This window comes from Mycoplasma sp. 332 (assembly GCF_052378275.1).
In the GTDB taxonomy this organism is placed as follows: Bacteria; Bacillota_I; Bacilli_A; order Mycoplasmatales; family Metamycoplasmataceae; genus Metamycoplasma.
Window position 1 is genome coordinate 1 of the sequence record NZ_CP198998.1, and the last position, 57,671, is coordinate 57,671.

Genomic DNA, 57,671 nt, shown 5'->3' on the forward strand with positions numbered 1-57,671 from the left:
TTTAATTAAAAAAAATAGTTTTGCATCAATTTAAAATATAATTTATATTTATATGAAATACCAAGAAGCTCAATTGAATCTAAATGTAGAGAATAAAATACTTCAAAATGAACTTAAAAATAACTCTAGCGATGAAATGGTTTATGAAACTTTTTTTTCTCGTCTTCAACTAATTAGTACCGATGAAAATAATGCTTATATTTTAGCACCAACATATATTATTGATTATGTTAAACAAACATATCTTCAAACTATTCAACGAGCAGTAATTAATACACTAGAAAAAAAATTAGTAGTTGTTTTGATTTCATCTATAAATGAAATAAAAAAGATCATTGATAATGAGGAAGCTCATAAGTTCATTAATTCTGAAAAGATAACTAATGTTAAAAATGATTTAACGTTTAGCAATTATTTTATTGGCAACTTTAACAAGATAACTTTTAAGGCGGTTAAACAAATTTGTAATGAATATAACGATAGTTTTAATCCCTTGTTCATTTATTCGAGTAGCGGGTTAGGTAAGACACATTTATTACATGCTATTGGCAATGAATTTAAGAAGAAAAATAAAACATGTTTATACATCAATCCGGACAATCTAACCCGAAAGTTAGTGGAACAACTTAAATCAAGAAATCAAGAGCAAATTAATAAAATTGTTGACGAACTGACTTCTTATGATTGTTTAATGTTTGATGATGTCCAACAATACGGTAATAAAGAAAGTACCTTAAATGTTTTATTTAATATTATTAACACAATGAAGACACAAAAAAATCAAATTATTTTCTGTGCTGATAAGCAACCGAACCAACTTGGCGGCTTTGAGCAAAGATTCCTGACAAGATTTGAGGGCGGTCTAATAACTGAAATTAATGATTTAAGTGTTGAGGATGTTATTAGCATTTTAAAATTTAAACTTAAAGAGAATGATGTAAACCCTGATTTATGAGAAGAGGAATCATTTAGATATATAGCAAGAAACTTTTCTTCATCAATTAGAGCGCTTGAAGGAGCAATAAGTCGCATCAAATTATTTGCTGATGGTGATGATTTCTTTACATATGATTTAAGGACAATTCAAAATATATTTAAAAATGTCACAAAAGCTGCTGAAACAATAACCCCTGAAAAAATTATTGAAACAGTAAGTAAATACTATGGTATTGATAAAAAGAAAATATCTAGCCCAACAAGAGTTAAAGAAGTTGTAATGCCTCGAAAAATAGTTATTTATTTATTGAAACATAATTTTGATTTTACTTTGAAGGAAATAGGAAAGATTGTCGGGGATCAAGCACACTCTACTGTTATTGCTTCTTTGAACTGAGTTGATGCTAATTTACAAAGTAATTCTGCTATAAAAACTGCTATTGAAAAAATTCAAAATACATTAAAAAAAGTAATATAACAATTTAAGGAGTAAGATTTCATGGAATTAAAGATTAATAAACTTTTATTAGATGCTGCTATCGAAAGGGTGGCAAAAGCAATAGATGCCAATCCTTTTATGCCAGAATTAAAAGGCATATTACTTAGTGCTGAAGGAAATAAAATTACATTAATTGGATCAAACGGATCAATCAGCATTAAACACGACATAAATGTATCGCTTGATGCTGAAATTATTCTTCCCGGCAAAATTCTTGTTGATCTTTCATTATTTAGAAACATAGTCAAAAAGTTAGATAACGATATTATTTTGAAATCAAAGGAAAATACTCTTGAATTAATCACTGAAAACGAACGTTTTTCAATCAATTTATATAATCTTTTTGAATATCCAGTTATTGATTTTTCTGTTTATGGTGATCAAGTTAAAATTAGTTGACAAAAACTGAAAAATATGGTAAAAAATGTTTCTGTTTCAGCTTCGACACTTGAAACAAATATTATTTTATGTTGTATCAATATATCTGCTCAAAATAACCAGTTTAAATTAGTTGCAACCGACAAATACCGTTATGCTGAAGAAATTGCCGAGATTGCTGATGATGTTAATTTTAATATATCAATACTTGCTAAGAATTTAAAAGATGTTTTGAATTTTGATTATAGTGGTGATGTTATTTTGAATATTTCAGATCAAAAAATATTATTTGAGTTAGACGGAACAGTGATCGAATCAAAAGTCGTTGACCAAGTTTATATTGACGTATCTAGAATTATTCCGAAATCATTCGCTTATGAATTGATCATTACTAAAAAGGAGCTAAATAGTTTATTAAACAAGGCATCGGTTATTATTTCAGAAAATTATAATAAGATTAGATTACATATTAATGACAATATTTTAACAATATCATCCACACGTGATGAGATAGCTAATGCCGAGATTAAGACACAAAAATTTAGCTATAATGATAGTGAGCTTAAATTAGCGTTGAATTCAAAATTTTTAAAAGATGCTATTCAAAGTTTTGATGATGAGATAAAGCTATCATTCACTGCTGATAAGATGCGAATTGTTATAACATCACAATCAAATCCTAAACTTTATCATTTAATTACACCGCAAAGAGGTTTTTAATGAAAATTGAAATTTACGGAAGTGAAATTAAATTAGGTCAATTTCTCAAAAAAATAAACCTTTGTCGCACTGGCGGAATGGCTAAAATATTTTTGTCATTTCACAAAGTAAAAATAAACGATAGAATCCCTAAAGGCCGGAATGCTACTATTAGAGTAGGCGACACAGTTTGAATTGATGATCAAATCTATTTAATAAGAGAAGCGATTAATGAATAACGGCCTAATAAGTAACAAAAATTAAAAACCAACGGAAGTTGGTTTTTAAAAATTTAATTAAATAATTTCTACTTATTTTCAGAAATATTTATGCATTTTGATTGTTGAAGATTTTTATTTTTGCGGCTTATGTATTTAATTCTATATACTGCCTTTCAAAAAGCACATAGGGCAATTGGAATAACAAATCCTAAAGCGAAAATTAATATATCTAAAACAATAATTATTCCTTTATTATTTCCTTTATAAAAGAAAGGATTTTTAAAATCTAGAAATGTATAAATAATAACACCATGATTTTCCTTAATTTTATTAAATGTTGCAAAGTACAAGATAAATGCAAACATGAAGTATCCAAACAAAATTAGCATTGCTGTTAAAATTGTTTTAAAAGTTATTTTTATTTGTTTTTTAATTAGAAATAAACCAATAAAACCAAGGGTAGGATTAATTGCATGAGTTGTTAGGGATTTGATTGCATTAACTCAGTTTTCTCATGTTTCCCTTCGATATGAGATTAAGGTTCAATAAATTAAAAAAGTAACTGTAATTAATACAACAGAGATAAAAAACATTTGTTTTGCTTTTTCATTTTCTGGTTTTAGTGCCACTGAAATTAGGGTTGCAGCTAATAAAAAGTTTGATAAATAGGTAAAATAAAATAATGATGAAAAACGTTTAAAAACTAAATATAAAGTTGGTATTTCATTGTCAAAATTGTCCTTTTCTTTGTACGAAAGAATATTAAGGATCAAAAAACCCAGTGATGTTAGTCCCACAAAAATGCCAAAAATTAAGTTAATAGTATTGTTTTTGCTAAGTTTATTTTTTTCTTCTAGCATATAATATACCTCCATAATTAACTGTGTAAAATTATAATAAAATAAAATTTTCATATTACTTAAAAAAATAATTATTAACTTTAAAGTGTTGTTAAAGTAATATTGTAAAATAAGCGTCTCTAAAAATGACAAAAACAGGTAATTTAGTTTATCTAATTTATTTTCTAAATGTGAATATGAACAAAAATTAAAAAAAAAATTAATTTAATATAAAATATTAAAGATACTGTTTTACAAAATTAAGGAGATAATAATGCCAGGAAGAGATCAATTAACAGGTCAAAAACCATTGAGTGGAAACAAGAGATCACATGCTTTGAATACCTCAAAAAGAACATTTGACCTTAACTTGCAAAAAGTAACTGTTTTAACTGAAAATGGCACAAAGAAAACTGTTAGAGTAACAGCAAAAAATGCTAGAACTTTAAAAAAATACGGTTTAGTAGCTTAATTCATATGTATAATAAGTTCTTGGAATTCCCAAGAATTTTTTATTATAAATTATTATATTATAAGGAAATAAAATGAAAAAAATTAGCCTATTTGTTGTTGCTGAAAAAGGTGAGATAGATATTTTAAATAATATTTTCTTTTTAGAAGATAATTTATTTGAAAATGAGAATACAAGCTTACATTTGTGCTTATCAAATTATTCAAAAAAAGAATTTGCATTATTGTATTGCGGTGTTGGTAAGGTTAATTCCTCATTTGGCTTAACACAAAGCATTGCTAAGTTAAAAGAAAAAGATTATCAGGTTGAAAAGATTGTTAATATTGGGCCGGCGGGTTGCATTTTAGATGTTAATGTTGGTGATGCTTTTATCATTGAAAATTCATATTATTTTGATGTTGATCTGACTAAATTACCGAATTACAAGCTAGGCCAATTACCTAATAATCAATACAAGTTTATGACAAATTCCATTTTATCTAAGGAAATTAATAGCATTTTAGGTCTAAAAAACACTGATTTATTGTCTGCTGATAAGTTTTTTTCTAAAAATGATATTGAAAAAATTAAGGATAATTTTGAAAATATTGGGATCTTAGATATGGAGGCTTGTGCTTTAATACATTGCGCTAATTTATTAGGAATAAGAATTGCTGTTATAAAGGTAGTGTCAGACTTCTTGCATAAAAATGAAAATTTTTATATTACTAAAAAAAGTGTATGAAAAGAGAAAATATTTTTAATTTTTAAACAATTATTGGAGGAGTTATAAAATAAAATGAAATACGTAGACGTCCATACTCATCCTTTTAAGGAATATTATGATGAACCATATAGTGTTATTTTAGATTGAAAGAAGCAAGATATGGAAAAGCTTTTTATTGTAGGCACTTCGAAAAACGATTCAGTTGAAGTTATTAATTTATGCAAAAAAGATAAAGAATTTTTACACCCAATTATTGGGATTCATCCTACTGAAGCAGTTGGAAGTAGCGATGGCAATTTTATTGAGTCTATCATCAATGATGATGTTATTGCTATTGGTGAAATTGGACTTGATTATCATTATGATAATTCTCCAAGTAAAGAAATTCAGAAGGAAAGTTTTATTTCACAATTAAATGTAGCTAGAAAACATGGCATTTCTGCAATGCTTCATGTTCGTGATGCCTTAGACGATGCTTTTGAAATAATTAAGAATTCTGAATTTAATGATATAAATATTATTTTTCATTCCTTTAGTGGGGATCTTGATTTTGTTAAGAAAACATTGCCTTATAAAAATATATATTATTCAATTTCTGGCGTAGTAACATTTAAAAACGCAAGAGCTTTACAAGAAGCTGTTATTAATATTCCTATTGATAGAATTTTGTGTGAAACAGATACACCATATTTAGCGCCAACACCGATGCGCGGTAAACCAAATATTAGTCCATATGTCAAATATACATACCAATTTATTGCCAATCTTAAGGGTATAGATGAGGAGTTACTTGTAAAGCAGGTAAGACTAAATGTTAGAAAGGTTTTTGGTATATAGAAAATGCAAATAAGGGCTAAAAAAAGTTTTGGGCAAAATTTTTTAATTAATAAAAAAATTCAACAAAAAATTGTTGAATCAGCTGACGTGGAAAATGAAAACGTTATTGAAATTGGGCCTGGTTTGGGGGCGATTACAAATTTGCTGATTGATAAGGTAAAAAGTCTTGAAGCATATGAATTAGATAAAGATTTATATGATATATGAATTAACAAGGAAGTATCAAAAAATATTAAGTTTTTAAATAAAGATTTTTTAGATGCTGATTTGGTCTCAAAATTTAAAAAAGTCGTTGTCGGTAATATTCCTTATAATATTACATCTCCCATTATATTTAAATTAATTGATAATTATAAATATGTCAAACATGCTGTTATAATGGTGCAAAAAGAAGTGGGGGATAGATTAATTGCAAAGCCTAATTCAAAAACCTATTCTAAATTAAGCGTTGCGCTTCAAAGTATTGCTAATGTTTCAAAGGTTATTGTTGCAAAACCTTCTGATTTTAATCCCAGCCCAAAGGTTGATTCGATGGTTGTAAGAATTGATTTTGCTGATAATATAGATTTTGAATTATCGCCCTTTTTAGATTTTTTAAAATTATGTTTTCAATTCAAGAGAAAAACATTAATTAATAATTTGATATTAAAATATAATAAAAGCACTGTTTTATTAATATTAAAGAGATTGAATATTCATCCAATGTCTAGACCTGAAAATATTGGTGTAAATGACTATAAAAAGCTCTTTTTTGAGTTTTTAAATTGTTTTTAATCAAAGTTATTAATAAAAAAAATATATGCTTTATAATTAAATTATATTTCATAAAAAAAATATATTAGCATGCAACCCACAAGCATGCTTTTATTTTTTATTTTAATACATTTTGATCACTTTATTTAATATAAAGAAGTACCTATTAAACATATAAATTATGTTTTGATATATATGTAGCAATAATTTTCATTGCTTTATTTTATATTTAAAACATTAAGAAACTGGGGTTGAACCCAGTTTAGTGTTTTAAAATCTTAACGATAAGCAGCTTAGTCCGCCATCTAATTTTTTATATTCAGATGTATCACAAGTAATAACCCTGTAAATTCCTAAATCTTGAATTGCTTTTAGAGTATGTGGATATCCTTCTGGTACAATCACTGTCTCATTAACTCAAATGCAATTAGCAGCATATGCTTCGCTTTTATCAACAATAATTTGATTAAATTCTTTAAATGTTGGGTAGTGTATGAATTCCCCAGAAATTAACAGATTATTATGTTCTAGATAATTAACGCCAGTCTTTAGATGTAGCATTTCTGTCATAGGAACTGGAATGCATTTTTTTCCTACACTAGCTAAAATATTATGAAATTGTCGAATACCTTCGCGGTTTGTTCTATCAGACATACCAACGTAATAAGTATCTTTAACCATCATAACATCACCACCATCAAGCGTTCCAGGGGCTTCGATTTTAAAAATGTGGTCTTTGTCAAAGAATTTTTCTAGATATGTCAGCATTTCATATTTTTCGCCATTACGTGATGCTGCACCAGGATTAGATAATATTGCAATTTCTCCTGTAACAATTACAGCTGTGTCTTCAACAAAACATGAGTCAGGAAAATCTTCATTTTTTGGACAAATGGTAACATTTACGCCGCAGCTTTTTAAAGCATCAATATATTTTTCGTGTTGAATTAGAGCTAGACTATAAATTGGCTTCCCTAATTCAGGAGCCGATGTTATTCCCATTGTCATTGAAGAAGCTGGTGTCTTAACTATAACATTTTTAAATTTATCTTTCATTTGATCTTTCATTTTTAAGTACTCCTAAAATTAAGTAGTTGTGAATTAATTGTATTTTATTCACAATTTAATTTTATCTAATGAAATAAATAAAAAAACGCATTCGCGTTTTTTTGGTCATTTTATTGAAATGGCGCGCCCGGCAGGAGTCGAACCCGCAACCTCTTGGGCCGTAACCAAACACTCTATCCAATTGAGCTACGGGCGCATTAAATGGAGCCACCAACCGGATTCGAACCGGTAATCAAGGTGTTGCAGACCTATGCCTTGGCCATTTGGCTATGGTGGCAACACTATATATTGCTTTATAATTATAAACTTTTTATTATTTTTTTTAACAATATTTGTAAATTCACATTAATTAGCGTGAAAAAATGAGCCACCGATATTTTGAATTTGTTTAATTATACATTTTGCATAATTTCTAATAAAAAAATATCTCTAGTTTAGGAATAGAATAATTTATTATAAAATTACAATTTTATTTATATCTCTTCTTATTTTTTTCTAAATCTTCATTAATTGATCGCATTAAATCTATTTCTCTTTGTGAAATAAGACCAGTTTTAACAAAAGATTCTAAAATTTCTGTTTTTTTTAGATAACATTTGATTGTAGTAATATCCGGGCTTCTTGATGTTTCACAATTTTTTTTAACCACCGATATTTCAAGAGGAAGCTTTTTACTATATGCTATTTTCTCATACATTTGAATGTCATTTTCATTTAATTCAAAAGCTTTATATCTTTTATTGTTTATGTGAAAATAGTATTGTTGATCTGCACCAATCATAAAAGTTGCATCATTTTTTGATGTGACTTTTATTTTTTGATATTACAATTCCATTAAAAATTTGTCTTTTAATTGGCAAACCAAAATAAGCTTCAAGAATTGCACTGTTTGGTTTTCTAAATTCATTTTTTTTCAGAATCGGTAATTGATTTTCTTGTTTTTATATTATTAAGCATTGCAATAATTTCGTGTCTATATTTATTAGCGTCTTGGTTTGTTTCGATATTTCTATCTTTTAAGAATATTGGAATTTTATTATGTGCAATTCTTCAAAAACTTTATATATGTGGTTTTTCATTAGATACTGATGTTGTTATAAATTCAGCAGCTAATTTTGTGACTGCATTATACAAAATAGCGCTAGATTCAAGGCTATTATGAAAATTCATTCTATTATCGCTAATTATTACTTTCGGTATCTCGTATTTACTGATTTTCTTTTTGAGATTATGGTTGGTTTTGCAATCTTTTCTTTAGGCAAAATATTTGGTTTATAAGGTATATATTTTTTGACAAAAGTTTTTTCTTTTTATTGTATTTTTATGAGCAAAAGCACTTAGAAATCCGCTTTGTGTAAGTCTTTTTGTTAATTGACTATATGATATTTTTACATTAGCTATTCTCTCATAAAACAAACGGTAAGACATATATGAATTACAAGAACTATTTTTTGTTCCAGCAATTAATTTTTCACTTTCGTATTTTTTCCCATAATTGATAATTAAATCATTACTGTAAATCTTTTTTCTATCGCCTCATTGATTACCATGCGCTAAGTTAACCTCTTTTTTGCATAATTTAGCATTTCTTAATTTTTGTTTTAATCTTTTTATGGTTGATATTGAACATTTTGCTTTTAAGGATAATTGCTTATTTGTTAAATTAGAATATGTAGTTATAACATCTAATTTTCGTTTTCTATTTAATTGAAAATAGTTTAATTCTATTTCATGCATAATAAGACCACCTATAACATTTTACTATATATGTTAGGTGGCTCATTTTTGTTGCAATTTAACGAAATTTAGCCATTATGAGTAATTATTAAATACTTTAAAAGCAACCTTTTTTAAAATTAACAAGGCTGCTTTTTTATTATTTAATTTACTTTTTTTGTGATTCAATGATTTTATTTTAATTGTTGCAATAATTCATCTGTTAGTGCCAATTCTGTATAAAGTTCTTTGATTTTTGCCTTTCAATATTCTTTTGTCTGTGAATGCGTTATTTTTTCTAGGAGCTCAGTTAGTTTTTTATATAATTCTTCCTGCTTTGCAAGAATATTAGCTAATATTTTTTTTGCTTCAGCTCTTGCTTTTTCTGAAAATTCTTCAATTAACTTATCACCTTTTTCTTTGGAAAATTCCGTTATAAGTTCTTTTATTTTTTTAAGAAGTTCTTCATCAACATCTTTATGCATATTTTTTTCTTCTTCAAGTTTCGAAAATCTGCTATTAATTTTTTCATCAATTTCATGACCCAAAATATCAAAGAAGAAAATTTCTAAGTTATCTTGAATTACTTTTTCTCTAGTTAGTAGATATATTCCTTGATGTCTAGTCATTAAATCATAATATAAAAATTTAATCTTTTCAAGTTTTTCTTGTCTCATTTCATAATAATAGGTACGTAACTCTTCAAATTTTTTTATAATGGCATTTTTATCATTTGATATATTATCATCTTCTTTCTTTCCTTCACCGAGCTTTTGGGGATTCACTATTGGAGGAGTAGTATTATCTGGTGTCTCATGTTTATCGGCTTGTTTTTCTTTTGGCTTATTTTCAGGGTTCCCTTGATCGCCAGGCTTGTCGGGGCCTGGTTCATCAATATGTTCTGGTTTTTTGGGACCAGGGTTAGATGGGTTTGCACATGATAGAGCTATAACTGGTGTTGCCAAAACAGGCAAAAATCCTAAAAAAAGTAAATTGCTTTTTTTCATTTTTTTCCTTTCAATTTAGTATTTTTTTAATTATATAACCAAAAAAAAAAAAAAAATAGCGCTTTTTTCATTAATTATGTGGATTCTCAATTATTTTGCTACATTGCAATTCTCAATTATTTTGCAACATCCTATAGTTTAAAATCATTATAGGAGGTAATGTGAAATATGAAAAAAATAGAAATCCAGAATTTAACAGATTTTGATAAAAAAAGAAAAGATATTTATACCGATATAACTAATGAAAAAATTAAAAATAAACCAAATGGCCATAAAGCACGAAGTTAGCCGTTTTACAGTTTTTAAAATTAAAAAATCTATAAATTTTGACAGGACATTTAATGTCTCGCACAAAAATAAGGGAAATAAATATAAACAAAAGTTTAGTGATGATCTTGTAGATTCTAAAATTGAAAAAATCAGAGATTTTAGTTCTTTTATTTTTGATCAACCTACTGATAGAACTAGAAATGTTACTATGGCAATTTATTATAGAACAAAGGGTTCAATAATGTCTTTAAAAACTCTTTACAGACGCACCCTTAAAAAAAGGAACTATGCAATAGAGCACTCACATAAAGCAACTAGAAAAGAAGCTAAAAGAAACGTTAAAAAATATTTTAAATAACACGCCCCCCAGAAACAATATTTTATTATGCAATAAATAGTAGTGTTGAAAAGCCTTTTAAAACTGCTCAATTAAATTATCCCATATGCTTCTTAAAATAAAGAATATAAAACATTGAACAGAAATTAGTAAAATTGAAGACCAATTAATATATTACTTTAATTCTATATCTCCGAAATTAAAAAAGAAATAGCGATAAAAATTATTTTAGAAAAATAACTGAAGGCGATCCTGGTTGGTATGTTGATTATCATTTTAAAAACAAAACTCATTCAGGCACAGACGAATATTATGCCCCAGTTGATACTAACGGCAATAGAGTTAATTTTTCAAAGAAAATAAAAGTTTTATTTTGTATGAACTCAAGTTGTGAATATTTTTTAAAAACTCCAGAAAATCGTTACAAAGCAAGCAATGATTTATCTAACTTTAACTCACAAAGGATTTTAATTAGGTAAAAATCTTGACATTTGAGACGATTTGGCTTATAAAATTGAGTTTGATAGTTGTAATGCATAAGTCAGTAGTTTCGACATTTATGGACAAGTTTAATTACTTGATTAGAAATTTAGAAAGATTTAAATTAAATACATCAGGTTTAAAAGAAGAAATGAACCACTTAAAAACAATGTTTAAAGACACAATTAAACAAGTGGATAATGACCTATCTGAATACTTTAAGTAGATTTTTAATTTTATTTTATTGTCCGCAAAAGTGGGTTTAAAAAATTTTGTTTACCAACCAATCAAAATATGAATAAAGCTTAAAAAATAAATTTGATATCATAAATTTAATAAACATTTTTAAACTATAAAAATGTTGCAATTTGATTAAGAATTAACAGCAATTTATAGAACTTAAAATTATGATACTTTATGGTTTTAAATTATTCGTAATTTATTAATTCTCTAATGAAAAAATTACACCAGTTAAACCAATGTAATTTTTTGACCATACTATCAAACATTATTGTTTTGTCTTCTTAATTCATCATCTACTATTTTTTCGATAACTTTTAATTCTTGCTTCATTTTTGTTTCATTAAATATATTAGACCCATAAGATTTTCCTGCATCGGCTTCTAGTTTTTTTCTTAAAGATTCATCTTTTATTAATCTAATTTTTTCTTGTAACAGTTTTAATTTTTCTTTCGCTAATTTGGTGCGATTTTTGGCTGATAAATATATCGCAAAAACAAAAATACCAAAGAAAGCTATAAGCAATAGAAATAATATTGATAAAAAAGGTGTGGTGAATACAAATATTTTTGAGAGAATATATTTGTTTTTTATCTTCATCGAATCAATTTTCTTTAATTCTAATGTTAATAAAATAGCTAAGATAAATGAACCAATATTAAATAAAATTGCAAATAGTAATATCGTTATTCCTGCTCCGTCTGGATATACTTTTGGTATGGATATTGATAAAAAAGAAAAATCTACATCTTTTACCACATAATAATATCCAGTCGAAACCAAGTACAATATATATGCTAATATGGCAAAGGGTAATGATAAACCAAAATAAAGTTTTATTTTATTATTCATATTTCTCCTATTAATTATGTTTATTTTTCAATGTATTTTTCTATATTTTGTAATGTTCTTTTATAAATATCATCATTCATATTAATCCTTTGTTATTTCTTTAAATTTTTTAACTAATCCGTCATTTCTTTTCTTGATATCATTTATTGTTCAATAATCATTTTCAAGTTGTGAGATTTGTATTGCAGATCTAAATTTTGTCGCCTTTTTATATATCTCTTTTTTAGACTTAAATCAATCATCAGAAGCTCTAATATTACGCCTTTTGTCTAAAGGAATTATGTTTCCAATTTGTTCATATAATTCTTTATTTTCTTTATCGAATTGTGCATGAGATTTAGGTAAAATATGTTCTATTTCTCATTTGGCTGGCAATATATCCATCTCTTCTTGATCGTTTTGTGAATATTCAAACATTTTTATAATCATGCTTATGATTTTTACATTTGGACTTTTGATTTTTTCCATCACATCATCTGAATCTTTTTTTTCTAATTTAGAAAAATCAAACTCATGGCCTTTTATTATGCTTTTATTTAGTAACAAAATGCCGTGTTTAATATCGTTTATTGAAGGAATTACTAAATATCTTGTGACAATTCTATTTCTTAATTTTATTAATAACTCAAGATATTCACTTGTATCATCATTATCAATTTTGTCTTTATTTTTTAAATAATATATTAAAGCTGGGTATTTACCAAAATCATTAGAGAAAGAAAAAATAATATCTAGTTGTTGTTTAATCTTCGAGTTTAAGTCTTTTTCTTCATTTAAGTTATTCACCATTTTTAGAAATGAAATAATATTTTTAATAGTTTCTATCATTTTGTTAAAAATATCATCAATGTTATTTTGTTCTAGATATTTTAATATGTATTTTCTTATTCCTGGTGTGGTACTGTCGATATCTCCTTCTTCTGCCCTTAAATAGAACATATAGTATGAAAAAATATCATTTAATGTCTTATTCATTGAAACACAATCATATTCTAATTCTTTTCATTGTTCTATGAATTTATCTTTTTCATTTTTGTCTTTTAATAGGTTATATATCTTAGCCTTAAAAATATCGGCATCAGAAAGAGGAACCCCTCTATTATTAAGAGTTTCAAAAACCGTCATAGCAGATTGTTGAGATTGCGAAGATACAGTTAAGATAAGGGTTTTTTCTAATATGGTATTAAAAAAGTTAAATATCCCCTCAATTTCATTTTTTGCTTTTTCTTCAATCAACTCTATTAATTTTGCATAGTTTTTTGAATAATTACTTTTACTTTTTTTGTTATATTCACCACTTTTGATGATATTCTCAAAATCTTCTAAATTACTTTGCATTACTGAAACATTTTGAATGGACATTGAATTTCTATCAATTATTTTTTTATAATCATTTGAAATATGTCAAATACATTCTTCAATTTCTTTTGCTAAATTTTTAGTATTTTCACTATTAGTGTTCTCACATTTTTTAAGAATTGCTCTTAAAAGTAGAAAAATGGTCGTTATACGTTGTTGTCCGTCGATAATTTCTCATTTTCCATTTTCGTTTTCAAAGAAAACAATTGAACCTAAAAAATACTGTTCTTTTGAATTTGGCTCTTTAAGTATAATTTTGTAAAATTCTCATAAATCACTGAATAATTTTTCGGTTTGTTCTTCTCCTCATGAATATGGTCTTTGATATTCAGGTATTAAAAAATTATGTTCTTTAGAAGCATTTTGAAATAAATTTCTAATTGTTATACTATCTATATTTATTTTGTTTTGTGTCATATATTTGCCTTCTCCATGAAAATACGCAAAAATACACCTAATAGTTAGGTGTTAATTTAATGTTAAATTATTTATTAAGAGTCTGCTCTCTCTCTCTCTCTCTCTCTCTCTCTCTCAATCTTATTAAAAGAGGATTTGGGAAAGAAAATGCATTTAAAGTTTTCTTTGCATTATTCATGGTATTATAATTATAATAAATTTCTTTAGATATTGACATATCGAAAACGTGTTTTGATCATGTAAATTCTCAATTATTTTGCAACATTCTATAGTTTAAAATCACTATAGGAGGTAACGGGAAATATAAAAAAATAGAAATCCAGAATTTAACAGATTTTAAGAAAAAAAGAAAAGGCATTTATATCGATATAACTAATGAAAAAATAAAAATAAACCAAATCGCCATAAAACACGAAGTTAGCCGTTTTACAGTTTCTAAAATTAAAAAATTTATAAATTTTAGTGGGACATTTAATGTCTCACACAAAAATAAAGGAAATAAAAATAGACAAAAGTTTAGCGATGATCTTGAAGATTCTAAAATTGAAAAAAATCAGAGATTTTAGTTCTTTTGTTTTTGATCAACCTACAGATGGAACCAGAAATGTTACTATGGCATTTTATTATAGAACAAAGAGTTCAATAATGTCTTTAAAAACTCTTTACAGACGTACTTTAAAAAAAGGGGGGGTATGCAATAGAGCACTTGCACAAAGCGACTAGAAAAGAAGCTAAAAGAAACGTTAAAAAATATTTTAAATAACACGGTTTTAGAAACAATATTTTATTATGTAATAAATAGTAGTGTTGAAAAATCTTTTAAAACTGCTCAATCAAATTATCCCATATGCTTTAAAATAAAGAATATAAAACATTGAACAGAAATTAGTAAAATTGAAGACCAATTAATATATTACTTTAATTCTATATCTCCGAAATTAAAAAGAAATAGCGATAAAAACTGTTTTAGAAAAATAACTGAAGGCGATCCTGGTTGGTATGTTGATTATCATTTTAAAAACAAAACTCATTTTGGTGCAGTTAAGTACCTAAACGAATATTATGCTCCAGTTGATACTGACGGCAATAGAGTTAATTTTTCAAAGAAAATAAAAGTTTTATTTTGTATGAACTCAGGTGGTGAATATTTTTTTAAAACTCCGGAAAATCATTACAAAGCAAGTAGTGATTTATCTAACTTTAACTCACAAAAGATTTTTAATTAGGTAAAAATCTTGACATTTGAGACGATTTGGCTTATAAATTGAGTTTGATAGTCGTAACGCATAAGTCAGTAGTTTCGACATTTACGAACAAGTTTAATTACTTGATTAGAAATTTAGAAAAATTTAAATTAAATACATCGGATTTAAAACAAGAAACGAGTCACTTAAAAACAATGTTTAAAAACACAATTAACCAATCCAAATATGAATAAAGCTTAAAAAATAAATTTAAAAAATAAGGGCCGTAAGGTTAATTTAGAAATATATTACTATTTAATTTTTTTCAAAATATATAGATTGACAAAAAAATAATAGCAAAGTGTCACACTTTGCTAATTTTCCTGATTACTGGTTTAAATTTTTAGGTCTTAAAAAATAAATTTGATATCATAAGTTTAATAAGAATTTTTAACTATAAAAAATATTGCAATTTGATTAAGAATTAACACTTATATTACTTTTATAAATTTAATTAAAACTTCTTTAGCAATGATTGCCCTGTCATTTCCTTTGGTTTCTGAATATTTAAATATTCAAGAATTGTGGGTGCAACATCACAAAGCGCCCCATTTTTTAATTCAATATTTTTATCAGTTGAAACAAATAAAACCGGACTTGTTGTATGTTTTGTTGCAGGTTTATTATTTTCATCCTCAGTTATTTCGGCATTTCCATGATCAGCAGTTATGAATCATGTTACTTTATCACGATTAGCTATCACGAATTTAAGAATTCGTTCAAATTGTTCATCTAGAAACTCAATTGCTTTTATTGTTGCTTGTAAATTTCCAGTATGTCCCACCATATCTGGATTAGCATAATTCATGATAACAAAGTCATAATCATTAATTTTTTCAAGCAATTCGTCAGTTATTTCTTTAGCTGACATATGAGGATAATCAGCAAAGCTTGCAGCTTTGATACTATTTACTAAAATTCTATCTTCATTTTTATAAATAACTTCTTTTCCACCATCCATAAAGAAGGTCACATGCGCATATTTTTGAGTCTCTGCTAATCTTAATTGTTTTAGATTATTGGTGGCTAACACTTCTCCAAGCGGGTTATCTACTTGCATTTCTTTAAATGCGACTAAGGAATTAATACCCTCATATTTCATTAAAGAAGCAAAGAGATTTGGTTTTGTTTTGTTTTTAGGTTTATATTCATATAGTTTGCTATCTAAAATTAGATGACTAAGTTGTCTAGCACGATCTGGTCTAAAATTAAAGAAAAAAACATTATCATTTTCTTTTAAAAATAAGCCATTTTGGTTTTGTGCAGGGTAGAAAAACTCATCATAAATTCCTTGATTATATTGTTCGTTTATATACTTATTAATATCTTTATACTTGATGGGCGATTTACCAAGAATCGCTTCAAGTGCCAATTCATTTCTTTCGAATATTTGGTCACGGTCCATAGCATAAAAGCGCCCTGAAATGCTTGAAATCGGATAATTGAAATCTTCCGATAATTTTTTAAGTATTATCAATGAATCATTAATTGATTGTGGCTTAACATCTCGACCATCACCAAAAATATGAATTGAAACTTTTTTAAGTCCCTTGTGGTTGGCAAGTTTTATAATTTCAAATAAATGGTTATCTAATGAATGTACACCGCCATTACTTAGCAAGCCCATTAAATGCAAAGTGGTATTGTTTGCTATTGAATTATCAATTAATTTATTTATTACTTCGTTTTTTTTAAAATCACCAGTCTCTATTGCTCTATTAATCAATGATAAACCAGTATATACAATTCTTCCTGCCCCGATGTTTAGATGGCCGACTTCTGAATTCCCAATTTGACCTTTTGGAAGGCCTACATATTCTCCGGATGCTTGCAAAACAGAATTAGGACACATTGCAAACAAATAATCAAATATTGGATGATAAGCCTGTGCAAAAGCATTTCCTTGTCTTTCATTTCTAAGACCCAAACCATCAATTACTGTTAATATTACTTTTTTTTGATTTTCCATACATTACCTCTATAATAAAAAAATATATTTTTACTTATATAAATTTTATAATAAAACAAATGATGCTAAATCATTTCGATTGATTGAGGTGTTAAATTATAAAATATCTTAAAAAGATTGAGATTTGACTTTTTTTGGTCCATTTTTTCCTCTAATTATGTAAACTAAAGGCAAATGTAATATAATAAAAAATGTGTATCTATTGTGGACACACAAATCTTTATTTTTTAAACTTTATCAAAAGGTAAAAAATTTTATTAAATGATAAATTAATAAACTAAATTTAAGGATAAGTATATATATGACTCCAAAAACAAAAAAAGCCCTAATTATTAGTGGTATTGTAGGCGGTATTGTTTTAGTACCTACAGTAGTTACAATAATTCCATATGGCGCTCAAATTTCATGATTTAAAAGAGAAACTCAAAAGAATCAAAGATATGAGAAAGAATATGTAGAAGCTAAGAAAGCAGCTGTTGAAGATGAAGCAAATAAGGCTTTAAAAGCTAAAATCGATGCTAAGGATGCTCAAATTGCAGACTTAACACAAAAAAGCCAAAAAGCTGATGAAACAACTAAAGCAAAATTAGAACAAGAAATTAGAAATGCTGAAGCAGAACGTGCTCAACTTGACGATCAATATCAAGAAAATATTGAATCTAAAATTTTACCTATATTAGCAAAAATTGCTGAAGAAGGTGATTTGAGATACTACGAAGGTACCTTAAAAAATACAGCCGAATATGTAGTATTGTCATACAAAAAATTTCAAAGAGATTTAGCAAAACTTGCTTCTAGAGATGATTTAGATATAAATTATCCAAGCAAGGAAAATGCTCAAGAAATTATTAAGTTCTATCAAGATTGAATTAATACATTTTCGAAAATTAATTCAAGAAACCTAAACACTGCCTCAACAGCATGAGTAAGCGGATTAAAATATGAATGAGAAATAGCTAAAACAGTTTATGCATCAGAAAGCCGTTTACTTGGTGTTTGATTAGAATGAGGTCTATCTTCAGCATATCCTATCAATGCTTTTTATGACACAATTAGTGCAATTGATAATGCGAGAGCTCCAAAGGTTCAAAAGAATCTTAAAGAAGGAATTGAATCTGATGTTGTTTTATCAAAAGTGGTTATCAAAAATAATGTAAGATCAATTTTATCTAATTTTTACCAAGAACAATTGACAGAATTTTTAAATGGATCTGACGAGGAAATAAAAGTTACTGACCTTATTGCAAAAAATACAGAATTAGCTAAATCAAGCCCAGAATTAGTGAAATTCCACAAATTCTATGCTGATGAATATTACAAGGCTTCTAAATCAGGTTTGGGTGAAAATCTAGATGAATTAAAACTATATAAAAGAAATAAAATCAACGAAAAAGAAAATCACGTTGAAGTATTTGATGGCAATGATGTTAAAACAGTTTATGGTGTTGGTTTAACCGAAAAAGACCTAAATGCTAAGAATGTTGGTTTAAATTCTATCGTAGGAAAACCAGGTGTAACAAATGGAGATAAGGTTTATAGTGGTATCTTAAAATTCTCTACTACTACAGATGATACAGCCCAAGATGTGTTTAATTCAGGTTATGAAACAACGACAACAGCTGCTAAAAATATGAAATTGACAGCCGCTGCAGTTGCTAAATTAATTACTGGAAAAGACAAAGGTGTATGAGCTCCAACAATTAAGTATGATGCTGATGGTCTTGGACCAAATCCAGTTGAAGAAGTTAAATTAAAAATTAGAGATGCTAATGGTGAAATTAATATTTCTGATTTCTACAAGTGATTAAACCAAGAACAATTCTTCTTTGGTCGTGAAGATGCTTCATATTACACAGAAGCTAAAAAACAAGATTTAGCAAAAGATCCTAAATTAGAGGATGCAAGAAAAAATCTAAAAAGATTAGGATATGACTTCTTAAAGACAAATCACAACAAATATGGTTCGATTACAAATGAACAATTCTACTATGGAGCACTAGAAGCATTCAAGGGTTACCATGAATTTAGAGATACTACAATTGATCATGGATATTCATATTTCCCTAAGAGTGTCCCAAGATACGGAATCACTTCATATGAATATAAAAGACGTGCTGAAGAAGGTGTTGGCGCATATAATGGTAATGCACAAGTTGAAAAAGATGGATTTGGTGCATTTACATTTAATGTTGATCCATACTACAGCTTACCAAAATGATCAGTAACTTCTTTTGCTAACCACGAAAGTGTTATGGGACACCACAACCAAATCTATTACGCTAAAGAGTTTTTAAAAACTATTGATGGATTAACTGTTGGAAATATCTTTGATTACACTTCATATGCAGAAGGTTGAGCTTTATTTATGGAATGATTCGGAATTGAATCAGGACTATACGGAACTCCTGACTTTGACAGCGAAGACTATTACGCTTTCCCAGTAAGTTTTAAACATTCAAATGGAATTACAAGCTTTGTTTCTTCAGCAATATCGCAAGATGAATCAGCTGTAACTGCTGCAGAAATTAAAGGAATGAAGGAATTACATGGTGGTGTTTATTGAAGTTTAGTTGCATCAGAAGGCAAAAATAACTCAAGCGATGAAGAACACACTCTAAGAGCTGTTGAATTAGCTAATATGTTACAATATTTTGGTGCTTTAAATGAAGCTCAATTACGTAACATGAGACGTGCTGTCGATCCTGCATACCATGGAAGAATTGAAGGAAAAGAAGATTTACCTGCCGGTGCATCAATTCAAGATGTTAGAAACTTCCTACATGCTAACTCAGCATTAGGAATTGGTGATATTACATCAGAATCAAAACGTTATCTAAACCTACCCGGACAAGCAACATCATATAATGCTGGTAAAGAAGCTATGTTGAAGCTATATGATAGAGTACGTCAATCAAAGGGACTTTCAAGAAAAGATTTTGTTACTGTCGAAGATAAGGCAAACATTAAAGAACTATTAAATCTAATGTTAGAAACAGGTGGATTGCCTCTTGAAACTTTAAAGGAAATTGTAGAATTACATTACAAACTATAAGAGATTTAATTATTCTTTTTTTAAAAAACATCTAGCTAGTCTAGATGTTTTTAATTTTCCTTTCTTGTAGTGAAACTAAAACTCTGTATAGTATCAAAGATAAATATTTTTATGCTTTTTCATTTAAAATTAAGGTACCTGCAATTTTTGGCAGGAACTACTAAACATTGGATTTATATTTTTAAATTAGACATATAATAAAAGGATTTTAAATAATATATATGACTCAAAAAAACAAAAAAGCATTAATAATAACTTCGGTTGTTGGCACCTTAGTTGCAGCTCCTGTGATTTTTACTGTAATCCCTTTTGCTGCTCAAAATGCTTTATTTAGAAAAACAATTAATGAAAACAAGAAACTAGAAAGCGAATTAACAAATGCTGAGGCAAAGGCAGTTGAGGCAAATGTTGATACAAAAAATAATATTGAGGAAAAGAATACCAAACTAAAAGATTTAAACACAAAGTATAATGAATTGAATGATAAAAAGAGTGAACAAGCCACAAAAATTGCTAAAGAAATCAAAACCCTTGCTAGCGAAATTAGAAATCTTGAGTTAGAATACAAAGTAAACATTGATAATGCAATATTGCCTTATTTAGCTAAAATCGCCCAACATGGTGATGCTAAGTATTATGATAATAATTACAAACATACAGCTAGATATATTGTTCTTTCATATGATAAGTTTCAGAGAGAATTAGATGATTTGGCGGCAAATATTGATATATTCTATCCTGAAAAAGAAGATGTTGACAAGATTGTTAAATACTATCAAAAATGAATTGATTCATTTTCAAAAATTAACTCTAATAATCTCAATGTAACTACAACAGCCTGAGCAAGTGGATTGAAATATGATTGGGAAATCGCACAAACCGTCTATGCTTCACAAGGGCGACTAGCAGGTGCATTTTATGAAGGTGGACCAACATCAGCTTACCCAGTTAATTCATTTTATAAAACTATTTTAAGAATAACTGGCGATAGAGCCGAAAAGATGCAAAGAAACTTAAACGAAGGAATGCAAGCTAATATTGTTTTATCAAAAGTTGTTATTAAAAACAATGTTAATATCATTTTATCAAGACATTATTCAAAAGAATTGCTAGAGTTTGCAAAAGGAACACAAGAATCAAAGTCTGTTATTGAGATAATTGATTCTAATAAAATTCTTGATGAAAAAACTAAGGCATTCCATAAATTTTATGCAACTGAATATTACAAAGCATCAACTACTGGCTTAGGCGAAAATTTAGAAGAGCTTAAGGTGTTTAAATCAAATGCAGTTAACGAATTAGAAAATACTATTGAAATTTTTGATAATTCAAGTAAAAAAGTTGTTTCAATTTACGGGCTTGGTTTAACTGAAAAAGATCTTGATGCTAAAAATGTTGGTTTATCAAGTATTCCTGGTGATGAGAAAAATACAACTGGTAAAAAGATATATGATGGTATTTTAAAATTTGCTACAACTTCAAATGATTCTGCACAGGACGTATTTAATTCGGGTTATGAAACAACTAAGACAGCTGTTAAGAACATGGAATTAACTGCAAAAGCAGTCGCCAGATTAATTACCGGAAATGAGAACGAGCCATGAACCCCAACTATTAAGTATGATTCTGATGGTGTTGGCCCACAAGAGGTTAAGGATGTCGTGCTTGAAATAAGAGATGCAAATGGGAATATTAATTTGCCTGAGTTTTATAAATGATTAAACCAAGAACAGTTCTTTTTTGGCCGCGAAAATTCCTCATATTACACGCAAGAAAAGAAGAATGAATTAGAAAAAGACCCAAAATTACAAGATGCTATTAAAAATTTAAAGACTTTAGGTTATGAATTCTTAAAAGGTCAAAATTCTAAATATGGTTCAATTACAAATGACCAGTTTTATTACGGAGCTTTAGAAGCTTTTAAAGGTTATAATCAATTTAGAGACACTACTATTAACGAAGGATATTCTTATTTCCCTAAACAAGTGCCGAGATATGGAATTACTACATATGAATATTCAACTCGTTTAAGTTCAGGTGTCGGTGCATATAACGGAAGAGCTAAGGTTGAAAAAGACGGATTTGGTGCATTTACATTTAATGCGGACCCTTATTTTGGCTTGCCAAAATGGTCAGTAACTTCATTTGCTAATCACGAAAGTGTTATGGGACATCACAATCAAATATACTATGCGCAAAAATTTCTAAAAACTGTTGATGGGCTAACGATAGGAGACATTTTTAACTATACTTCATACAAGGAAGGTTGAGCTTTATTTATGGAATGATTTGGAATCGAGGCAGGTTTATATGGAACGCCTGACTTTGAAAATGAAGATTATTACGCTCTACCTGTTAGCTTCAAATCAGCAAAAGGAATTACAAGTTTTGTTAAAGCGACAAGACCACAATATGTAACTAACGAAGAAATTAAAGGAATGAAGGAACTACATGGTGGCGTGTATTGAAATTTAGTTGTTTCAAAAAACAAAATCGATGATGATAAATTGCATACTTTGAAAGCCGTTGAATTAGCTAATATGTTGCAATATTTTGGTGCTTTAAATGAAGCTCAATTGCGTAACATGAGACGTGCTGTTGATACTGCATATCATGGAGATATTAAAGGTACTGATGATTTACCAGCCGGCGCTTCAATTAATGACATAAGAAAATTCCTACATGCTAACTCAGCATTAGGAATTGGTGATATTACATCAGAATCAAAACGTTATTTAAATCTACCCGGACAAGCAACATCGTATAATTCAGGTAAAGAAGCAATGTTGAAACTATATGACAGAGTTCGTAAGTCAAAAGGCCTTTCAAGGGAAGAATTTGTATCAAATAAGGAAAACATTAAGGAATTTTTGAATTTATTATTAGAGACCGGTGCATTACCTCTTGAAACCTTGAAAGAAATTGTCGAATTACATTACAATTTATAATTTTATCTGCAAAATTAAAACTAGCCTTTTTGGCTGGTTTTTTTCTTATTAATTTTCAATCAAATCGCAACACTTTTATAGTTTAAAAATGTTTATTAAACCTATGATATCAAATTTATTTTTAAGACTTAAAAATTAAACCAGTAATCAGGAAAAATTGGTAGTGTAGTAAATTTTGTGTAAATTTATCTCCTACTTGCTTTTTGAGTAAGAGATTTGAGAATTGCAATATAGTAAAATGATTGAGAATTTACATAATGGATATTTTTTTAAAAAAAATGAATATAACGTTAAATTGCAACAAAAATGGGCCACCTAACATATATAGTAAAATGTTATAGGTGGTCTTATTATGCATGAAATAGAATTAAACTATTTTCAATTAAATAGAAAACGAAAATTAGATGTTATAACTACATATTCTAATTTAACAAATAAGCAATTATCTTTAAAAGCAAAATGTTCAATATCAACCATAAAAAGATTAAAACAAAAATTAAGAAATGCTAAATTATGCAAAAAAGAGGTTAACTTAGCACATGGCAATCAATGAGGCGATAGAAAAAAGATTTACAGTAATGATTTAATTATCAATTATGGAAAAAAATACGAAAGTGAAAAATTAATTGCTGGAACAAAAAATAGTTCTTGTAATTCATATATGTCTTACCGTTTGTTTTATGAGAGAATAGCTAATGTAAAAATATCATATAGTCAATTAACAAGAAGACTTACGCAAAGCGGATTTCTAAGTGCTTTTGCTCATAAAAATACAATAAAAAGACAAAAAACTTTTGTAAAAAAATATATACCTTATAAGCCAAATATTTTGCCTAAAGAAAAGATTGCAAAACCAACCATAATCTCAAAAAGAAAATTAGTAAATATGGGCGAATGTGTTGAACTTGATGGATTTATTCATTTTTATGTTGATCAAACCTTATGAACAATTGTTGCATGTATCGATGTTTCAACTTCAAAAGTTTTATCACTTTATTTTGACGAAAAAGCCGAATCAGTAAAAGGTTATCAAATTATTATTCAAGATATGATTAATAAATATGGGATACCAAAAGTAATGATTAGCGATAATAGAATGAATTTTCATAATAACCTTGAATCTAGCGCTATTTTGTATGATGCAGTCACAAAATTAGGTACTGAATTTATAACAACATCAGTATCTAATGAAAAACCACATATAGAAAGTTTTTGGAGAATTGCACATAATAGAATTCCGATATTTTTAAAAGATAGAAATATTAAAACAAACCAAGACGCTAATAAATATAGATGCGAAATTATTGCAATGCTTAATGATATAAAAACAAGAAAATCAATTACCGATTCTGAAAAAAATGAATTTAGAAAACCAAACAGCGCAACTCTTGAAGCTTATTTTGATTTGCCAATTAAAAGACAAATTTTTAATGGAATTGTAACATTTAAAAATAAAAAATATATTCCTAAAAATGAAAAAAATCAAAAAATAAAAGTCACATCAAAAAATGATGCAACTTTTATGATTGGTGCAGATCAACAATACTATTTTCACATAAACAATAAAAGATATAAAGCTTTTGAATTAAATGAAAATGACATTCAAATGTATGAGAAAATAGCATATAGTAAAAAGCTTCCTCTTGAAATATCGGTGGTTAAAAAAATTGTGAAACATCAAGAAGCCGGATATTACTACAATCAAATGTTATCTAAAAAAACAGAAATTTTAGAATCTTTTGTTAAAACTGGTCTTATTTCACAAAGAGAAATAGATTTAATGCGATCAATTAATGAAGATTTAGAAAAAATAAGAAGAGATATAAATAAAATTGTAATTTTATAATAAATTATTCTATTCCTAAAAGTAGAGCTATTTTTTTATATTTTTTTATTAGAAATTATGCAAAATGTATAATTAAACAAATTCAAAATATCGGTGGCTCATTTTTCACGCTAATTAATGGATATTTTTTTAAAAAAAATGAATATAAAAAAAATTAGTATATAATTATATCCATAGCAACCATAACGAAGGGGCCCACCTGATTCCATTCCGAACTCAGCAGTTAAGACCTTCCGTGCCGAAAATACCATAAGGGAAGATAGGTCGTTGCTTTTTTTTATTTCCTTTTTTACTTTAAGCATTGTAGGTAACTAAAAACTGATATTTATAAATTTATGAAATAATAATTTTCATGTTTTAAAAAAATATAAAAAAGTTATAACTAATTACTTTGGTAATTTCATTCTATTTACTATATAATATAGTTAATGATTGATTATATAAAATGTTATTTCCACATTTTAATGTAATAAAAAAGTTCTTAAAATAAGATAGATTTGAATATTTGCAATACAAATCAATCAGTTAACATGTAAATTTTAATTTAATTCGAGACTAATTTTAATTCTTAAAATAATAAATTTTTTTTATAAAAAAGTTAATATTTTTCAAATTTTGGAATTAGTTATTTTTAAATAAATTTAAACATAAAATAAATGAGGTGTTTTTATGAGGTTATTTAATTTATTGTTGAATGTGTTTTCGAGCGTTTTAATTCCAACAACCCCTGCCGTAATTAGTCGCCAGAGTGAGGATGTTCAAAATAAACAAGAGATTTTAGAAGCAAAAGATAGGACCACTGATATTCTTGATAATTCAATAATTCATAAGCCAACATCTGATGAAATCGAGAATTTGGACGATTTAAATATTTTTTATTCTACAATGACTTTAAAAACGCAATATAACTTGTTGCATGCCTATAAAGTTTTGAAGAAATTGCTCAAAATTAATGATTCTGCTGAAATTGATGAATTACCATATAAGAAATATAATGATGAATTAAATCTCGTTCCAGATAATAAACTTAACAACGAATTTTCAGAATATAATATCGCATTTTTGTCGTCATCTTGAAAGGATTTTATTCGTTTATTTAAACAAGCTTCGTTTAATTACGAAATTTTTCTTAACGAAGAAATAAAAAAACAAAATATTAATACTGATTCAAAGGCAAAGGAAGAGCCTCGAAAACTTACTATTTTTAACCAATTAGATTCCAAATATGATGATGTGTATTTTATTAGAGTTGTTATTGCTGAATTTGAAGCTCTTGAATTGTTAAAAAATAATAAAAAAAATATGGAAATTGATACTAAAATAATAGATTTATTAAAAGTAGAAGATGGAACAAATCCATCTTCTCCACAGTATGTCAATACCTTAAAAAAAATTATTCCAATTATTACCGAAATAAGAAACATCGCTGGAGAAAGTATAGCTAATAAGCTTTCAAAAGAAGTGGATAAGGAATTAATTAATGACAAGATTAGACTTGAAGCATTAACAGCTGCCGTTAGAGCGAAAGGCTCAGATGAATATGAAAAAGATATTAAACAGCGAGCATTAAATGTTACAAAAAATACCTCAATGGAAGAATTAATTAAACTTAGAGATGATGCTGAAAAAGTGTATGATACATTAAAAAGTAAAGCAGAAGAATCATTCCAAAAACTAAAAGAAAAAATGAGATTTCGTGAGCAAATAGATAATGCATGAAACGTTAAAGTTTTACAAAGAGTATATGGCAAGATTATTAAACAGCAAATTAGTGAGCTTAGAAAAGACACAGAAGCAGTTGTAAAAAAAACTATTGGTTCAGATATGCATAACGATTTTGAATCGCGTTTATCAAATCCAAATTTAACATTAGAACAATTGACTGTTATTTTTGAAGAAGCCAATAATGAATTTATTAATGAAAAAGAAAATGCTACTAAAATAGTAAATTCTATTCTTGATGAAGAAGTCAGAAGAGAAAATATTGAAAAAATAGAAAAATCAAACAATATTACAGAATTAAAAAAAATTGCAGATGAAGCTAAGAAAATTAGAGCAAACGAAGATTTGCTAAACGCAAGAAAAAATGCTAAAGAGGCAGTTGATAAAACAGTTGGTTCATCAAAGCATGATGAATATCAAATGAGATTAAAAAAATCACAAGAGGAAATAGATAAACTTTTAGAATTAATAAAAGAAGCAAATCTTGAATATACTACTAAAAAAACAGAAGTTAACAAGATTTTGGAAAGCCTTGATGATAAAAAAGATTTTGTTGAAAAATTTAATAATGCTAACAATATAGAAAAGTTAGATGAATTGCAGAAAATTTTATTGGTTGAAAAGCAAGAACAAGATTTGGTTAATTTAACTAAAAGAGCACAAAAAGCAGTTGACCAACTTGAAGGTTCTAGTCAATATGATGAATTTAAAAAAATACTTGCTAATGCTAAAGGTGATATGGCTAAACTTCTTAGTGTCGCCGAGAAAGCAGAATCCATTTATAATGTTGAAAAGCAAAAAGTATTAGATATATATAATAAATTATTGGATAAAAAGGATTACCAAGCAAGAATTGACAGCGCAAAAAACATTGAGGCGCTAAAGATTTTATTAAAAGAAATAACCCAAGAAAAAAAGTCGCAGGATAATGCCAAGATAAAAAAAGATGCTGTGGATGCTGTTAATAAGTTAGAAGGTTCTGATATAAAATCTCAATTTGATAAAGAATTAAAAGAAGGCCTTGATGATCCTAAAAAATTAAGTAATATTATTGAAAGAGCTAATAAAGAATTTAGCAAAGAGTTTGAAACAATTAATAAAGAATTAGATAAATTAAATGACTCAAATGTAAAGAAAAAAGAGCTAGAAAAATTAGCTAAAAAAGCTAAAAACATAAAAGAATTAAGAAGCATAAAATTACAAATTCAAAAGGCCATTCTTGAGCAAGAAAACAACAAGAAGGATGATCCAAAAAAAGATAATTCTAAAATGAATCAACCAAAAGAAGAAGAGAAAAACCCTAGTATTCCTAAAAAACCTGATATTTCTAAAAAAGATAGTAAATCTAAGGTTAATGTAGCCGCAATTGCAACCCCACTTGTGGTAATACCAACGTTGGCAGGAGCAAGCGTTGGCACTTGATATATGGTTAAACGCCATAGAAAGAATAAAAAAATGTAATTTTTAATGTATATTAAAATATAGCAAGCATACTAAATAAAAAGATAAAACCTTAGTCATTGCGAAAAGATAATATATAATTGCGCAATAATATTTAAAAAAATAATTTTTATAAAACTAGCTATACGGCTGGTTTTTAATATTATTTTGTTTCTAGTAAGTAGAGAAATAGTTTTGAATAATTAGATAAAGTTAGGATATTATGCAAAGCTTTAAAAAACTAGAATAATATTAATTAAGCTAATTGTTAAAATAATGAAACATAGTTAGAACAAGAAACTTGCGGATTTTCATAAATAAGATATTTGGTTATTTATGAAATACAATTAAAAATATTATAGATATATTTTTTAATATTCTTTATTGACTATCTTGTTAAAACAATAGCAAAAAAATAGAAACATTTTGTATCCAAACCCTTATGCTTTTTAAAATTATGCAAGATGATTTGATATATTGATTGGGAATATAAATTAAGTTACTTTTTTGCGGTAATAAACCCTTATAAGTAAAAAGCATATCTAGATATAATGAATTTTATTTTTACAATAAAATTAATTTTTATTATAAAATAATGTGCAAACATGTTTTGCAATTTCTAATTAAAAAACAAGTTTATCGATATAAAAATAATAATTTTAAAAAAATATTAAAAAATATTATAAAAAAATTTTTTTAATATATAATTATATTTACAGCAACCATAACGAAGGGGCCCACCTGATTCCATTCCGAACTCAGCAGTTAAGACCTTCCGTGCCGAAAATACCATAAGGGAAGATAGGTCGTTGCTTTTTTTATTTTATTTTTTTAAAAAATAGAAAGTAAAATTATATTATATGGTTAATAGAGAATTCGAGACCGAGGGAATAGTTCTAGAAATAATAAATCATGGTGATAATGACGCTATCATCCGAGCTTTGACACAATCGGGTGTTTGTTATTTTTTTGCCAAAGGAATACAAAATGTTGAATCCAAAAATAGAAGAAATTTATTATTATTAGGATTGTCAAATTTTGAATTAATAAGATCGAAATTTGTTGGTAACATGCCTAGACTAAAAAGAGCAACACTAGTTTCGTTTTTTCCATTGCAAGAAACCTTGCAAGATATATTTAATAAAGTTCATTACTTTTTAAAGCGAGCAGGTAAGCAAAACAATAATTTTTTATATGCTAGATATAGGGTTTTTTTAGAAAATGTTGAAAAAAAACCAAACCATAGTTTTATTTATATCTTATTAGCTTTTTTAGATATGTTTGGTTATAGGCAAAATTTAAGCTCATGTGTAGAGTGTGGAGATAAAGAACATATTGTAGATTTTGAATTTTATAAGGGAGGTTTTTTATGCCGAAACCACTCACAAAAAAGTAAGGATATAAATTTATTAAGAGGTTTGTATTGGATTGAAGCTGATTTTGAATATTTTAAGAGTAATATTGATGAAATTGATGTTATACAAATAATAAATATGGTTATTTCTTTTTTAAAAACGATGATATAAAAACCCCTATTCTTCAAGGGGTTTTTCAACTTTTTTAGGTTTTTCTTTTTTAATTTGTTTATTTTTTTTATTTGCTGAGTTTTTTCTTATTATTTTTTTTGGTTTTGAATTTTTGTTTTCAGTTTCAACTTGACTTGATTTTTTAGTATTATTTTCTTTCTGCATCTTTTGTTTATTAATTTCAACTTGATCAACAAGAAGAATAGTAGGAATAATAACAACATTTCTTCTTTTACTTTTATAAAAGAAAGGGTCAAGTCTATCGATAATTAATTGTTTAATTCTAGGTATCGTTCAATCTTTTTCGTTTTTAATTGTGTATAAAACCGCCCCGTGTACAAGTCTTTTTGCGTCTTCTACTAATTGCAATGAGTTTTTAACAAAAAATGCTCCTCTTGATACGATTCTTGGCTTTCCAAGAATTATATTTTTTTCTTTATTAATAGCCATTATTACATGGACAAAACCATTTTGTCCCAATTCCATTCTTTCTTTCATGATTTGTGAATTTGTTTTTGATAGAATGTTTCCATCTATAAATACAGGACCAAAATATACTTTTTCATTTGATAAAGAAATCATATGGTTTTGTAAATAATAAACGTCCCCCAACTTAGCAATAATAATGTTATTTGGTTTGATTCCTGATTCAATTGCTGTATAGCCATGAACCACACTCATTCTAAATTCACCATGATATGGCATGAAATATTTTGGTTTTGTTAATTCAAATATCTTTCGATGTTCATCACGGTATGCATGCCCTGAGGTGTGCAAGTAGCCATCAACACCATTTTCTCTTATAATTGCTCCTAGTTTATATAATCTATTAACTAATAACTCACATTTAGATCTATTTCCTGGTATTGGACTAGATGAAAAAATTATTGTGTCCTTAGGTTTGATTGATATATTTGGGTGTTTATCATATGACATCTTGGCTAGTCCCGCCATTTCTTCACCTTGGGAACCGGTTGTCAAAATTAGTAATTCATTGTCATTATATTTTGAAAGACTTTTTTTATCTATAAAGACTTCATCAGGCGCATTTATATAACCTAATCTTCTACCGATATCAATGTTATCGATCATTGATCTACCAAAAGCAATAACTTTTTTGCCTAATGAAGCACCGAGCTCAATGATTGCTTTTATTCTTGTAAGATTTGATGCAAATGCCGTAATGATGATTTTCTTTTCAGCTTCTAACATATATTTTTTTATGTCTTTTAATATATCGCTTTCTGATGGAGAATGGTTAGGGCGCATGGCGTTAGTTGAATCCGAAAATAAGACATCTAGCCCTTCTTCGCCAATCTTTTTTAGTTTTGAGAAATCGGTTAAATTGCCAATAGGTCGATAATCGAATCTAAAATCACCAGTCATCATTAATGATCCATTTGGAGTTTTGATTCTAACACCAAATGCGTCAGGAATTGAATGTTGAGCAGTTCATCAATCAACACTACAATCACCAAAATCAGCCACAAGATCTCGGTTTATTTCAATAAACTGGACATTTACCTTAATTTTCATATCAGAAAACTTAAGTTTTAGATATTGAATAGCAATTCTTGGGGCATAAATTCTTTTTACATTTACTTGTTGAACCAAATATGGAACACCACCGATATGGTCTTCATGCCCGTGTGTTATGAAAAGCCCTTCAATTCTATCCTGGTTTTCAGCTAAATAAGTAAAATCTGGAATTGAACCGTTAATCCCGGTAACAAAACTATCGCAAAACTTAATTCCGGTATCAATAATAAAAATATGTTGGTCATATTCAATTATTAGTGTGCTTTTTCCAATTTCTTGCATTCCGCCTAAACCAAATATTTTTGTTGGTTTCATATTTTAACCCTCCAGATGAAATTATCTTGTGTACTTTATAAAAAAAGGAATTATTAAATAATACTTTATATAATTATATACATTATTAATATTTTTTAAAAATGGAGTAGAAAAAATGAAAAGTGAAGCAAAAATAAGTATAAGTTCATTTATTTTTAAGATTTTTGTTTTTATAGGTCTTATTATTTCTGGATACTTTATTTACACATCCGTGTCTAATTTTCTTGGTTCTGTTAATAACAAATTTGAGAGTTCGGATGTTAACCAGGCCTATAAAGGAATAAATGATTTTCTCAATGATATTATTAATCTACTCAAAGAAAATTTAAAATGATTTATTATTCTAGGGTTTTCCTTATTGGGTGCTATCTTAACTTGAATATTAGATGTTATTGTTCTTTCATTTGCTCCATGAAAAACTAATAAATTTGGGAAGACTATTTTGTTTTTATCAACAATTTTTCCTCTTTTTCCTATTTTTTGAATTATATCAATTATAGGGAATTTAGCAATTATAGCCAATAAGAATTCATATAAAAAGAGAGTAAAACAAAATGAATAAAAAAGAATTTGAAGAAAAAAAGAAATATGTAAAAAATGCATTCAAAGATGCTAAAAATGTTGTTAAGCGGGGAAATATGATAATGCTAGCCATAGGGTTATTATTAGGTACCTCGTTTGGCGCTGTAATATCTTCGCTAGCTAAGGATGTTATTCTTGCAGCTATTACTTCTGTTTTTAATGTTAACGAGGTAAAGGACATTAAAATCGGCAATATTCTTATTGGTCAATTTCTTGCGGCACTTATTCAGTTCCTTATTGTTACAGTGGTTATATTTGTAAGCTTATTTTTAGTATATTTGATTAGGAATATCATTCAGTATCACAAGGCAAAAAAATTACCAATAGTTGAAGAAGTTGAAGAGCCAAAACCATTAACTACAGAGGAACTAATTTTAGAAGAACTTAAAAAGATTAATGTTGAACTTGCAAAAAATAAGAAGAGTGATGAAGAGAAATTAGTGCAAGAATAAAACCTAAGAATTGAATTGCAATTTACTGATTTATAGAGTATAAGCTTAATAGCTTATATTTTTTTGTTCTTTTTAAATTTCATTTATTTTTTACTTTAGGCTAAATAAAGCTATAACTATTTAAAAAAATAAAAAAATTGCTATAATTTTAGCGTGTTTTATATAACCAAAAAACACTTAAAAACTATAAAAAGTCTATCTAAAAATATTAAATATATAACCAAATAAACATAGGAGATTTTATAATATGCCAATGAATTTAAAAGGTCGTAGTTTAGATACAGCTCTAAACTTCACAACCGATGAAATCAATTACCTTTTAGATCTTTCTTGAGAATTAAAGAAAGCTAAAATGCAAGGGCTACATATTAACAATCGTCCTTTAACAGGAAAAAACATTGTTATTATGTTCCAAAAAGACTCAACAAGAACACGTTGTGCATTCGAAGTTGCTGCCGCTGATTTAGGGGCAAGCTGTACATACATTGGGCCTACAGGATCTAATTTTGGTAAAAAAGAATCAGTTGAAGATACAGCTATGGTTTTAGGCCAAATGTATGATGGTATTGAATTCCGTGGTTTTAAACAAACAGATGTTGAAGCACTTGCTAAATATTCAGGTGTTCCAGTTTGAAATGGTTTAACCGATGCTGAACACCCAACACAAATGTTAGCTGACTACTTAACATTTAAGGAATTCGTAGGTGATCTAAGAGGAAAGAAAATTGTTTTCGCAGGTGACATTAAAAACAATGTTGCTCGTTCATTAATGATTGGTGCTGCATTCTTTGGTGTTCATATTGTTTTATGTGGTCCTAAATCACAATGAGAAATTGTTAAAAGTGGACCAAACCATAAAGATGTTTATGAAGCTGTTCAAAAACTTTTTGAACGTAACGGTGGATCAGTTTCATTTTCAGATAACAAGATTGAAGCTGCTATGAATGCTGATGCTATTTATACAGACGTTTGAGTATCATTAGGTGAACCATTTGAACTATTTGAATCACGTATTCAAGAACTTGGTGCATTTCAAGTTGATATGGCTATGATGAAAGCAGCAAAAGAAAGTGTTATTTTCTTGCACTGTTTACCTGCATTCCATGATGATAAAACTTTATTCTCATCAGAAATCAAAGAAAAACTTGGACAAAAATACCCAGTTGTTGCAACCGGAGCTATGGAAGTTACTGACGAAGTATTCCAATCAAAATACAATAAATCAATTCAACAAGCTGGAAACCGTATGCACACAATTAAGGCTGTTATTCTAGCTACAATAGGATATTAATTATGAGTAGAATCGTTATTGCCTTAGGTGGGAATGCGTTAGGAAATAATCCTGCAGAACAAAAAGAATTAGTTAAAATTCCTGCGAAAAAAATTGCTGAATTAGTTAAGGCCGGCCATGAAGTTATTGTTGGCCACGGAAATGGGCCACAAGTTGGTATGATTTTCAATGGTTTTGTTAGTGCTGCATCAGTTAATCCTAAATCACCATTAGTTCCTTTACCAGAAGCTGGCGCTATGTCACAAGGATACATTGGATACCATATGGTTAATGCAATTACCAATGCATTTAAGGAAGAAGGATTAGAAGAAAAAGAAGTACTATATCTATTGACTCAAACTTTAGTAGATCCAATGGATCCTGCATTCAAAAATCCTACAAAACCTATTGGTCCTTTCTTTATGACAAGAGAAGAAGCAGAAATGGCTAATCCTAATAGTGTTATTGTTGAAGATGCTGGACGTGGTTTTAGAAAGGTTGTCGCTTCGCCAAAACCAATTAACTTTGTTGGTATTAACCAAATGAAGAACGCTATTGAAGCTGGAGCTACTGTTATCGTTGGTGGTGGTGGTGGTATCCCTACTGTTAAGGATGAAAATGGTTTTATCAATGGAGTTGATGGAGTTATTGACAAGGATTTTGCTTTAGCAAAAATGGCTGCCTTAACAAATGCAGATTACTTCATTGTTTTAACTGCAGTTGACTACGTTAAAGTAAACTACGGAAAACCAGAACAAAAAGATCTAAAACACGCAACAAAAGCTGATCTTGAAAAATACATCGAAGAAAAACAATTTGCTCCTGGAAGTATGTTACCAAAGGTGCAAGCTGCTATTAAGTTTGTTGAAGAAGGCGGAAAGGCTGCATTCATCGGAGATTTAAAAGATTTAGAAGACATTATTGCCGAAAAAATTGGTACAAAAGTTACTTTAAATTAATTTTAAATTTATATATAAAAAAGTTGGGACGCAATCCCAACTATTTTATTTTGCTATTTTTTTGATTGTACAATTCATACAAACAAATAGCGGTAGCAGCAGAAACATTTAATGACTGAACAGAATCAAAATCTTGTTGTATATAAATCACTTCATCTGCATGTTTTAGTAATGTTTTTGATACTCCGCTTTCTTCATTACCCATAATTAAGGCAACAGGAAAGCTAAAACTTGTATTTGATATTGTTTTGGCTTTTTTATCTAGTGCTGTTGCATATATTCAAAAACCATTATTTTTTAAGTTTTCAATAGCCTCAAACAAGCTAGCAACCTTGATGATTTTGATATTTTTGAATCCGCCGGACGAGGTTTTCAAAACAGCCGGAGTTATGTCAACACTTCTGTTTTTAGGTATGATAATATGTCTTATTCCAAAAACATTAGCTGAACGAATTATTGCTCCGAAGTTTTGTGGATCTTGTATATGATCTAAAATTAAAATTGTCTCAGCCTTATCCTTATAAATTGAACCAAGATCATGATAATTAAAACTTTCAATTTCTGCAATGTAACCTTGATGATTACCATTGACTATCTTATTCATTTCACTTGCTGGTAGATAGGTTATATTTTTGACTTTAATTTTATTATTTTGTAATCCCTTTAATAGAAATATCTTTTTAATAGGAAAATCATTTTCAATAGCTTCAAGGACTGAATTTTTTCCATATATAAAGTTCTTCATTATATTAATTTCTTATCCTTTAATATTTTTCTTAGATTATCGGCCTGTATATATTTTTTTTCATCTAATAATTTTTGTCATTGATTATAAAGAGCGAGGTCTTTGCTACTGATTTTTTTATTTGTAAAACTAAAACCAAGAATTTTCATTATTTCTAGGAATGTATTAAAGTTTTCTTCTATTTTTGAAAGTTGTATTATTTCCTTATTTGCTTGCGCAAAATTCAATTTTGCACACAATTTAATTATTTCATCAACTTTATTTTTATTAATTTTATAAGTATTGTTTTTTAATTGGACAGTATTATTAATGACAATAAACTTATTTATAAGTTTCTGCAATGAATCAAATAATTCATCGCTAACATTTATTGGCTTAGCATAATTGGTACTTAATATCATTAGCTTATAAGTATCCGGATGGTATTTTTTTAAAAAATCATGGGGAAAAATAAGATTTCCTATTGACTTAGACATTTTTTGATTCTTATAGTTTAGTGTTCCAAAATGAATTCAGTTGTGTGAAAGAGGCTTATTGTATATTGAATAATGTTGAATATTTTCATTTTCATGGTGCGGAAAAATTAGATCAATACCTCCACCATGGATATCAATAGTTTCGCCTTTGAAATATTTTGATATGAAACAACTACATTCAGTATGTCAACCAGGACGTCCCGGGCCAAAAGGGCTTTCAAATTTTATACCAATATTAGTTTCCTTTCATAAAGCAAAGTCTTGCTTATTTTTTTTATTTAATTCATTATTATCATCATCTGATATTAAATTTTCAATTTTTTGTTTGCTAACAGAACCATAGAATTCCTTAAATTTTAAGACATCAAAAAAAACGTTGCCGCCTACTTTATATGCTGCTTTTTTATCTATCATTTTTTGTATATATTCATACATATCATTTAATGAATCAGTAACTCTAACTATTTTATTTGGCATTTCAAGATTAAACAATTTGAATAAATCAAGATAATATTCTTCATATTTTCTTGCTATTTCTAGTTCGCTTTTGTTTTCATCTATAGCCTTTTTAATAATTTTGTCATCTATATCAGTTATATTATTAAGATAAAATATTTCTTCTCCTAGAAATCTTTGGGCTCTTATAAGGATATCAAATGTAACACATGGTCTTATATTCCCGATATGAGGATAGTTATAAACTGTTGGACCACATAAATAATATTTTTTCATGAAAACATTATATATGATATATCCTTAAAATAAACAATTTATTATATAATAATAAATTATGGAAATTATGGAATCGGCAAAAGAAATTATTATATGTTCAATTAAAGAAGCATTGAACAAATTAAAGATAAATAAACCTGTAGTATTAACGGAGGCTAAAAACTACGGAGATTATTCTACCAATATTGCACTAACATTGCAAAAAGAATTAGGCAAAAAGGCAATTGAAATTGCCCAAGAGATTGTTAAAAATATTGATTTAAATAAATTTAGTCAAATTAGTGAAATTAAAATAGCAGAGCCTGGATTTATTAATTTTTGAGTATCTAATTCAGTTTTTGCAGACACAGTTAATTTAATCAATAAACTTGGAAAAAATTTTGGAAGTCTTTCTAAAGAAGGAAAAGGAAAGATTAATGTAGAATTTGTATCTGCAAACCCTACTGGCTATCTACATATTGGTCATGCTAGAAATGCCGCAATTGGGGCTACACTATGCAACATTTTAGAAAAAGCCGGACACCAAGTTATTAGGGAATATTTGGTAAATGATTATGGTAACCAAATGAATAAATTAGCAGTATCAATTTATTCAAGATATCAACAAATATTTAATCCTTCATATGAACTACCAGAAGATGCTTATCGCGGTGGTGATGTTATAGAATTTGCACAAGCATTTTATGAAATGCATAACGAAGAATATAAGGGTGTAGAATATACACCTGAAATCGAATTATTATTTAGAGATTTTGGTAGAACATTTGCTCTAAAAAATATTGAAGAAGATCTAAAGAAATTTGGTGTGTGATTTGATATATATACTTCAGAAAAAGCGCAATATGAAAATGATTTGGTTTGACCTGCCATAAGAAGATTAAAAACCACCTACGTAAAAGATGGGGCAACATGATTAAAAACCACAAGTGGTGGCAAAGATGATAAGGATAGAGTTATTATTAAAAGAAACGGTGATTCAACCTATCTTTGTGCAGATATTGCTTATCATGAACAAAAATTTAGACAACTTGAAGACTCAGAAAAAGGAATTATTATTGATGTTTGAGGAGCAGATCACTCTGGTTATGTTGAACGTGTCAAGTTTGCGTTTGAAGATCTAGGATACCGTAGAGATCAATTAGAAATTATCTTATTCCAACTAATAAGAGTTATGAAAGACGGCAAAGAAATTAAAATGTCTAAACGTCTGGGAACGTCTTTAACATTAAGAGAATTAATGAATGAAGTTGGCAAGGATGCAATTAGATTTTTCTTGATCGAAAGATCATACAATTCAAAAATTGATTTTGATATTAAAAAAGTTACAAGTACAGATGAATCCAATTCGATGTATATTATTAAATATGCTCATGCTCGTTGTGCTCAATTATTGCAAAAATTTAATTATGTTAACCCTATAGCAACCAATCTAACTGATGAATTTTCACAAAAATTAGTAGCTCAATTGAAGGAATATCCAGACTTAATTAGTACAATGGCTAAAACATACAAGGTTAATTTATTGCCACCATATTTACTAAAATTGGCTAGAGCATTTAATTCATTTTATTCAAATGTTAAGGTTATTGGATCTCAAAACGAGGAAAGCTATGTGGCTTTAGTTAAAGCTATTAAAATAGTTTTATTTGATGCGATGAAGTTAATGGATTTAGAAACTCCTGAAAAAATGTAGCTTTTGTTCTAAAATATAATTATTTAACACCACTTGATTGGTGTTTTTTATTGCTTCTAGAGGCCAAAAAAATAAATAAAAAATGGCGGGTAAGAGAGGATTTGAACCTCCGCGGGTGCTTTATACACCCCTACAGTCTTAGCAGGACCGCCTCTTCGACCACTTGAGTACTTACCCATACCTATTTTAAGCATTGTTAATTATATACTAATATAAGTTAATTTATGTGAAATAATAAGGAAGACAAGTAAATATTTATTATTTTATTCTTTTTGGAGGATAAATTTCCTTAATATTATCTGACCATATTCCTAATTTTTGGTTTCTTGCTTCTTTTTCATTATTCTTTAATCAAAAATAAAAGTTTTCATTTTTTGTGTAATATTTGCTTCTTTTATCAAGAGAAATATAAGAAACTTTACTAAAGCCGTTTTTTATGAGTTCTTTATTGATGCAAATTATTGAACCGTCGTTTTTATAAACTAAAATTATTGCGACAATTCGACCATAAGCATCAAAGAATTTCTTATTTTCATCCTTATTTTGGTAACTAATTGTTGTTTGGGGAATTACTCAAATTTTTCTTGCTTCAAGAAGATTTCTTGTTGTAAAGTTTTTTGCAATCTTACCATATTTAAATTGTAACCCAACTGTTGGTTCAAATTTTTGCCCTACTTTTTTTCATGTTTCTGGCGTATCGATACCAGAAAACCTAAATCTAAAAGTTTTATTATTTTTTATGTTTTTTAATTCAGCAGTATCACCATCATTTATCTTAAAAGCAGATACTTCGGTGGCATTGTTTTCTCTAAAATCATTAGATAGAAGGTATTCTTTGTTATTAACATAAATAGATTTACTAGTTAGGTATATTTCTTTGTCTTTACTATTTTCTGCACTTATATCTTTTTTATCTTGACTATTCTCGTTGCTATCTATTTTGGAATCGTTATTAAAAATTTCATCGAGGTCACCATTATTTATTTTATTATCATTAATTTGGAAATCTTTAAATAAGAATTTTAATAACGATATTTCTTGTTCGCTTCATTGTGAAAGTTTTTTTGTATAAGTTTTTCTTATTTTTTTAGCTAAAATAATGAATTTTTTAATTATTGAGTCAAAGACTTCTGTATCAATAACCTTCTTAAAGGAAAGCAAAGATCTAATTTTTAAAAATGTTGTAGTTATTTGGCTGTGTTCTTTCTTATTTAATAGGCTATGCTTATTGAAGATAGAAATTCAAATTTCATTTATTACTTTTAATTTATTCGCTAATTTATCAATATTTATTGGTAATGCTTGATTATTTATGGGAAATTTTTTTATGTCTTCTAGAATAATTATTAGTTGCTTTAAAAAGGTTTGGTCTTTTTTTCTTGAATAGCTTTTTGAATCCTCGTTTGTAATGTCTGCAATTTCATTACATAACTTTAAATCTATGACATTTTTACTAATTGTATTTTTATATTCGGTTATTTTTCTTAATAGTTTCTGTGTATCATTATTTTTTTCTATTGTGCATTGAACTAGCATATAGCTAACTATCGGAAGGCTAGGAGCTATTAGACTTGATAATAAAAATCTTTTTATATTTTTTTTCATTAGTATTTGGTTAATATCTCCAATGCTTTATTGTAAATAGCCATATTACTATTTTTATAAAGTTTTCTCGGATTATAGTTTTTGTTTTCCATTATATTATTGTTTTTAAGGAAGTGTTCAAGTGCCTTTGCATTCTCTATTTGTAATTCGGTATTTATATTAATTTTTGCAATGCCATTTTGAATGCATTTTTTGATATCTACATCACTAATTCCCGAACCGCCATGTAAGACAAGCGGCATTTGAAGAGCTTGATTTAGTTGATTTAGTAATTCGAAGTTTATACCTTTTCAATTTTTTGGATATTCACCATGAATATTGCCAATACCAATAGCAAGCATATCAATACCTATATTTTTAAACTCAATTGCTTCTTCAATTTTTGTATATACAACGTCACTGACGATACCATCCTCCGTTCCTCCTATTCTCCCAATTTCACACTCAAGTGAAATATTTTTTTTCTGGCATATTTTATAAAGTTTTTTTGTTATATTGAGATTTTCAAGAAATGGTAATTTACTTCCGTCAAACATTATAGATGAAAAATTTGCATCGATTGCTTTAATACAATCGTTATATGTTCCGTGATCTAAATGAAGACAAACGGGAATTGTTATTTTTAAATCCTGTATTAAAGAATTCACGACACTATAGCAAACATTGTAACCGCCAAAATATTCAGCAGCAGATGAACTCACTCCCAAAATAATCGGTTTATTTGCATTGTTAGCAGCAAGCAAAACTTGCTTAGCTCATTCTAAATTGTTAATATTAATATGGAACACAACATCTTTGTTTTTATATGCTTTTTTTAATAATTCTTTTGCATTAACTATCATAAACAAAATAAAAAACCAAACAAAATAAGTTTAGTTTTTATAGTCAGGTCTAATTGTTGTTCATGTTCCATCGGCATTGTGAAAGAATCTTCCATCTACAGTTAGTAAACGGTATAATTCCCCGCGTTTTTTTAGTAAAATTTCTTCATCAGTACTAGTATCAATACTTTCACTTCTTCATCTTTCTAATAGAATTTTTTGTATTGAATTAAATAAATTATAGAAATCTAAATTTTGTTTTTCATTTAGAATTTCTTCAGTAATATCAAGTAATGTTTTATATTCTTTTTCTTCTGTCATATAACCTCTTTATTTACAATAAGTATATATTTTACCTTGTATTAAATATATTATAATTATAAATACTTATTATTTAAATTTATTAGGAATTTTAAAAATATGAAATGTTAAAAAAACTCTATTTTTTCAACTAATAATAAGGTCTAAAAACTTAAAAATTCCGGTATTGTCAAGTCTCAAATCTCTTATTTTATTTTATTATTTTTTATTTTTTAGTTTAAATTAGTATAAAAACCCAAAAAATAAAAGTGTAGTACATTAATTAGCGTGAAAAATGAGCCACCGATATTTTGAATTTGTTTAATTATACATTTTGCATAATTTCTAATAAAAAAATATAAAAAAATAGCTCTACTTTTAGGAATAGAATAATTTATTATAAAATTACAATTTTATTTATATCTCTTCTTATTTTTTCTAAATCTTCATTAATTGATCGCATTAAATCTATTTCTCTTTGTGAAATAAGACCAGTTTTAACAAAAGATTCTAAAATTTCTGTTTTTTTAGATAACATTTGATTGTAGTAATATCCGGCTTCTTGATGTTTCACAATTTTTTTAACCACCGATATTTCAAGAGGAAGCTTTTTACTATATGCTATTTTCTCATACATTTGAATGTCATTTTCATTTAATTCAAAAGCTTTATATCTTTTATTGTTTATGTGAAAATAGTATTGTTGATTTGCACCGATCATAAAAGTTGCATCATTTTTTGATGTGACTTTTATTTTTTGATTTTTTTCATTTTTAGGAATATATTTTTTATTTTTAAATGTTACAATTCCATTAAAAATTTGTCTTTTAATTGGCAAATCAAAATAAGCTTCAAGAGTTGCGCTGTTTGGTTTTCTAAATTCATTTTTTTCAGAATCGGTAATTGATTTTCTTGTTTTTATATCATTAAGCATTGCAATAATTTCGCATCTATATTTATTAGCGTCTTGGTTTGTTTTAATATTTCTATCTTTTAAAAATATCGGAATTCTATTATGTGCAATTCTCCAAAAACTTTCTATATGTGGTTTTTCATTAGATACTGATGTTGTTATAAATTCAGTACCTAATTTTGTGACTGCATCATACAAAATAGCGCTAGATTCAAGGTTATTATGAAAATTCATTCTATTATCGCTAATCATTACTTTTGGTATCCCATATTTATTAATCATATCTTGAATAATAATTTGATAACCTTTTACTGATTCGGCTTTTTCGTCAAAATAAAGTGATAAAACTTTTGAAGTTGAAACATCGATACATGCAACAATTGTTCATAAGGTTTGATCAACATAAAAATGAATAGATCCATCAAGTTCAACACATTCGCCCATATTTACTAATTTTCTTTTTGAGATTATGGTTGGTTTTGCAATCTTTTCTTTAGGCAAAATATTTGGCTTATAAGGTATATATTTTTTTACAAAAGTTTTTTGTCTTTTTATTGTATTTTTATGAGCAAAAGCACTTAGAAATCCGCTTTGCGTAAGTCTTCTTGTTAATTGACTATATGATATTTTTACATTAGCTATTCTCTCATAAAACAAACGGTAAGACATATATGAATTACAAGAACTATTTTTTGTTCCAGCAATTAATTTTTCACTTTCGTATTTTTTTCCATAATTGATAATTAAATCATTACTGTAAATCTTTTTTCTATCGCCTCATTGATTGCCATGTGCTAAGTTAACCTCTTTTTTGCATAATTTAGCATTTCTTAATTTTTGTTTTAATCTTTTTATGGTTGATATTGAACATTTTGCTTTTAAAGATAATTGCTTATTTGTTAAATTAGAATATGTAGTTATAACATCTAATTTTCGTTTTCTATTTAATTGAAAATAGTTTAATTCTATTTCATGCATAATAAGACCACCTATAACATTTTACTATATATGTTAGGTGGCCCATTTTTGTTGCAATTTAACGCAAAAACCCAAAAAATAAAAGTGTAGTATAATTAATATTGTATAAATAGAGCATTTATTTGCACTTTTTTATACGCTAAATAACATCACTTATTTGAAAGGGAAACAAATGTCTGTATTTGACAGTAAATTTAAAGGAATTCACGTTTATTCAGAAATCGGAGAATTAGAATCGGTTTTGGTTCACGAACCAGGGCGTGAAATTGACTACATTACACCAGCTAGACTAGATGAATTATTATTCTCAGCTATCTTAGAAAGTCATGATGCAAGAAAAGAACACAAACAATTTGTATCAGAATTAAAAGCTAACGACATCAATGTTGTTGAACTAACTGACCTAGTTGCAGAAACATATGATTTAGCATCACAAGAAGCTAAAGACAAATTAATTGAAGAATTTTTAGAAGACTCAGAACCTGTTCTTTCAGAAGAACACAAAATGGTTGTAAGAAACTTCTTAAAATCAAAAATGTCATCAAGAGAATTAGTTGAAATTATGATGGCTGGAATCACCAAGTATGATTTAGGTATTGAAGCAGATCACGAATTAATCGTTGACCCAATGCCAAACCTATACTTTACCCGTGACCCATTTGCATCAGTTGGTAATGGTGTAACAATTCACTACATGCGTTACAAAGTTAGACAACGTGAAACATTATTCTCAAGGTTTGTATTTTCAAATCACCCTAAACTTGTAAACACACCATGATACTACGACCCATCTCTAAAATTATCAATCGAAGGTGGAGACGTATTTATCTACAACAACGAAACCTTAGTAGTTGGTGTTTCAGAAAGAACCGATTTACAAACAATAACCTTGTTAGCTAAGAATATTGTTGCTAATAAAGAATGTGAATTCAAACGTATTGTTGCAATCAATGTTCCTAAATGAACAAACTTGATGCACTTAGACACATGACTAACAATGTTGGACAAGGATAAATTCCTATACTCGCCTATTGCTAATGATGTATTTAAATTCTGAGACTATGATTTAGTAAATGGTGGAGAAGAACCACAACCAATGGAAAATGGTTTACCACTAGAACAATTATTAGAATCAATTATTAACAAAAAACCTATCTTAATTCCAATTGCTGGTGAAGGTGCTTCACAAATGGAAATTGAAAGAGAAACTCACTTTGATGGTACAAACTATCTAGCAATTAGACCAGGTGTTGTTATTGGTTATTCACGTAACGAAAAGACAAACGCTGCCTTAGAAGCTGCTGGAATCAAGGTTCTTCCATTCCATGGTAACCAATTATCATTAGGTATGGGTAATGCACGTTGCATGTCAATGCCTTTATCACGTAAAGATGTTATGTGATAGTAATTATCTAAAATTATTGAATTTTATATATTAAAAATCCTCAGCAATAAGCTGGGGATATTTTTTTGATTTAAATTTTAGGGTTTAGCTTAATAGTTTTAAGCTTATCTACTTCAAGTTTTGTTATGAAATCATGCTTTATATCACCTGAAAATTCTTTTGGGTCATATTCACTTTCGCCTCTAAACAAGATAATTTGGTTACCCCTGTTTTCAGAATTGTCACTTTCTACAATATGAATAAAATTAATTCCAATTAAATTAAATCTTGAATCTATTACCATCGAACCGCTTGAACCGCTATCAAGTGATTCGTTGTTTTCATTGTTAAGATATAGTGTTGTCATCTGTTGGAGAATATTTTTAGGCATTCCGTGTTCAGATGCTTTTCCGAATGGTTTTTCATAGTCCATTCATTTATTGTCTATACTATTTCAATCTTTGTTTTCTTTTTCGTTATATCTTACCCATAAGCTATTAAAGTTATCTTTGTTATTTTTATCATTATCAACAACACGGTTTTTTGTTTCAATATAGCCACCTTGTGATCTGGCAGCATTTAATTTAATTGTTCCATTGACATCTGGAAAACCGAGCACAAAATGAGTTTGGATAGGGCTCTCGTGATTCTTTTGTTTATTTGTTTCATTACCAAAACCAATATATCAATCCTTTTCGGCTGGTGTATCTAAAATTTCATATAGGGTAGGAAATAGATCTCTTATATTATTTTTAGTGAATCTTAGTTTAAGAATTGCAAAATCAGCTCCGCCATTTTTAACTGTTCCAAGGCGGTTATTGACATCTGTGAGTTCATCAAAGAAATTTGTGACAGCCCGATTTGCTCTTAATCCTTTCGAGCTAAATCTTGGAGTGTAGTATATCCAATCTAAATACTGACTTTTTGTATCAGTACCCTGATGTGTGTTTAGCGATTTTTTAAAGTATTTTTGATAATCATTAATAATTTCACCATTATCCGCAGTTTCATAGTTATGCTTATTGAAATTAAAATTAGGGTCTAGTCTTCCAACAAAGTTATTAATATTTTTTTTATCTGTATTTTTGTTGTACACAATACTTTTGTCAAAGATATGAGTTAATGATGCAACGTGTGCATTGGTTGCAACTAAAAATTCATATTCTTCGCCGCCATTTTTATTGGTTGTTATTTTATTATCAATTCTATCTACAATTCATGCTGTCCCAGAAGTACTTGTATAGCGCTGCGAAGGACTTCCACCAAAGGGTGGTCGTACTGTATAAATACCTTTATAATTTAGTGAGAATGACCTATCATAGATGTATTGATAAAAATCATCATTTTTTCTTAGCAATGAATTGCTTGTGTTAAGTGTTAGATGTCTAAATTGTGCAGATTTAGTTTTAAATAATAATGTTATTTCGCCACTTAAATCATTATGTTTAGCTTTTATTTCTTCAATTTCTTGATTAAAGTCTATCATTTTTTTGATTGTATCTAAGTCGATATAATAAAGAAACTGACTTAGATTAGATGGAAGATAGCCAAAAGGGTTGTTTCTTATAATTCCCTTAATTTTATTAGCAGTATTCTCGTCTTGTTTAATTTCGACAGAATTGTTGGGTATGGTATCAAAAGTGTCAAGGAACAAAGCTTTCATCATATGTTCTTTATTGTATCCATTAAAGAATTGACGTCATTTTTGTTCATCATTATCACCATATTCTCCATATATGCCAACTTCCTTAAGATAGTTTAAAAAACCAGGATCTAAGCGATTATTTGATAAATCTAAACCAGTGTTGTTATTCGCTGTTTTTAGATAGTTTTTAAATTCTTGAAGTTTCTTTTTATAATAAGGTGTTTGGGTGACAATAGCATTAGCATCATTGAATTTTTGTGTAGATTTATTGAATATTAAATCAAAACCTAGACTGTGCTTTGGTGAATCGGTTTTAGAATTATTAGTTGTTGAGTTTATATCGGTATTAAGTTTTTGAAGCTCATGGTTTCTAATAACTTTCTTAAATTTTTGGCTTAGATTATATAACTGTGTTTTAAATTCTTTTAGGGCATCATTTAATTCATCGATGTTATTATTGTAATCTCTTTGGCGGTCGCGATATTTTATTAAGTTTGTATATGCTATTGCAAGCTTATGGCGTTCATCGACCAATTCAGGATTATTATCTGTTTTTTCAAAGAATTCATTTACTGTTGATATTTGTTTTTGAGCTTCGGCAAGTAATACTTGACTATCATTTATTTTTTCATAGTTAGGAGCAGGTACATCTATGCCTGGTGATGGAGTTATATCCGGCACGTTTGGAGATGGTATTTGTGGTGCTTCATTTGGATTATTATTTTGCTTGCTTATTTCATTATTAATTTTTTGTGATAACTCGCCAAAAAGATCACGATAATCATTATTTGTGAAAGAAATTTTTTCTAGTTCATTTTTTAGTTTTTCTTGTTTATCAATGTCATGAATTGAAGATATATCATTATATAGTTTTGCTTTTGATTTATAAAAATCACTATTTTTTATATTTTTAGAAGTTTTAATTAAGGTTGTTAATTTGTTTTTGATTGTTATTTCAATGTTAAGAGCATTTACATACGCAATTGCTTCTTGGTTATATTCATCAAAGATACTATTGGCATCATTGCTAATTTGTTCTAGCTCATCTTCAGTTATATTGCCTTTTTTAATTTCATTTTGGTATTCATTATATTTAGGTGATCCATCAAGCTTTTCTATGTTTTTAGCAGTTTTGTCTAAAATTTTTTGAATTTCATTATCTAACTTTTTAATGATGTTGTCAATTTCTTTTGCATTAATATTTTGTTGGTTTAGTTGGTCTGACAACTCTTTTTTTAATGGATTTTTACTAGAAAGTCTTGAAATTAATTCTAATAATTTTTGCACATCCGGTTTCATTTGATGAGCAAGAATTTTTGCTTTAATATCTAATATTTTTTCTTCATTATCAGCACTAGTTAATTCGGTTTTTAATTGCTTTTTTAAATTATCATCTTGAAAGGAATCAAGCAATATTTCTACATCGGATTTTAGTTTATTTAAGTAACTATTAACTTGATTTTTAATATCATTAAAATCGTCGATGTTTGCGTCTTTATTACTAAATTTTTGTTTTAATTCTTTGTATTTTTGCTTTGTTTTAGAAAGTTTATTAAGCAAAATTAACACTTCTTGTTTTAGAATTGCTTTGTTTATTTCTAAATCTAGCAATTTTGAAACTTCTTCGATATTTTTGTTCGTAGCTAATTTAGCTTTATTTGCTAGTTCTTCTTTATCATTGTTTGAAATATCAGATGCATTAATTTTTTCGATTAGGGCATTTATTTTATTTTTTAATAGTTGATCTTCAGTACTTATTTTTGATAGGAAATCAATAATATTTTTTTTAATTAGATTTATTTCTTCTAGTGTTTTAGCTTCACTTATTTGGATGATAAATTTTTCTTTTTTATCCTTACTTAAATCTTTTATCAAGGCATTTAGTTCTATTTTAGCTAATTCCAAACTTTTTGCTTTTTCTTGCAATATTAATTGTCTGTTAGTTTCTTCTAAAATATTTTTTAGGTTTGCGGCATTATTGTTATTTTGAAAACGATTGAGAAGATTGTTTTTTATTTCGTTGTTTTTTAATTGATTAATTTTTGATAAAACAAATGCTCTATCTTCTTCTATCTGCTTTTTTATGTTTTTTAAAATAATTTGTAGAGTAGCATAATTTTTAGGCGAATATTGTCTAAATTTAGGATCATTAATTTGTTTTAAAAAATCTCTTTTGCTATCCTCATTCACTATGTTTGCAACTAAATTTTTAGCAGCCGTGATTAATTCTTGCGTTTCTTGCTGCTGTTTGTTGTTTTTTAAAAAAGTAGCATATCCTATTCCCACAGCAGTCCCTATAATACCTAGCATTGAAACAGTGGAAATACTTGCTATTAAAATCTTCTTCTTTTTGCTTTTTTGCATAAAAAACCTCAATATTAAATTTTTATCTTACGTAAAAGTGTTTTTATTATACCTAATTTTTACTTCTATTAAGCTAAAAAAGAAATGTATTTTTATACAAAAAAATTTTGAATTATCATAACAAAACGCCTTATTGTTGATCAAATTCAAATTTAAATTTCTATTTTTTTATATTTGTCAATCCTTTGGTATGTACTGAATCATTCATATAATTAATCCACCATATAAATTTCAGTCTTCTAACTTATTATTTTTTTACTAAAATTGTGTTAAAATTTGAAAGTACTTTTTATAAAAGTATCGATAGATTATGAAAAAACAAAATTAATTTATCAAACACTATTGTGAATTCAATCGCATGTGCCTTTTTGGTGTTGATTGTTAGAAACAATAGGGAGAAAAAACAAACTTATTTTTATTTATATCTTAAAAAGGAGATTAAAAAAATGACAACAGAACAAAAACAAGTTGAACAAAAGCCAGTTGAACAAAAAACTGCAGTATCTAGCGAACCCGTTATTGTTTCAAGAGAAAAATTATTAGAAGCAGGAACATATTTTGGTCATAGAGTAAGCCGTTGAAATCCAAAGATGAAACAATACATTTATGGAAAAAGATCAGGTATACATATTATCGATATTGCTAAAACTCAAAAAACTTTAGAATATGCATACAAACTATTAAATAAAATGGCTCAAAAACCAATCTCATTTATTTGAGTTGGTACTAAAAAACAAGCTAAATCTGCTATTGAAGCAGCAGCAGCAAGAACTAATTCAGTTTATGTTACTGAACGTTGATTGGGCGGAACTTTAACAAATTCGCAAACAATTTTTAAGAGCGTTAAGGAACTTGACAGATTAGAAGCTTTGCAAAAAAATGGATATCAAGGATATACTAAAAAAGAAGGTCTTCTAAATGATAAGAAGATTGCTAAGTTGCAAAAGAACCTTGGTGGTATTAGAAAACTAGCTAACAAGGCGCAGATGCCACAAGTTATGATTGTTGCTTCACCTGTTGAAGATGAAATTGCTATTAGAGAAGCAAAGAGAAAGGGTTTAAAAGTTTTTGCAATTCATGATACAAATTCAAATCCAGATTTAGTAGATTTTGTTATTCCAGCAAACGATGACTCGGCAAAATCATTAACTTTAATTATTACAATTTTAGCTGATGCTATCGCTTCTGCTAGAGGTGGTTCTCAATTATTTGCTTATAAAACTAATGAGGAAATTGTTTTACCAGAAGATCCTAGAACAAGCGAAATGAGAGAAATGAGAGAAAGAAGATTTAATAAACCAGTAGAATCTTCGAAAACACCTGAGGAAAAATAAATTATCTCAAAGTATAAGAAAGGGTATATATGTCAATCGATTTAAATAAAATTAAAGAATTAAGAGAAAGAACGAATTTAGGATTTTTAGATGTTAAAAAAGCGCTTGAGGCTAATGACAATGATGTTGAAAAATCAATCGACTGATTACAAGAAAGAGGAATTTTAAAGGCTGCTAAAAAAGCTGGAAGAATCGCAGCCGAAGGTATCGTTAGAGCTGTTGTTAAAGATAACGTTGCAGTTATATTTGAACTTAATTCTGAAACAGATTTTGTTTCTAAAAATGAATTATTTATTGAATTAGCAAATAAAATCGGTGAATCATTGTTGGTAAATGATTTTACCAGTGATGAAGAATTACAGGCAATTAAAATTGATGGTGTTTCAATCGAGGATCAAACTAGTTTATTAACAGCAAAAATTGGTGAAAAAATAACATTAAGAAGAGCGCTAAAATATGTTGCTAAGGAAGGCGAAATTGTGGCCGGCTATACTCATGCTAATAATAGAGTGGCAACGATTATTATGGGTAAGGGTATGAATGCTGAAGCATTAAGAAATGTATCGATGCATATCGCTGCCCTTAACCCATCTTATTTAACAGAACAATGTTTGTGTCCAGTTGAGTTAAAGGGTATTCATGATATGTTGGATGCATCACCTGCTCTAGCAAATAAGCCTGAAAAGATTCAACAATCTATTAAGGAAGGTTTGTTAAGAAAACAATTAAACGAAAAAGGTGTTTTATTATATCAACCCTTCGTAATGGAAGATACTAAAACTGTTGGACAGTATCTAAATGATTCTCACTTGACTTTAGTTAGTGCTAAAAGATATGAGGTTGGGGAAGGAATAGAAAAGAAAACAGTTGACTTCGCCGCAGAAGTTGCCGAACAAATGGCTAAATAATAATTAAGATTAACTACCAAATTATGTGGTAGTTTTTTTATGCTAATTTAAAACTAGAAAGACAATCTATGATCAATTCTTTGAGTTCTTTTACAAACTTAGGTTTATCATCTTTAGATTAACACATTTTGGACAACTTTAACACCTTATTTTTTGTCTTTAGCATTACGCTTGAGAACAGGAAAGGTTGGGGAATTTAGGGTACTCATGTGGCGGAGTTTCATTAGAAGAGCACATAAATAATCAGTCAAAGTATAAATTTATTAGTATCGGAAGTTTCGGTGAGAATGATGAATATTTTGATCAAGGATTAAGGATAGTTTTAAATGAAAGAACAAGAAAATATTTATTGAATAAAAATGATTTAGTAATGATTCTTAATGATAAAACCCAGACATGTAATATACTTGGAAGAGTCTTAAAAATAGATAAAGATTATGAATATATTCATAATCAAAGAACGCAAAGAATAACTCCCAACAACAAATTATTTTCAAGCGGTTATTTCTATTTTTATATTAATTCAAATAAATTCAGAAATAAAATAAAGCAAATTTCACAAGGTAATACTCAAGTTTATATTAATTGAAGCATAGCTAATAAATGTGTTCTAAAATATCCAAGCTTATTAGATGAACAAAATAAAATTGCAGTGATTTTTAGCAACATAAAAACCATCATCACCCTTCATCAGCGTAAGTTAAATGCCTTAGAAAATATCAAAAAAACCTTATTAGAAAAGATGTTTGCGGATGAAAAATCTGCATTTCCATCAATAAGATTTAAGGAATTTACTAACGCTTGAGAACAGGAAAGGTTGGGGAATTTAGGGTACTCATGTGGCGGAGTTTCATTAGAAGAGCACATAAATAATCAGTCAAAGTATAAATTTATTAGTATTGGAAGTTTCGGTGAGAATGATGAATATTTTGATCAAGGATTAAGGATAGTTTTAAATGAAAGAACAAGAAAATATTTATTGAATAAAAATGATTTAGTAATGATTCTTAATGATAAAACCCAGACATGTAATATACTTGGAAGAGTCTTAAAAATAGATAAAGATTATGAATATATTCATAATCAAAGAACGCAAAGAATAACTCCCAACAACAAATTATTTTCAAGCGGTTATTTCTATTTTTATATTAATTCAAATAAATTCAGAAATAAAATAAAGCAAATTTCACAAGGTAATACTCAAGTTTATATTAATTGAAGCATAGCTAATAAATGTGTTCTAAAATATCCAAGCTTATTAGATGAACAAAATAAAATTGCAGTGATTTTTAGCAACATAAAAACCATCATCACCCTTCATCAGCGTGGGCATAATTGGGGGAGAGATGAGAAAAAAATCAGAAATTTTATTTTATAAATATTTTCAAAATTGAATTTTTGTATATAAAAAAGGTTCTATAAGAAACGTTAGTTTTAAAAAATACGAGTTATCATTAGATTGAATAATTAAATTGGTGCCTGAGTTAAGATTGTGCGATATAGATAGAATGGAATACCAAAAAATATTGAATGATTATGCTACTTATCATGAAAAACAAACAACAATGGATTTTCACCACCATTTAAAAAGCGCATTATTAGATGCATTTGATGAAGGTTTAATAGATAATGATCCTACTAGAAAGGTTGTTATAAAGGGTAAACCACCTAAAAAGAAAGCGCAGAAGTTTTTAAGTCAATTTGAGCTTCAATTGCTCCTAAAAACCTTGAAATTAAACGAAAAAATTAATTGTGATTGATTGTTGCTTTTAATAGCGAAAACTGGCTTGCGGTTTTCGGAAGCTATAGCAATCACGCCGGAAGACTTTGATTTTTCAAAACAAACATTGAATATAACTAAGACATGAAATTATAAAGAAAATGGTGGTTTTTTACCACCAAAAATAAAACTTCGGTTAGAAAAAATTCCATTAGATTGAATGACTATTTCACAGTTCTCGAGTCTTGTTAAAGACTTGCCAGGTGATAAACCTATATTTATCTTTAAGAAAAAAATTTATAATTCTACTATTAATGATACACTTAGCAGAAGATGCAAAACAGCAAATGTTCCTATCATAACTATTCACGGTTTAAGACATACTCATGCATCATTATTGTTGTACGCCGGGGTATCGATTGCTTCTGTTGCTAAAAGGCTTGGTCATTCTAGTATGAACACAACTGAGAGAATATATTTGCATATTATTAACGAGTTAGAGAATAAAGATATCGATGTTGTTATGCGTTCAATATCGAGTTTAAACTAAAATATATCAATGCCCACACTAAAAAATAGAACCAAATAGGTTCTATTTTTTTTCCTTGTATTGCTTTATAAGATCAATAATTAGGGGTCTTAGCTTATATTTAGGGCCGTCCGGGGATTTAACAAGCGGTCAAATATAAGCTTCAAAATTATTGTTTTTATTAATGTCTTCTTTAATATCTATATAGCAATTATTTACGAATTCTTCAATTTTTTCTTTTTCGAGTCCATATATCGCTAATTCATCAAGATTTTTTTGTAGTTCTTCTTGTTTTTTTTGTTTTCAAAAGTCATTTAAACTAGGTTTATTATTATCGGGAAGATTACATCATTCCTTAATTCATTCGGGATTTTTAATATAATACTTGCTTAAAACATGAGGTATCGATTTGCAAGTTCTTAATTCTAATTCAAGATTTGTGAAAAAATTTTTATCATAAAGTTCTTGCTTTTTATTGTTTTGAATATCTTTTAGAATTTCAGTATTATAAAATCTAAGCTCATCATCCGAATCATTAAAAGTTGCTAATGAATTAAGATTGGTTAAAATAACATCAATTTCATATATTTTCACATCAATTCTTTCGGATATTTCTTTATCAAAGGACATCAATTTTTCATTTTCTTCTCATTTAAAACTCAATAAGTTTAATGAATTTATTAAGCGTTTAATTTCGCACAAATGATTATAAGCCTTTTTAAGATTTTTAACTTTGTTTATATCATCAGTGTCAAATGATTCAATATTTTCAAATCAGTTAATGCCTAATTCTTTGAATAATTTTTCAACTTCTTTATATTCTTCATTTGCATATTTTACTATAGATGATGTATCGGAAACTGTGATTATTGTTAAATCCTCATAAGCATATTTTCTAAATGCATCCTCAACATTTTTCTTCATGTGATATGGAAATTTGTAAAAATGTGCTCTACCAAATTCTTTATGAATATTATATTTTCTATTAGTTCGCGAAACACTTTGGACTAAATTTTGTGATTCTTGTTGTTTATCAAAATATACTGTTTGAATATATTTTGAATCAAAGCCGGTTAACATCTGATTTACTACAATTAACAAGTTTATAGTTTTTGAATCATCATCTTGATTCATATTGATTCTTTTTAGTCTTTGCGAAATGTCTTTTTTGAATAGTTCGTGTTCATCATTTTGGTTAATAATTTTAAAATCGAAGTCTTGTTCGTATTTTTTATATATTTCTTTAAATGCTTCTTCAAGCTTTTCAAGTTTTTGTGGAGACTCATCACTATCTAATGATCTTGTAAATAAAGCGGTGAATTTAAAATTACGTTTTTCATCTTTTATATCAAGATCATTTATATGTTTATTAAATATACGGAAATATTTTATTGCATCTTCAATACTTGAAGTGGCCAAAATTGAAGAAAAATTATATTTAAAACTATTAGATTTCGCCAAATTATATCAATCGTCTAAAATGCTTTCAACTACAAGATTTTTATATAAATCGCTTTCATAAATATAGTTAATCTCATCTTCTAATTCAATTAGTTTATCCAAATTATCTGATTTTTCATTAAATTCTTCTAATTTTTTAGTAACTTCATATGGAGCATCATTTTTTAAAGAAAGAAGCTCTTGTTTTAATGTTTCATTTTTAATGGAATTTAATTTTTCAGTACAAAATTTTTTATTATGTTCAATATTGCAATTAAATGCTCACTTATATAAATCTTCAAATATATTATATTTACAACTAAATTTTAGAACCTTTTCTTGTACTATAGCATCCCCTAGAGTATAGCTATGTAATTTTTCGCCAAAAATATCATATGTATTAGGTGTTTCATCAAAAATAGGGGTTCCAGTAAAACCGAAAATTATGGTTTTTTTCTTAAAGGTATTTTTAATTTTGCTCATCATTGAGCCGAATGTACTACGGTGGGCTTCATCAAAGATTAAGACAATTCTTTTTTTATCAAGAATATTTTTATGATCTTCATTTATACGATCTAATTTCTGAATTGAAGTTACAATGATTGGTTGATCTTCGTTTTTTCTTGTCTTATTTTGTAAATCTCTTGTACTAGAAACATCAGTAACCTTTTTATCATGTTTTACAAACTCATTATACGTTTGATCCACTAATTCAATTCTATCAGCTACAAATATTACTAAATCAGCAAGATTATGCTCAATTATTAATGAACTAGTCTTAAAGCTAGTGAAGGTTTTTCCTGAACCTGTAGCATGTCAAATGAATCCCCCTTTAATAGGTTCATCATTTTCTGCTAAAAAAAGATCCGTTTTTCTAATTTTATCAAGAATTTTCTTAACAGCATAGTATTGGTAACTTCTTAAAATTTTTAGCTCATCGCCGTCCGGAATAGTGTAGTCACAAATTAATTCTAATGACATTGGAATAGATAAAAAGTTTTTAACGACATCAACTCAATTATTAATCTCATTTTTATTAGTCTCATCATACCAATTAATAAATTTTAATTCTCTATTTCTTGGCGAATATTCCATTTTTAGTGGATTCATTGCAACTACTATATGAATGAATTTAAAGATACCATTATAAATGCTTTTTGTTGCTTCATTATAATTTATTAATTGATTTTTTGCATTAATAATACTTTTATCTTTATCTTTTAATTCAATATGAATAAGTGGTATTCCATTTATTAATAAGAAAATATCGCTTCTTTTTTGGTCGTTATTAGCATTATTAATTGTAACTTGTCTTGCAATTTGAAAATAATTTTTACCACCGTCATTATTTAGTTGTTCCTTATGAATTAAGGTTAAAGGGATTATTTTTTGTTCTCTTTTTAATTGCAATCCTTGATTTGGTTTTATAATGTTTCTATTAACTTGAGCAATATTTTGTTGAGATTGTATTTCATTTATTAATAGATCTAATTCTTTTTCAGTGATTGGTTTACCGTCAAGTTTATCCACATTGTTATGGTTTAAGATACGCAATCAATTTAACTTTAAATCATGTTCGCTAACATTATTTAATTCATTATTAATATTTAATTGACCAAAACCTTGATTTTTTCAACCATTATCTAATAAAAGCTTTACAACATTCTCTTCGAATTCGGCTTCATTTTTGAAATTTTCATTGTTAAAATTAAGTTTTGACATATTGCTCCTATACAAACATCTTTTCTAATAAGGTTTTTTTGATATTTTCTAAGGCATTTAACTTACGCTGATGAAGGGTGATGAGGGTGTTTATGTTGTTAAAAATTTCTCTTATCTTTTTCATTTCATGAAAACCACATAATATAATATTTTTATTTTGAACAAAATTAATGTAGTGTCTAGCATGCCCAAAATTTTCAAGTTTTACACTTAACATAATTAAAAATAAGGAGTAAACATCAAACATTGTATTTTTATTAATTAGTATTTTAATAGCACTCGATTTAACTAAAAAAGGAAAATTAACATATTTAAAATCTTGAGTAAAATCATCAAAAATAATACATTCCTTATCAAAAGTATTTGCTTCATTTGAATAGCCTAAAATAAATGATTTATTAGCTGTTAAAACCGGATTTTTCCCAGATTCTGGTATTTCATCATATTTTGTATAAAAATTATCAGGCCTAATATAATTCAATAAATTCCCCAGCCTTTCCTGTTCTCAAGCGTTAGTGAATTCCTTAAATCTTATTGATGGAAAAGCAGATTTTTCATCCGCAAACATCTTTTCTAATAAGGTTTTTTTGATCTTTTCTAAGGCATTTAACTTACGCTGATGAAGGGTGATGAGGGTGTTTATGTTGTTAAATATTAATGATACTTTATCTTGTTCATTTCTACTTGTTGAAAAAAATAAAAAATTAATAACTTCTTTTTTTGAAAGATTTAATTGTGATGATCCAGCTCCTTTTCTAAAAAGTAAGCTTTGATTTTTATTCAAAAATAATGAAATAAATTTTGAATTAAATTTTGAATTATTTTTTCTTAATAAAGCAACTCTTTGATTTAGAACATATCTATTATCTACTGGTATTACAGCAGACTTACCTAACAAATTACCTAATGCAATATCACTTAAAATCATTACTATATCATCTTTTTTTAACGTTTCAAAAGCATTGTGTAAAAACTTTCCTGATGGTTTTAATTCACCAGATATCGAAATAGAGTTTAAGTTTACTATTTCAAATTTTCCTTCATTCGTTTGTTCTTTTTCATTCGAAGACCCATTAAAATAATCAACTATTTCTCCCAACCTTTCCTGTTCTCAAGCGTTAGTAAATTCCTTAAATCTTATTGATGGAACCATATTATTTTTGCTCATTTTTATTACCGCCTAGAATTGCAATTAATTCATTAATAGCCTTTTGATCATAATCATCTGCTTTTAAATCTGCAAGGAGTTCGATTAATTCTGATTCTTTTTTACTAATTTCATTGTTTATTTCATTTAATGTGTTTTGGTATTTATTGAATAATATTTCTATTTTATTGATAAATGAGTCAATTATTTTATCAACAAGTTCAACAATATTTTCACAAATATTATTAGTTCATTTGTAAAACAA

At 27.6% G+C, this 57,671-nt stretch carries 44 protein-coding genes, 3 tRNA genes and 2 rRNA genes (1 of these 49 running past the window's edge); 27 read left to right on the forward strand and 22 right to left on the reverse strand.

Annotated features, from left to right (window positions below; translation table 4 throughout):
- Positions 1–52 precede the first annotated feature (52 nt).
- The 3 genes from dnaA to ACT1UH_RS00015 are packed head-to-tail and all read left to right on the forward strand — an operon-like array spanning position 53 to position 2,751.
- A complete protein-coding gene (gene dnaA / locus ACT1UH_RS00005; RefSeq protein ID WP_438340586.1) occupies positions 53–1,414 on the forward strand; it encodes a chromosomal replication initiator protein DnaA in 1,362 nt (453 codons plus the stop codon).
- A 21-nt stretch (positions 1,415–1,435) separates the two neighbouring features.
- Positions 1,436–2,533, forward strand: a complete 1,098-nt coding sequence (dnaN, locus tag ACT1UH_RS00010; RefSeq protein ID WP_438340587.1) for a DNA polymerase III subunit beta — start codon at positions 1,436–1,438, stop codon at positions 2,531–2,533.
- Positions 2,533–2,751, forward strand: a complete 219-nt coding sequence (locus ACT1UH_RS00015; RefSeq protein WP_438340588.1) for an RNA-binding S4 domain-containing protein — start codon at positions 2,533–2,535, stop codon at positions 2,749–2,751. Before dnaN ends, ACT1UH_RS00015 begins: the two co-directional genes overlap by 1 nt.
- A 68-nt stretch (positions 2,752–2,819) precedes the next feature.
- On the opposite strand, the gene ACT1UH_RS00020 is transcribed toward ACT1UH_RS00015, so the two are convergent.
- Positions 2,820–3,593, reverse strand: coding sequence for an MAGa3780 family membrane protein (locus ACT1UH_RS00020; protein ID WP_444704974.1), 774 nt, complete (start codon positions 3,591–3,593; stop codon positions 2,820–2,822).
- 253 nt (positions 3,594–3,846) lie between these two features.
- Here ACT1UH_RS00020 and rpmB point away from each other — a divergent pair, with 253 nt between their 5' ends.
- The 4 genes from rpmB to rsmA all read left to right on the forward strand — a co-directional run bounded on the left by rpmB (position 3,847) and on the right by rsmA (position 6,361).
- On the forward strand, positions 3,847–4,044 hold the full coding sequence (gene rpmB / locus ACT1UH_RS00025; protein ID WP_438340590.1) for a 50S ribosomal protein L28: 198 nt from the start codon (positions 3,847–3,849) through the stop codon (positions 4,042–4,044).
- 73 nt (positions 4,045–4,117) lie between these two features.
- Entirely contained in the window at positions 4,118–4,816 is a 699-nt protein-coding gene (locus ACT1UH_RS00030; protein WP_444704975.1) for a 5'-methylthioadenosine/S-adenosylhomocysteine nucleosidase family protein, read from the forward strand.
- Between the two features lie 6 nt (positions 4,817–4,822).
- Positions 4,823–5,587, forward strand: coding sequence for a TatD family hydrolase (locus ACT1UH_RS00035; protein ID WP_444704976.1), 765 nt, complete (start codon positions 4,823–4,825; stop codon positions 5,585–5,587).
- 3 nt (positions 5,588–5,590) lie between these two features.
- The gene (rsmA, locus tag ACT1UH_RS00040; protein ID WP_444704977.1) at positions 5,591–6,361 is read left to right on the forward strand and encodes a 16S rRNA (adenine(1518)-N(6)/adenine(1519)-N(6))-dimethyltransferase RsmA; all 771 of its coding nucleotides are present in this window, start codon (positions 5,591–5,593) and stop codon (positions 6,359–6,361) included.
- 249 nt (positions 6,362–6,610) lie between these two features.
- Here the strand turns inward: rsmA and ACT1UH_RS00045 are convergent, their stop codons facing one another.
- From ACT1UH_RS00045 to ACT1UH_RS00070, 6 genes are all read right to left on the reverse strand, one after another.
- Entirely contained in the window at positions 6,611–7,408 is a 798-nt protein-coding gene (locus ACT1UH_RS00045; RefSeq protein ID WP_438340594.1) for a dimethylarginine dimethylaminohydrolase family protein, read from the reverse strand.
- Between the two features lie 119 nt (positions 7,409–7,527).
- A tRNA-Arg gene (locus ACT1UH_RS00050) sits at positions 7,528–7,604 on the reverse strand.
- Positions 7,605–7,610: 6 nt separating this feature from the next.
- Positions 7,611–7,685 (reverse strand) — tRNA-Cys (locus ACT1UH_RS00055).
- Between the two features lie 192 nt (positions 7,686–7,877).
- Complete coding sequence (locus ACT1UH_RS00060) at positions 7,878–8,189, reverse strand: hypothetical protein (protein WP_444704978.1); 312 nt, start codon at positions 8,187–8,189, stop codon at positions 7,878–7,880.
- Positions 8,190–8,680: 491 nt separating this feature from the next.
- On the reverse strand, positions 8,681–9,145 hold the full coding sequence (locus ACT1UH_RS00065) for a hypothetical protein (RefSeq protein WP_444704979.1): 465 nt from the start codon (positions 9,143–9,145) through the stop codon (positions 8,681–8,683).
- Between the two features lie 173 nt (positions 9,146–9,318).
- Positions 9,319–10,131 carry a hypothetical protein gene (locus tag ACT1UH_RS00070; protein WP_444704980.1) on the reverse strand — a complete coding sequence of 271 codons (813 nt, stop codon included), beginning with the start codon at positions 10,129–10,131 and terminating at the stop codon, positions 9,319–9,321.
- A gap of 265 nt (positions 10,132–10,396) precedes the next feature.
- On the opposite strand from ACT1UH_RS00070, the gene ACT1UH_RS00075 reads away from it, so the two are divergent.
- Both ACT1UH_RS00075 and ACT1UH_RS00080 read left to right on the forward strand, forming a co-directional pair.
- Positions 10,397–10,759 carry a hypothetical protein gene (locus ACT1UH_RS00075; protein WP_444704981.1) on the forward strand — a complete coding sequence of 121 codons (363 nt, stop codon included), beginning with the start codon at positions 10,397–10,399 and terminating at the stop codon, positions 10,757–10,759.
- Positions 10,760–11,270: 511 nt separating this feature from the next.
- A complete protein-coding gene (locus ACT1UH_RS00080; RefSeq protein WP_444704982.1) occupies positions 11,271–11,444 on the forward strand; it encodes a hypothetical protein in 174 nt (57 codons plus the stop codon).
- Between the two features lie 272 nt (positions 11,445–11,716).
- Here ACT1UH_RS00080 and ACT1UH_RS00085 read toward each other — a convergent pair whose 3' ends face one another.
- Both ACT1UH_RS00085 and ACT1UH_RS00090 read right to left on the reverse strand, forming a co-directional pair.
- Positions 11,717–12,310: a hypothetical protein gene (locus ACT1UH_RS00085; RefSeq protein ID WP_444704983.1), complete on the reverse strand. Its 594-nt coding sequence runs from the start codon at positions 12,308–12,310 to the stop codon at positions 11,717–11,719.
- Between the two features lie 81 nt (positions 12,311–12,391).
- Positions 12,392–14,086, reverse strand: a complete 1,695-nt coding sequence (locus ACT1UH_RS00090) for a DUF262 domain-containing protein (RefSeq protein WP_444704984.1) — start codon at positions 14,084–14,086, stop codon at positions 12,392–12,394.
- Between the two features lie 474 nt (positions 14,087–14,560).
- Between ACT1UH_RS00090 and ACT1UH_RS00095 the strand changes: the two genes are divergently transcribed.
- A complete protein-coding gene (locus ACT1UH_RS00095) occupies positions 14,561–14,809 on the forward strand; it encodes a hypothetical protein (RefSeq protein ID WP_444704985.1) in 249 nt (82 codons plus the stop codon).
- A gap of 975 nt (positions 14,810–15,784) precedes the next feature.
- Here ACT1UH_RS00095 and gpmI read toward each other — a convergent pair.
- Positions 15,785–17,299, reverse strand: coding sequence for a 2,3-bisphosphoglycerate-independent phosphoglycerate mutase (gene gpmI, locus ACT1UH_RS00100; protein ID WP_444704986.1), 1,515 nt, complete (start codon positions 17,297–17,299; stop codon positions 15,785–15,787).
- A 301-nt stretch (positions 17,300–17,600) separates the two neighbouring features.
- Between gpmI and ACT1UH_RS00105 the strand changes: the two genes are divergently transcribed.
- The 7 genes from ACT1UH_RS00105 (at position 17,601) to recO (ending at position 29,833) form a co-directional block, all read left to right on the forward strand.
- Positions 17,601–20,351 (forward strand): DUF885 family protein, encoded by a 2,751-nt coding sequence (locus ACT1UH_RS00105; RefSeq protein ID WP_444704987.1) that lies wholly within the window; start codon positions 17,601–17,603, stop codon positions 20,349–20,351.
- Between the two features lie 221 nt (positions 20,352–20,572).
- The gene (locus ACT1UH_RS00110; protein ID WP_444704988.1) at positions 20,573–23,299 is read left to right on the forward strand and encodes a DUF885 family protein; all 2,727 of its coding nucleotides are present in this window, start codon (positions 20,573–20,575) and stop codon (positions 23,297–23,299) included.
- A 352-nt stretch (positions 23,300–23,651) separates the two neighbouring features.
- Positions 23,652–25,145, forward strand: a complete 1,494-nt coding sequence (locus ACT1UH_RS00115; RefSeq protein ID WP_444704989.1) for a hypothetical protein — start codon at positions 23,652–23,654, stop codon at positions 25,143–25,145.
- A gap of 172 nt (positions 25,146–25,317) precedes the next feature.
- Positions 25,318–25,421 (forward strand): 5S ribosomal RNA (rrf, locus tag ACT1UH_RS00120).
- 393 nt (positions 25,422–25,814) lie between these two features.
- The gene (locus tag ACT1UH_RS00125; RefSeq protein ID WP_444704990.1) at positions 25,815–28,328 is read left to right on the forward strand and encodes a hypothetical protein; all 2,514 of its coding nucleotides are present in this window, start codon (positions 25,815–25,817) and stop codon (positions 28,326–28,328) included.
- Between the two features lie 693 nt (positions 28,329–29,021).
- Positions 29,022–29,125: ribosomal RNA gene (rrf, locus tag ACT1UH_RS00130) — 5S ribosomal RNA — on the forward strand.
- Positions 29,126–29,167: 42 nt separating this feature from the next.
- The gene (gene recO, locus ACT1UH_RS00135; protein ID WP_444704991.1) at positions 29,168–29,833 is read left to right on the forward strand and encodes a DNA repair protein RecO; all 666 of its coding nucleotides are present in this window, start codon (positions 29,168–29,170) and stop codon (positions 29,831–29,833) included.
- Positions 29,834–29,839: 6 nt separating this feature from the next.
- Here recO and ACT1UH_RS00140 read toward each other — a convergent pair whose 3' ends face one another.
- Positions 29,840–31,687: a ribonuclease J gene (locus ACT1UH_RS00140; RefSeq protein WP_438340617.1), complete on the reverse strand. Its 1,848-nt coding sequence runs from the start codon at positions 31,685–31,687 to the stop codon at positions 29,840–29,842.
- Positions 31,688–31,802: 115 nt separating this feature from the next.
- On the opposite strand from ACT1UH_RS00140, the gene ACT1UH_RS00145 reads away from it, so the two are divergent.
- The 4 genes from ACT1UH_RS00145 (at position 31,803) to arcC (ending at position 34,950) form a co-directional block, all read left to right on the forward strand.
- On the forward strand, positions 31,803–32,249 hold the full coding sequence (locus ACT1UH_RS00145) for a hypothetical protein (protein WP_444704992.1): 447 nt from the start codon (positions 31,803–31,805) through the stop codon (positions 32,247–32,249).
- On the forward strand, positions 32,242–32,721 hold the full coding sequence (locus tag ACT1UH_RS00150) for a large conductance mechanosensitive channel protein MscL (RefSeq protein ID WP_444704993.1): 480 nt from the start codon (positions 32,242–32,244) through the stop codon (positions 32,719–32,721). The genes ACT1UH_RS00145 and ACT1UH_RS00150 overlap by 8 nt, the downstream gene beginning before the upstream one ends.
- Before the next feature lie 247 nt (positions 32,722–32,968).
- Complete coding sequence (gene argF / locus ACT1UH_RS00155; protein WP_438340620.1) at positions 32,969–34,012, forward strand: ornithine carbamoyltransferase; 1,044 nt, start codon at positions 32,969–32,971, stop codon at positions 34,010–34,012.
- Between the two features lie 2 nt (positions 34,013–34,014).
- Complete coding sequence (gene arcC / locus ACT1UH_RS00160; protein WP_438340621.1) at positions 34,015–34,950, forward strand: carbamate kinase; 936 nt, start codon at positions 34,015–34,017, stop codon at positions 34,948–34,950.
- 40 nt (positions 34,951–34,990) lie between these two features.
- On the opposite strand, the gene rlmB is transcribed toward arcC, so the two are convergent.
- Complete coding sequence (gene rlmB / locus ACT1UH_RS00165; protein WP_444704994.1) at positions 34,991–35,695, reverse strand: 23S rRNA (guanosine(2251)-2'-O)-methyltransferase RlmB; 705 nt, start codon at positions 35,693–35,695, stop codon at positions 34,991–34,993.
- Positions 35,695–36,903: a class I tRNA ligase family protein gene (locus tag ACT1UH_RS00170; protein ID WP_438340623.1), complete on the reverse strand. Its 1,209-nt coding sequence runs from the start codon at positions 36,901–36,903 to the stop codon at positions 35,695–35,697. Before ACT1UH_RS00170 ends, rlmB begins: the two co-directional genes overlap by 1 nt.
- Positions 36,904–36,961: 58 nt before the next feature.
- Here ACT1UH_RS00170 and argS point away from each other — a divergent pair, with 58 nt between their 5' ends.
- Positions 36,962–38,596 (forward strand): arginine--tRNA ligase, encoded by a 1,635-nt coding sequence (gene argS, locus ACT1UH_RS00175; protein WP_444704995.1) that lies wholly within the window; start codon positions 36,962–36,964, stop codon positions 38,594–38,596.
- A gap of 83 nt (positions 38,597–38,679) precedes the next feature.
- Here the strand turns inward: argS and ACT1UH_RS00180 are convergent.
- The 5 genes from ACT1UH_RS00180 to ACT1UH_RS00200 form a co-directional block, all read right to left on the reverse strand.
- Positions 38,680–38,773: transfer RNA gene (locus tag ACT1UH_RS00180), tRNA-Ser, on the reverse strand.
- Between the two features lie 81 nt (positions 38,774–38,854).
- Positions 38,855–40,201, reverse strand: coding sequence for a thermonuclease family protein (locus ACT1UH_RS00185; RefSeq protein ID WP_444704996.1), 1,347 nt, complete (start codon positions 40,199–40,201; stop codon positions 38,855–38,857).
- Positions 40,201–41,043, reverse strand: coding sequence for a class II fructose-bisphosphate aldolase (locus ACT1UH_RS00190; protein ID WP_444704997.1), 843 nt, complete (start codon positions 41,041–41,043; stop codon positions 40,201–40,203). The genes ACT1UH_RS00185 and ACT1UH_RS00190 overlap by 1 nt, the downstream gene beginning before the upstream one ends.
- A 30-nt stretch (positions 41,044–41,073) precedes the next feature.
- Positions 41,074–41,343, reverse strand: coding sequence for a DNA-directed RNA polymerase subunit delta (gene rpoE / locus ACT1UH_RS00195; RefSeq protein ID WP_438340627.1), 270 nt, complete (start codon positions 41,341–41,343; stop codon positions 41,074–41,076).
- 376 nt (positions 41,344–41,719) lie between these two features.
- Positions 41,720–43,213 (reverse strand): hypothetical protein, encoded by a 1,494-nt coding sequence (locus ACT1UH_RS00200; RefSeq protein ID WP_444704998.1) that lies wholly within the window; start codon positions 43,211–43,213, stop codon positions 41,720–41,722.
- A 172-nt stretch (positions 43,214–43,385) separates the two neighbouring features.
- Between ACT1UH_RS00200 and arcA the strand changes: the two genes are divergently transcribed.
- Positions 43,386–44,618, forward strand: a complete 1,233-nt coding sequence (gene arcA, locus ACT1UH_RS00205) for an arginine deiminase (RefSeq protein ID WP_438340628.1) — start codon at positions 43,386–43,388, stop codon at positions 44,616–44,618.
- A gap of 70 nt (positions 44,619–44,688) precedes the next feature.
- On the opposite strand, the gene ACT1UH_RS00210 is transcribed toward arcA, so the two are convergent.
- Positions 44,689–48,606: an MAG2960 family serine endopeptidase lipoprotein gene (locus ACT1UH_RS00210; protein ID WP_444704999.1), complete on the reverse strand. Its 3,918-nt coding sequence runs from the start codon at positions 48,604–48,606 to the stop codon at positions 44,689–44,691.
- Between the two features lie 446 nt (positions 48,607–49,052).
- Here ACT1UH_RS00210 and rpsB point away from each other — a divergent pair, with 446 nt between their 5' ends.
- The 4 genes from rpsB to ACT1UH_RS00230 all read left to right on the forward strand — a co-directional run bounded on the left by rpsB (position 49,053) and on the right by ACT1UH_RS00230 (position 53,118).
- On the forward strand, positions 49,053–49,940 hold the full coding sequence (gene rpsB / locus ACT1UH_RS00215) for a 30S ribosomal protein S2 (RefSeq protein WP_438340630.1): 888 nt from the start codon (positions 49,053–49,055) through the stop codon (positions 49,938–49,940).
- 29 nt (positions 49,941–49,969) lie between these two features.
- The gene (gene tsf, locus ACT1UH_RS00220) at positions 49,970–50,848 is read left to right on the forward strand and encodes a translation elongation factor Ts (protein ID WP_444705000.1); all 879 of its coding nucleotides are present in this window, start codon (positions 49,970–49,972) and stop codon (positions 50,846–50,848) included.
- Positions 50,849–51,035: 187 nt separating this feature from the next.
- Positions 51,036–52,226, forward strand: a complete 1,191-nt coding sequence (locus ACT1UH_RS00225; protein WP_444705001.1) for a restriction endonuclease subunit S — start codon at positions 51,036–51,038, stop codon at positions 52,224–52,226.
- Complete coding sequence (locus tag ACT1UH_RS00230; RefSeq protein WP_444705002.1) at positions 52,195–53,118, forward strand: site-specific integrase; 924 nt, start codon at positions 52,195–52,197, stop codon at positions 53,116–53,118. The genes ACT1UH_RS00225 and ACT1UH_RS00230 overlap by 32 nt, the downstream gene beginning before the upstream one ends.
- A gap of 42 nt (positions 53,119–53,160) precedes the next feature.
- Here the strand turns inward: ACT1UH_RS00230 and ACT1UH_RS00235 are convergent, their stop codons facing one another.
- The 3 genes in view from ACT1UH_RS00235 to ACT1UH_RS00245 are tightly spaced (at most 7 nt apart) and all read right to left on the reverse strand, a layout consistent with a single transcriptional unit that may run on beyond the window.
- Positions 53,161–56,259, reverse strand: a complete 3,099-nt coding sequence (locus ACT1UH_RS00235; RefSeq protein WP_444705003.1) for an HsdR family type I site-specific deoxyribonuclease — start codon at positions 56,257–56,259, stop codon at positions 53,161–53,163.
- Positions 56,260–56,266: 7 nt separating this feature from the next.
- The gene (locus ACT1UH_RS00240) at positions 56,267–57,427 is read right to left on the reverse strand and encodes a restriction endonuclease subunit S (protein ID WP_444705004.1); all 1,161 of its coding nucleotides are present in this window, start codon (positions 57,425–57,427) and stop codon (positions 56,267–56,269) included.
- Positions 57,414–57,671, reverse strand: partial view of a type I restriction-modification system subunit M gene (locus ACT1UH_RS00245; RefSeq protein ID WP_444705005.1) — the end only. The gene runs 2,424 nt beyond the window's last position; the window shows 258 of its 2,682 coding nt (coding positions 2,425–2,682); the start codon falls outside the window, past its right edge — the gene reads right to left on this strand; it ends in the stop codon at positions 57,414–57,416. The genes ACT1UH_RS00240 and ACT1UH_RS00245 overlap by 14 nt, the downstream gene beginning before the upstream one ends.